Origin of the sequence: Paenibacillus sp. FSL K6-2862, from assembly GCF_038005125.1 — a bacterium.
Lineage (GTDB): Bacteria > Bacillota > Bacilli > Paenibacillales > Paenibacillaceae > Paenibacillus > Paenibacillus illinoisensis_A.
Map to the genome: position 1 here is coordinate 1,121,200 of NZ_JBBOSN010000001.1, position 57,524 is coordinate 1,178,723.

General features: G+C 45.0%; 58 protein-coding genes and 2 pseudogenes (2 of these 60 only partly in view). 36 read left to right on the forward strand and 24 right to left on the reverse strand.

Features of this window, described 5'->3' with window-relative positions; genetic code table 11:
- From MHB82_RS05040 to MHB82_RS05055, 4 genes are all read right to left on the reverse strand, one after another.
- Positions 1-1,840, reverse strand: the 5' portion of a protein-coding gene (locus MHB82_RS05040; RefSeq protein ID WP_341174020.1) for an ABC transporter permease. Its footprint begins 92 nt before the window's first position; the window shows 1,840 of its 1,932 coding nt (coding positions 1-1,840); the start codon lies at positions 1,838-1,840; the stop codon falls past the left edge of the window.
- On the reverse strand, positions 1,827-2,612 hold the full coding sequence (locus MHB82_RS05045) for an ABC transporter ATP-binding protein (protein ID WP_095361189.1): 786 nt from the start codon (positions 2,610-2,612) through the stop codon (positions 1,827-1,829). The genes MHB82_RS05040 and MHB82_RS05045 overlap by 14 nt, the downstream gene beginning before the upstream one ends.
- Positions 2,613-2,751: 139 nt before the next feature.
- Positions 2,752-3,795, reverse strand: a complete 1,044-nt coding sequence (locus MHB82_RS05050; RefSeq protein ID WP_341174021.1) for a sensor histidine kinase — start codon at positions 3,793-3,795, stop codon at positions 2,752-2,754.
- Between the two features lie 14 nt (positions 3,796-3,809).
- Positions 3,810-4,493, reverse strand: a complete 684-nt coding sequence (locus MHB82_RS05055; RefSeq protein ID WP_095361191.1) for a response regulator transcription factor — start codon at positions 4,491-4,493, stop codon at positions 3,810-3,812.
- A 385-nt stretch (positions 4,494-4,878) separates the two neighbouring features.
- Here MHB82_RS05055 and MHB82_RS05060 point away from each other — a divergent pair, with 385 nt between their 5' ends.
- From MHB82_RS05060 to MHB82_RS05080, 5 genes and pseudogenes are all read left to right on the forward strand, one after another.
- Positions 4,879-5,886 carry an LLM class flavin-dependent oxidoreductase gene (locus MHB82_RS05060; RefSeq protein WP_341174022.1) on the forward strand — a complete coding sequence of 336 codons (1,008 nt, stop codon included), beginning with the start codon at positions 4,879-4,881 and terminating at the stop codon, positions 5,884-5,886.
- A 335-nt stretch (positions 5,887-6,221) separates the two neighbouring features.
- Positions 6,222-6,686, forward strand: coding sequence for a nuclear transport factor 2 family protein (locus tag MHB82_RS05065; protein ID WP_341174023.1), 465 nt, complete (start codon positions 6,222-6,224; stop codon positions 6,684-6,686).
- 107 nt (positions 6,687-6,793) lie between these two features.
- Positions 6,794-7,381: a TetR/AcrR family transcriptional regulator gene (locus MHB82_RS05070; protein WP_110821567.1), complete on the forward strand. Its 588-nt coding sequence runs from the start codon at positions 6,794-6,796 to the stop codon at positions 7,379-7,381.
- 103 nt (positions 7,382-7,484) lie between these two features.
- Positions 7,485-8,909: an MFS transporter gene (locus tag MHB82_RS05075; RefSeq protein WP_341174024.1), complete on the forward strand. Its 1,425-nt coding sequence runs from the start codon at positions 7,485-7,487 to the stop codon at positions 8,907-8,909.
- A gap of 202 nt (positions 8,910-9,111) precedes the next feature.
- A pseudogene (locus MHB82_RS05080) lies at positions 9,112-9,391 on the forward strand (IS3 family transposase); the annotation flags it as partial.
- Between the two features lie 91 nt (positions 9,392-9,482).
- On the opposite strand, the gene MHB82_RS05085 reads toward MHB82_RS05080, so the two are convergent.
- The gene (locus MHB82_RS05085; RefSeq protein WP_341174025.1) at positions 9,483-10,856 is read right to left on the reverse strand and encodes an MFS transporter; all 1,374 of its coding nucleotides are present in this window, start codon (positions 10,854-10,856) and stop codon (positions 9,483-9,485) included.
- A gap of 190 nt (positions 10,857-11,046) precedes the next feature.
- Here MHB82_RS05085 and MHB82_RS05090 point away from each other — a divergent pair, with 190 nt between their 5' ends.
- Together MHB82_RS05090 and MHB82_RS05095 are read left to right on the forward strand one after the other, a co-directional pair.
- Positions 11,047-11,361 (forward strand): ArsR/SmtB family transcription factor, encoded by a 315-nt coding sequence (locus tag MHB82_RS05090; protein WP_095360901.1) that lies wholly within the window; start codon positions 11,047-11,049, stop codon positions 11,359-11,361.
- Between the two features lie 557 nt (positions 11,362-11,918).
- Complete coding sequence (locus MHB82_RS05095; protein ID WP_341174026.1) at positions 11,919-13,148, forward strand: leucine-rich repeat domain-containing protein; 1,230 nt, start codon at positions 11,919-11,921, stop codon at positions 13,146-13,148.
- Between the two features lie 350 nt (positions 13,149-13,498).
- Here MHB82_RS05095 and MHB82_RS05100 read toward each other — a convergent pair whose 3' ends face one another.
- Complete coding sequence (locus MHB82_RS05100; protein WP_341174027.1) at positions 13,499-14,047, reverse strand: TetR/AcrR family transcriptional regulator; 549 nt, start codon at positions 14,045-14,047, stop codon at positions 13,499-13,501.
- Positions 14,048-14,298: 251 nt separating this feature from the next.
- Here MHB82_RS05100 and MHB82_RS05105 point away from each other — a divergent pair, with 251 nt between their 5' ends.
- The 4 genes and pseudogenes from MHB82_RS05105 (at position 14,299) to MHB82_RS05120 (ending at position 18,136) form a co-directional block, all read left to right on the forward strand.
- Positions 14,299-15,300 (forward strand): NADP-dependent oxidoreductase, encoded by a 1,002-nt coding sequence (locus MHB82_RS05105; protein ID WP_341174028.1) that lies wholly within the window; start codon positions 14,299-14,301, stop codon positions 15,298-15,300.
- Between the two features lie 18 nt (positions 15,301-15,318).
- The gene (locus tag MHB82_RS05110; protein WP_341174029.1) at positions 15,319-16,098 is read left to right on the forward strand and encodes an SDR family oxidoreductase; all 780 of its coding nucleotides are present in this window, start codon (positions 15,319-15,321) and stop codon (positions 16,096-16,098) included.
- A gap of 174 nt (positions 16,099-16,272) precedes the next feature.
- On the forward strand, positions 16,273-17,013 hold the full coding sequence (locus MHB82_RS05115) for an SDR family oxidoreductase (RefSeq protein ID WP_341174030.1): 741 nt from the start codon (positions 16,273-16,275) through the stop codon (positions 17,011-17,013).
- A gap of 43 nt (positions 17,014-17,056) precedes the next feature.
- A pseudogene (locus tag MHB82_RS05120) lies at positions 17,057-18,136 on the forward strand (alkene reductase).
- A 202-nt stretch (positions 18,137-18,338) separates the two neighbouring features.
- On the opposite strand, the gene MHB82_RS05125 reads toward MHB82_RS05120, so the two are convergent.
- Entirely contained in the window at positions 18,339-18,971 is a 633-nt protein-coding gene (locus tag MHB82_RS05125; protein ID WP_341174031.1) for an NAD(P)H-dependent oxidoreductase, read from the reverse strand.
- Positions 18,972-19,103: 132 nt separating this feature from the next.
- Between MHB82_RS05125 and MHB82_RS05130 the strand changes: the two genes are divergently transcribed.
- Complete coding sequence (locus MHB82_RS05130) at positions 19,104-19,445, forward strand: winged helix-turn-helix transcriptional regulator (protein ID WP_341174032.1); 342 nt, start codon at positions 19,104-19,106, stop codon at positions 19,443-19,445.
- A gap of 286 nt (positions 19,446-19,731) precedes the next feature.
- Here MHB82_RS05130 and MHB82_RS05135 read toward each other — a convergent pair whose 3' ends face one another.
- The 4 genes from MHB82_RS05135 to MHB82_RS05150 all read right to left on the reverse strand — a co-directional run bounded on the left by MHB82_RS05135 (position 19,732) and on the right by MHB82_RS05150 (position 23,093).
- Positions 19,732-20,619: an SDR family oxidoreductase gene (locus MHB82_RS05135; protein WP_341174033.1), complete on the reverse strand. Its 888-nt coding sequence runs from the start codon at positions 20,617-20,619 to the stop codon at positions 19,732-19,734.
- 251 nt (positions 20,620-20,870) lie between these two features.
- Positions 20,871-21,212 (reverse strand): antibiotic biosynthesis monooxygenase, encoded by a 342-nt coding sequence (locus MHB82_RS05140; RefSeq protein ID WP_341174034.1) that lies wholly within the window; start codon positions 21,210-21,212, stop codon positions 20,871-20,873.
- Positions 21,213-21,373: 161 nt separating this feature from the next.
- Positions 21,374-21,721: a winged helix-turn-helix transcriptional regulator gene (locus MHB82_RS05145; protein WP_341174035.1), complete on the reverse strand. Its 348-nt coding sequence runs from the start codon at positions 21,719-21,721 to the stop codon at positions 21,374-21,376.
- 496 nt (positions 21,722-22,217) lie between these two features.
- Positions 22,218-23,093 carry an SDR family oxidoreductase gene (locus MHB82_RS05150; RefSeq protein WP_341174036.1) on the reverse strand — a complete coding sequence of 292 codons (876 nt, stop codon included), beginning with the start codon at positions 23,091-23,093 and terminating at the stop codon, positions 22,218-22,220.
- A 163-nt stretch (positions 23,094-23,256) separates the two neighbouring features.
- Here MHB82_RS05150 and MHB82_RS05155 point away from each other — a divergent pair, with 163 nt between their 5' ends.
- The 3 genes from MHB82_RS05155 to MHB82_RS05165 all read left to right on the forward strand — a co-directional run bounded on the left by MHB82_RS05155 (position 23,257) and on the right by MHB82_RS05165 (position 25,262).
- On the forward strand, positions 23,257-23,868 hold the full coding sequence (locus MHB82_RS05155; protein ID WP_341174037.1) for a TetR/AcrR family transcriptional regulator: 612 nt from the start codon (positions 23,257-23,259) through the stop codon (positions 23,866-23,868).
- Between the two features lie 211 nt (positions 23,869-24,079).
- Positions 24,080-24,478: a hypothetical protein gene (locus MHB82_RS05160; protein WP_341174038.1), complete on the forward strand. Its 399-nt coding sequence runs from the start codon at positions 24,080-24,082 to the stop codon at positions 24,476-24,478.
- Positions 24,479-24,725: 247 nt separating this feature from the next.
- The gene (locus tag MHB82_RS05165; protein WP_341174039.1) at positions 24,726-25,262 is read left to right on the forward strand and encodes a GNAT family N-acetyltransferase; all 537 of its coding nucleotides are present in this window, start codon (positions 24,726-24,728) and stop codon (positions 25,260-25,262) included.
- A gap of 214 nt (positions 25,263-25,476) precedes the next feature.
- On the opposite strand, the gene MHB82_RS05170 is transcribed toward MHB82_RS05165, so the two are convergent.
- Positions 25,477-26,511 (reverse strand): zinc-binding alcohol dehydrogenase family protein, encoded by a 1,035-nt coding sequence (locus MHB82_RS05170; protein ID WP_341174040.1) that lies wholly within the window; start codon positions 26,509-26,511, stop codon positions 25,477-25,479.
- A gap of 136 nt (positions 26,512-26,647) precedes the next feature.
- On the opposite strand from MHB82_RS05170, the gene MHB82_RS05175 reads away from it, so the two are divergent.
- Positions 26,648-27,046, forward strand: coding sequence for a winged helix-turn-helix transcriptional regulator (locus MHB82_RS05175; RefSeq protein ID WP_341174041.1), 399 nt, complete (start codon positions 26,648-26,650; stop codon positions 27,044-27,046).
- A gap of 113 nt (positions 27,047-27,159) precedes the next feature.
- On the opposite strand, the gene MHB82_RS05180 is transcribed toward MHB82_RS05175, so the two are convergent.
- Positions 27,160-27,714, reverse strand: a complete 555-nt coding sequence (locus MHB82_RS05180) for a GNAT family N-acetyltransferase (protein ID WP_341174042.1) — start codon at positions 27,712-27,714, stop codon at positions 27,160-27,162.
- 6 nt (positions 27,715-27,720) lie between these two features.
- Positions 27,721-28,152 carry a MarR family winged helix-turn-helix transcriptional regulator gene (locus tag MHB82_RS05185; RefSeq protein WP_341174043.1) on the reverse strand — a complete coding sequence of 144 codons (432 nt, stop codon included), beginning with the start codon at positions 28,150-28,152 and terminating at the stop codon, positions 27,721-27,723.
- A gap of 234 nt (positions 28,153-28,386) precedes the next feature.
- Here MHB82_RS05185 and MHB82_RS05190 point away from each other — a divergent pair, with 234 nt between their 5' ends.
- From MHB82_RS05190 to MHB82_RS05200, 3 genes are all read left to right on the forward strand, one after another.
- Entirely contained in the window at positions 28,387-29,193 is an 807-nt protein-coding gene (locus MHB82_RS05190; protein ID WP_341174044.1) for an aminoglycoside phosphotransferase family protein, read from the forward strand.
- 157 nt (positions 29,194-29,350) lie between these two features.
- Positions 29,351-29,917, forward strand: a complete 567-nt coding sequence (locus MHB82_RS05195) for a sigma-70 family RNA polymerase sigma factor (RefSeq protein ID WP_095360891.1) — start codon at positions 29,351-29,353, stop codon at positions 29,915-29,917.
- Positions 29,907-30,410 (forward strand): DUF3600 domain-containing protein, encoded by a 504-nt coding sequence (locus tag MHB82_RS05200; RefSeq protein WP_341174045.1) that lies wholly within the window; start codon positions 29,907-29,909, stop codon positions 30,408-30,410. Before MHB82_RS05195 ends, MHB82_RS05200 begins: the two co-directional genes overlap by 11 nt.
- Before the next feature lie 235 nt (positions 30,411-30,645).
- Here MHB82_RS05200 and MHB82_RS05205 read toward each other — a convergent pair whose 3' ends face one another.
- Positions 30,646-31,485 carry an SDR family NAD(P)-dependent oxidoreductase gene (locus MHB82_RS05205; RefSeq protein ID WP_341174046.1) on the reverse strand — a complete coding sequence of 280 codons (840 nt, stop codon included), beginning with the start codon at positions 31,483-31,485 and terminating at the stop codon, positions 30,646-30,648.
- Between the two features lie 161 nt (positions 31,486-31,646).
- Between MHB82_RS05205 and MHB82_RS05210 the strand changes: the two genes are divergently transcribed.
- Entirely contained in the window at positions 31,647-32,600 is a 954-nt protein-coding gene (locus MHB82_RS05210; RefSeq protein WP_341174047.1) for a LysR family transcriptional regulator, read from the forward strand.
- A gap of 187 nt (positions 32,601-32,787) precedes the next feature.
- Here the strand turns inward: MHB82_RS05210 and MHB82_RS05215 are convergent, their stop codons facing one another.
- Positions 32,788-34,275, reverse strand: a complete 1,488-nt coding sequence (locus MHB82_RS05215; protein WP_341174048.1) for an exosporium glycoprotein BclB-related protein — start codon at positions 34,273-34,275, stop codon at positions 32,788-32,790.
- A gap of 45 nt (positions 34,276-34,320) precedes the next feature.
- Complete coding sequence (locus MHB82_RS05220; protein WP_341174049.1) at positions 34,321-34,668, reverse strand: hypothetical protein; 348 nt, start codon at positions 34,666-34,668, stop codon at positions 34,321-34,323.
- Positions 34,669-35,108: 440 nt separating this feature from the next.
- On the opposite strand from MHB82_RS05220, the gene MHB82_RS05225 reads away from it, so the two are divergent.
- The 3 genes from MHB82_RS05225 to MHB82_RS05235 all read left to right on the forward strand — a co-directional run bounded on the left by MHB82_RS05225 (position 35,109) and on the right by MHB82_RS05235 (position 37,278).
- Positions 35,109-35,573: an NUDIX hydrolase gene (locus tag MHB82_RS05225; RefSeq protein WP_341174050.1), complete on the forward strand. Its 465-nt coding sequence runs from the start codon at positions 35,109-35,111 to the stop codon at positions 35,571-35,573.
- Positions 35,574-35,607: 34 nt separating this feature from the next.
- Positions 35,608-36,570 (forward strand): helix-turn-helix transcriptional regulator, encoded by a 963-nt coding sequence (locus MHB82_RS05230; RefSeq protein ID WP_341174051.1) that lies wholly within the window; start codon positions 35,608-35,610, stop codon positions 36,568-36,570.
- A gap of 75 nt (positions 36,571-36,645) precedes the next feature.
- Positions 36,646-37,278 carry a type 1 glutamine amidotransferase family protein gene (locus tag MHB82_RS05235; protein ID WP_341174052.1) on the forward strand — a complete coding sequence of 211 codons (633 nt, stop codon included), beginning with the start codon at positions 36,646-36,648 and terminating at the stop codon, positions 37,276-37,278.
- Positions 37,279-37,451: 173 nt separating this feature from the next.
- On the opposite strand, the gene MHB82_RS05240 is transcribed toward MHB82_RS05235, so the two are convergent.
- From MHB82_RS05240 to MHB82_RS05250, 3 genes are all read right to left on the reverse strand, one after another.
- A complete protein-coding gene (locus MHB82_RS05240; RefSeq protein ID WP_341174053.1) occupies positions 37,452-38,501 on the reverse strand; it encodes a hypothetical protein in 1,050 nt (349 codons plus the stop codon).
- Positions 38,491-39,066, reverse strand: coding sequence for a sigma-70 family RNA polymerase sigma factor (locus tag MHB82_RS05245; RefSeq protein WP_341174054.1), 576 nt, complete (start codon positions 39,064-39,066; stop codon positions 38,491-38,493). The genes MHB82_RS05240 and MHB82_RS05245 overlap by 11 nt, the downstream gene beginning before the upstream one ends.
- 315 nt (positions 39,067-39,381) lie before the next feature.
- Entirely contained in the window at positions 39,382-40,140 is a 759-nt protein-coding gene (locus MHB82_RS05250; RefSeq protein WP_341174055.1) for a leucine-rich repeat domain-containing protein, read from the reverse strand.
- 347 nt (positions 40,141-40,487) lie between these two features.
- Here MHB82_RS05250 and MHB82_RS05255 point away from each other — a divergent pair, with 347 nt between their 5' ends.
- From MHB82_RS05255 to MHB82_RS05280, 6 genes are all read left to right on the forward strand, one after another.
- Entirely contained in the window at positions 40,488-40,718 is a 231-nt protein-coding gene (locus MHB82_RS05255; protein WP_095360833.1) for a hypothetical protein, read from the forward strand.
- A gap of 387 nt (positions 40,719-41,105) precedes the next feature.
- A complete protein-coding gene (locus tag MHB82_RS05260; RefSeq protein WP_341174056.1) occupies positions 41,106-42,749 on the forward strand; it encodes an ABC transporter substrate-binding protein in 1,644 nt (547 codons plus the stop codon).
- 42 nt (positions 42,750-42,791) lie between these two features.
- Positions 42,792-43,787 (forward strand): ABC transporter permease, encoded by a 996-nt coding sequence (locus MHB82_RS05265; protein ID WP_341174057.1) that lies wholly within the window; start codon positions 42,792-42,794, stop codon positions 43,785-43,787.
- Positions 43,784-44,764, forward strand: a complete 981-nt coding sequence (locus MHB82_RS05270) for an ABC transporter permease (protein WP_341174058.1) — start codon at positions 43,784-43,786, stop codon at positions 44,762-44,764. Before MHB82_RS05265 ends, MHB82_RS05270 begins: the two co-directional genes overlap by 4 nt.
- Positions 44,765-44,766: 2 nt before the next feature.
- Positions 44,767-45,720 (forward strand): ABC transporter ATP-binding protein, encoded by a 954-nt coding sequence (locus MHB82_RS05275; protein ID WP_341174059.1) that lies wholly within the window; start codon positions 44,767-44,769, stop codon positions 45,718-45,720.
- The gene (locus MHB82_RS05280; protein ID WP_341174060.1) at positions 45,710-46,312 is read left to right on the forward strand and encodes an ABC transporter ATP-binding protein; all 603 of its coding nucleotides are present in this window, start codon (positions 45,710-45,712) and stop codon (positions 46,310-46,312) included. Before MHB82_RS05275 ends, MHB82_RS05280 begins: the two co-directional genes overlap by 11 nt.
- Positions 46,313-46,377: 65 nt before the next feature.
- Here MHB82_RS05280 and MHB82_RS05285 read toward each other — a convergent pair whose 3' ends face one another.
- Positions 46,378-47,568 carry a MalY/PatB family protein gene (locus MHB82_RS05285; protein ID WP_341174061.1) on the reverse strand — a complete coding sequence of 397 codons (1,191 nt, stop codon included), beginning with the start codon at positions 47,566-47,568 and terminating at the stop codon, positions 46,378-46,380.
- 335 nt (positions 47,569-47,903) lie between these two features.
- Positions 47,904-49,901, reverse strand: a complete 1,998-nt coding sequence (locus tag MHB82_RS05290; RefSeq protein WP_341174062.1) for a S9 family peptidase — start codon at positions 49,899-49,901, stop codon at positions 47,904-47,906.
- A gap of 327 nt (positions 49,902-50,228) precedes the next feature.
- Here MHB82_RS05290 and MHB82_RS05295 point away from each other — a divergent pair, with 327 nt between their 5' ends.
- From MHB82_RS05295 to MHB82_RS05320, 6 genes are all read left to right on the forward strand, one after another.
- Positions 50,229-50,783 carry an STM3941 family protein gene (locus tag MHB82_RS05295; protein WP_095360827.1) on the forward strand — a complete coding sequence of 185 codons (555 nt, stop codon included), beginning with the start codon at positions 50,229-50,231 and terminating at the stop codon, positions 50,781-50,783.
- 42 nt (positions 50,784-50,825) lie between these two features.
- The gene (locus tag MHB82_RS05300; RefSeq protein ID WP_341174063.1) at positions 50,826-51,695 is read left to right on the forward strand and encodes an aldo/keto reductase; all 870 of its coding nucleotides are present in this window, start codon (positions 50,826-50,828) and stop codon (positions 51,693-51,695) included.
- 213 nt (positions 51,696-51,908) lie between these two features.
- A complete protein-coding gene (locus MHB82_RS05305) occupies positions 51,909-52,325 on the forward strand; it encodes a GntR family transcriptional regulator (protein WP_095288855.1) in 417 nt (138 codons plus the stop codon).
- Positions 52,318-53,016, forward strand: coding sequence for an ABC transporter ATP-binding protein (locus MHB82_RS05310; RefSeq protein ID WP_095360825.1), 699 nt, complete (start codon positions 52,318-52,320; stop codon positions 53,014-53,016). Before MHB82_RS05305 ends, MHB82_RS05310 begins: the two co-directional genes overlap by 8 nt.
- Entirely contained in the window at positions 53,013-53,753 is a 741-nt protein-coding gene (locus MHB82_RS05315) for a hypothetical protein (RefSeq protein WP_095360824.1), read from the forward strand. The genes MHB82_RS05310 and MHB82_RS05315 overlap by 4 nt, the downstream gene beginning before the upstream one ends.
- Positions 53,754-53,929: 176 nt before the next feature.
- A complete protein-coding gene (locus MHB82_RS05320; protein WP_341174064.1) occupies positions 53,930-54,418 on the forward strand; it encodes a hypothetical protein in 489 nt (162 codons plus the stop codon).
- Positions 54,419-54,463: 45 nt separating this feature from the next.
- Here MHB82_RS05320 and MHB82_RS05325 read toward each other — a convergent pair whose 3' ends face one another.
- A complete protein-coding gene (locus MHB82_RS05325; protein WP_341174065.1) occupies positions 54,464-55,312 on the reverse strand; it encodes a WYL domain-containing protein in 849 nt (282 codons plus the stop codon).
- Positions 55,260-56,615, reverse strand: a complete 1,356-nt coding sequence (locus MHB82_RS05330) for a helix-turn-helix transcriptional regulator (RefSeq protein ID WP_341174066.1) — start codon at positions 56,613-56,615, stop codon at positions 55,260-55,262. The genes MHB82_RS05325 and MHB82_RS05330 overlap by 53 nt, the downstream gene beginning before the upstream one ends.
- Positions 56,616-56,842: 227 nt before the next feature.
- Here MHB82_RS05330 and MHB82_RS05335 point away from each other — a divergent pair, with 227 nt between their 5' ends.
- A protein-coding gene (locus tag MHB82_RS05335; RefSeq protein WP_341174067.1) for a nucleotidyltransferase domain-containing protein crosses the window boundary here: on the forward strand, positions 56,843-57,524 show its 5' portion. It continues 122 nt past the right edge of the window; 682 of the gene's 804 nt are visible here — the first part of the coding sequence; its start codon is at positions 56,843-56,845; its stop codon lies off the right edge, out of view.

Below are 57,524 nucleotides of genomic sequence, written 5' to 3' on the forward strand. Positions count from 1 at the left end.
TCATCGCAGGGATGGTATCGTCCGAAAGAGTTATGAAGTAACTTGCCTTGACTGCATAGACCGAATGCAATATTCCAATGAACAGCGGCAGCAGAAAGACCAGCATCTGCTTTCGCAAGATGCCTTTCATGATCATCTTTTCATCAAAACCAAGCTGACGCAAAGTTCTAAAGCTCTGTTTTTCCTGCTCGGCTTCGCTCATCTGTTTAAAGTAGAGAATACTGCCGGTTGAAGCAAGAAAAGCAAGTCCCAGAAAGGCAGCTATAAAAATTAATAATCCGGATTGCTGGAGCAAACTTGTGTACCGGGAATAAAAGTCTGCCGAATAATATTCGTCCGTATTATATTTCTGATAGAGAGAGGAAGCCAGCGCAAGTTCCTTATTGTCCGGGACTAGAAATGTATCTATCTCAACCCGTTCAAAACCGTCCATATTGGACATTCTTCTCTCAATCTCTTCCAAGGTGGCTTCAGATACTAACAATTGTCTACCTGATATTCCGGCGTTCACGATATTCTCCAGCAATATTTCATTCAAAGGATAACTTTTGGTCTGTGTTTCTGAGCGCAGTTCAATCATGGTTGGATAACGTTTGGTGAGATCAATGTCATCATATGCGCTCAGAGCAGAAGCATTATATTCTATTGCCTCGCCATAGTCAGGTATAGAGACATCTCTGCCGGATTTTTGCAACTGTTCTGCCGATAGCCATAATAGCGTGCCCTCTCTAAACCCGGATTCAGTTAACGGATCCAGAACAACACCGTTAGTCCGGAACGTATTGATGGTATAGTGGTTGTAGTTAATCCCTTTGCTCTCCAGCTCGGCTGTAAATGCATCTGAATCCCGTTGGTTATTCTCAATTGCGAAATCATATGGATAATCCTTGCGGGTAGTTTGCTCAACAGAGTAGTAGATAGAATACGCCATGGTAACAAGTGTAAGGGTTAAAGCCGACAGCACAGTTATTAATGTAAGCGAGTTGGCATTGGCCTTCATGCGGTGCATCAGCGGAGCAAGCGACAGACTGTTGTACAAGCCCAAATGTCCTTTTTTACGTTTGCGGAACCAGTAGAGACACCATCTGATCGTCACCCTGAACAGGATATAGGTTCCTATTATTGTAGATGCCATCACCAGCAGCGCATTAAACACTAATTGTTCATCTACCATATGGCCCGATAACTGATACCCGTAGCCAATCAATATAACACCAAGTACAGCGATTATAGCTGTAAAAATAGAGGGCCGCTTGCTGATAAGATCAGGCTGCTTATCTGCCTGGAATAAGCCGAGCAGGGTTCTGCGATTAATCATGACTATCATCTGAATAGAAGTAATAACGATGACGAGAATAAACACTACGGCTGTTTCTAACGCTGCCAGTACAGAAAAGTCTATCGAAGGCAGACCGTTCAAGTTGAGCAGATTCATTAAGATCAGGACAAACAGACGGGATACGAGCGCTCCGCAGATAATCCCTGTTATCAAAGCACCCAAACCCAGCAGGATATTCTCAAGGAGCAAATAACGGATAATCCAACCTTTGGAAAGCCCTATGAGCTGATATAATCCAAATTCCCGGCTGCGTCTTCGTAAGAATATGCTGTTAGATGAAACAGCGAAGACCCCTATGATTACCATAAGCAGGACCGCTGCAGACTGAAAGGCTGTAGTGAAATTCACACTTGAATCCAGCATATTCTGTACCTGCTGATCATACTTGAGAGATGCAAAGATGAAGAACAGGCTCATGCTGAAAATGAGTGCGAAGAAATACAGATAGTAATGCTTCACATTTTGCCGCATACTTCGGAATGCCAGTTCAAATACCGTCAATATTATCGCCCCCTAGTACAGCCTGCACATCAATGATTTCCTTAAAAAACGACTGTCTGGATTTCTCCCCCCGGTACAGTTCGGAATAAATCTTCCCGTCTTTTAAAAAGACCACGCGGTTACAATAGCTGGATGCGACCGGATCGTGTGTGACCATGATAATGGTGACCTCTCTAGTCCGATTCACCTCATCCATTACGGACAACAGCGATGACGCGGACTTGGAATCCAGGGCTCCCGTCGGCTCGTCTGCAAAGATGATAGAAGGCTGATGGATCAAAGCCCGTCCGGCTGCAGTTCGCTGTTTTTGCCCTCCTGATATTTCGAATGGGTATTTCTCCGACAATTCCCGAATGCCCAGTACGTCTGCAATCGCTGCAAATTCTCTCTCCGCCTGCTTCTTGCTTAGCTTGCTAAGTGATACCGGCAGAAGGATATTTTCCTTCACCGTCAACGTATCAAGAAGATTGTAATCCTGGAAGATGAAGCCAAGCTTGTTACGGCGGAACGCAGAAAGGGCGGCATTTGTCATGGCGGATATATCTTCATTATCAATCAATATTGTACCGTCAGTTGTTCGATCAATTGTCGCGAGTACATTTAGCAGGGTGGTTTTACCGGAACCAGAGGGACCCATGATACCGACAAACTCTTTACGCAGAACACGTAAATTAATGCCTTTCAAAACATGTTGCGTGCTGCCCCTCGAGCCATACGCTTTTTGAACATTGCGGGCGTGCAATACTGTATCTTGTTCATTTATTTCATTCATGATGAACCTCCCATATGTGGTTATAGGTTAAGTTTACGTGCAAATATCCCTGGTGTCGCACGCTTTGGGTGACGAGTTGAAGCGGAAGGTGACGAATTCGTCAGGTTAACAAAAAAACAACCAAGTTAACCTTGGCTGTTCATAACGGGATATGGTCCGCTTGTCCTCTTCTAACGGTCTCAAATGCATTAGAGTCTGTAAAAGTTAACCGCATTGTTGTACCTTGCGACTGGCTAGAGTGGACTTGAAGTGTGATTCCTATCTTGGCTGCAACAGTTTGGGCAAGATAGAGGCCGAGTCCAGTAGCGGCATTATGAATCCTTCCATTCCCGCCGGTAAAACCTTTATCAAATATACGCGGCAAGTCATGGGGCTGAATACCCGGGCCCTCATCAATGATATCCAGATAGATATTCTCTTGTTCCGTAACAGCTGTTCTGAACGTGAGTGACGTATCGGAAGGACTATATTTGATGGCATTGGTCAGGATCTGTCTGATGATGAAGCGGCACCATTTACGGTCTGTAACAACAGCGGCATCACTGCCTTCAATGTTGACTGCCAGATTTTTCTCCATACACCAGGGAGCCAACTCCTGGATTTCTTCAATGGCAAGACGTTGTACAGACAGCCGTTCAAGGACGTAGTCTGATTCCAGGGCAGGAAGGCGTGTCATGTACAGCTGCCGTTCAACAAGCAGATGAATCCGCAGCCACTCTGTTTCAATTTTTCTTATATCCGGGTTACTTTGCGTGTCTATTATTAGTTTCATAGCGGTAAGTGGTGTTTTGATTTCATGAATCCAGGAGGCAGTGAAATCATTCTCAATCAGTTGGGCTTCTTTCACTTGAGAAAGCAATTGTTTGAAATGGGATGAGGCCTCTCTTAATACGTTGTCCGTTATCTTATCTAATTCATTGTCAGGTTGGGGGAGACTCTCGAACCAGTTAGTTTGCATGTCTTTCTGTAGTTTGGCAACTGCTTCCAGATACCTGGTTTCTTTCCTGTACCGCCAAATGAAAAATACAACAAACACAATAATATAAAGCGCATTTAAATATATGAAAGAGGTGGGTGTGACACTTACTCCCTGATCGAAAAGGATAAGCAGATCAGTCACACCAAGCAAGCTGATGAATAGCAGAATCCAGCTTTTTTTTGAACTAACGTAACGTACTAACATAAATGTATTTCCTCCTATAAAGTCACTGCCATATAACCCATCCCTTTCTTTGTCACAATAGCGTCTGAAAGTCCAAGCGGGTCTAACTTCTGTCGCAAACGGGTGATATTGGTTGTAAGTGTATTATCATTTACAAACTGTTCATCCTCCCATAGCTTACGAATCAGATCATGACGTGAAATGACGGAATTGTTGGACTTCACCAGTGAAATCAGCAAGAATAATTCGTTTTTGGTCAAATCTGCTTCCGCGGCAGATTTTCGGATAACCCCTCGCTTTAAATCAATTAAGGCGCCGTTCCATTCGAGTGTATCTGCCTGGGTTTCCCCATAAGCGTATGTTCGTCGAAGAATCGCTTGAACCTTGGCATACAGTACATTTGTATGAAAGGGCTTCTGGATAAAATCATCCGCACCCATATTAAGCGCCATAACCATATCTAACGGGTGATCGCGGGAGGATAAGAAAATGATAGGTACTTCGGATACAGAACGAATCTCCCTACACCAATGAAAACCGTCAAATTTAGGCAGTGTGATATCCATAATCACCAGATGAGGCTCTTGATCAAGAAACGAACGCATGACCTCATTAAAATCATCCGGTTTCGTAACCCGAAACGCCCATGCTTCCAGCCCGGTCTTTAACGCTTCAAATAATGCCTGATCATCTTCAACTATAAATATATTAAATTCCATAGAGTGAACGTTCTCCCTTTTGTAATGTATATAGTTCATACTACTACATTATATGGATGGAGTGGAGTAAGCAGTGTTTGTTGGTGCATGAGGGAATTAACTAATCGTTTGCCTTGGGGAAAGGAGAAGAAAAAGGTATTAGCTCAATACAACTAAGAAGGGTAGGGACGTAAAAAAGCTTTTCTACGAATAAGATTCATTGAGAATAACGAAACAAGTTAAAATTAATTATTGACCATTCGATCTGGAAAGGATATACTCAAATCAGAAAGAGGGTAAACAATAAATGATTAATGAGCATCGTACTATCAAATAAATATGAAAGTATGTATTTTTTTGCTCTTTCAAGACTGAATGGTCAAATTATAATGGAGGTTGAATTGAAATGTCTAAATGGATACCTAAACTTTCTGTGCTAGATCTGGCTCCGATATTGGCTGGCGGATCAGCCCAGGATGCTTACCGACGTACGTTGGATCTTGCTCGTCACGCTGAGAAGCTGGGCTACCATCGGTTCTGGCTCGCTGAGCACCATAACATGCCGGGAATTGCGAGTTCGGCTACTTCGCTCCTTATTGGGCATGTCGCAAACGATACCGAGAAGATCCGGGTGGGATCCGGCGGGGTAATGCTGCCCAATCATGCGCCGCTTGTCGTAGCAGAACAATTCGGAACATTGGAATCTCTGTTCCCAGGACGCATTGATTTGGGCTTGGGTAGAGCCTCTGGCACGGATATGCGGACAATTCAAGCGCTGCGGAGAACATTAGGAGCTAATGGAGCGGAATTTCCGGATCTGCTGAACGAGTTACGTACTTATCTGGACGCGCATCCGAATCATTCAGGTGTACGTGCAGTTCCTGGTGAAGGGCTGAACATTCCAATATGGCTGCTCGGTTCCAGCGATGTCAGTGCACGGTTGGCAGGACGCCTCGGTTTGCCGTTCGCATTTGCAAGCCATTTTGCCCCAGATGGATTGCATCATGCGCTGAATGCGTATCGTAGTTCCTTCGTCCCCTCAAAAATGTTGGCAGATCCCTATGTAATGGTAGGATTGACCGTCATGGCGGCTGACAACGTAGAGGAAGCACGCTACCTTGCTACTTCAGAAGCGCAGCAGGTCCTAAGCCTTCTGCACGGGCGACCGGATAAACTCCAGCCACCGGTGGAAAATATGGATGCATTATGGCAACCGCAGGAGAAGGCGCTTATTTCCAAACAACTGGACTTCGGTATTATTGGTGATCAGAAGACCATTCGAGAGAAGCTGCCTGCTATTTATGAAGCAACAGAAGCGGATGAATTCATTATCACGAGCCACATTTACGATCATCAGGCTCGTATGCGATCATTTGAGATTGTGGCTGAAACAGTGAAGGAAATCTGGACATGAAAAAGGACAAAAATAATTATTGACCAATCGTTCCGGTAATGATATGATAATTCTAGATCAAATAGTCAAGAATAAAAGGAGGTCGTAATCAAAGATGATTCGTGAAGCAAATTTGACGCAGGAAGATGGTATTTTCGAATTTCCTTACGGTCCAGAAAGATCTATAGTTCACCGCTCCTAAAGCCTGCGATTCGCCTTAGAGAAGTTTAAGAAAAAGATGAATAATTTTATCTAGGGTCGGAGGTGCTGAAGTGTCAGAGTAGAATAGACAATTTTTTTAAATATTTTGGACTGAACGATCTACTTTAAAACCAATTCACTGGAGGAATATAACCATGACAAACCAAATGATGATGCAAGAAGAAGTAGAAGTCGTACGTGAAAGAGCACAGCAAGCCTTCCGCAACCACCTGAAGCACCTGTCCGGCGGGGACATTAAGGCATGGGTCGACCTGTGGGAAGAGAACGGCGTGCTTGAATTCCCGTATGGGCCTGCCGGATTCCCGGATCGCAAGGAAGGCAAAGCGGAGTTGTATGATTACATGCAGAACTTCCCGAAACATTTTGAGGTCCAGTTTACCGATCTTCAGTTCCATCTAACCCTGGACCCTGAGCTGGTAGTCGCTGAGTTCAAGTCCATCGGGAAGCACCGGGAAACGGGCAACCCGTACAATCAGACCTATATCAGCGTGGTGGAGACCAAAGATGGGCTGATTACACGCTACCGGGATTTCTGGAATCCACTTGTGGCCATTGAGTCGGTCGGCAGCGTAAATGATGCAGTTCGTTTCTCGGATTAACCCAAGACAGGTCGACGGGAAGTCTTTCCCGGAAACCACCACTCGCCTCTTCTTGACTGAACGATCTAATATCGTTAGCATAGAGGAGGAGAAAGGGGGTTATCCATTTGGCTAGAAGCAAAGAATTCGACACGAATCTCGTGCTGCATAAGGCGATGGAGGTGTTCGGGCATTATGGCTATGAAGGCACATCCATGCACCTTCTACTCGATGGGTTAGGTATTGCACGTCAAAGCTTGTACGATACGTATGGTACAAAACGGGATCTGTTTTTGAAGGCAACGAAACATTACGTGGACGAGAAGTCCTCGGCAGTTGTCGCATATTTGGCAGAGACGACACCAGTGAAGCAAGCGATTACGGATATATTCAACGTCATTGGAGACACATTAAGAGACGAGCAGCGCCGCAAGGAGTGCTTTATTCTCTATAGTGCGATTGACCAGGTCCCGCATGATCCAGAGATTGCTGAACTTTTCGAACAGGACAAAATTCGATTGGAAGAGGCTTTGTACGGTGCATTGATACGCGGTCAGCAGCAGGGGGAGTTCAGTCCGAATCAGGATATGCGTGCGCTTGCGCGGTACCTGTACCATTCACGCTATGGACTAACGCAAGTCGCAAAATTAACGGACGATCCGCTCGTGATTGAGCAGATCACAACCATTACACTTTCGGTATTGGAACAAGGATGAAGCGTCATACGGTGCTTCATTCCTTTTTCCTCAAAATAGATCAAATGGTCAAAAATTAATATGGGTTGCAGACCGTTGTCTGCAAGTGAAAGGAATTAAGAAGATGAATTTAACGCGATTTAAAGGCTTAGCCTTATTCATTCTAGCCATTTCACAGCTGGTTTTGGCACTGGATTATACGATTATATTTGTAGCCATGCCGTCCTTAGGTAATGATCTTGGCTTCTCAGCCAATCACCTCCAGTGGGTGGTTAGTGCATATTCACTCGCATTCGGTGGTTTCTTACTCATCGGAGGAAGACTGTCGGACCTGATGGGCAGAAGACGCATGTTTATGATTGCCATCGGACTTTTTGGATTAGGATCGCTGCTTGGCGGACTGGCAGAGTCCCAACTGATGTTGATCGTAGCCAGAGCCCTGCAAGGTTTGGGTGGAGCATTACTTTCGCCGGCAACGTTATCGCTGATCATGTCTAATTTCGAGGAAGGACCTGAACGAAACCGTGCCATGGGAATCTGGGCCGCGATGGGTGGAGTAGGGATGTCGCTCGGTTTGCTGCTCGGAGGGGTTCTGACAAGTTATATTGGATGGGAAGCGACCTTCCTGGTGAATGTGCCCATCGCACTTCTCGTCGTCATTCTAGCACCGTTCGTACTGAAAGAAAGCAAAGTGTCCGCAGCCACTAAACACTATGATGCAGCCGGAACGATATCCGTGACTGCGGGTTTGTTACTTGTTGTCTATTATCTAATTCAAGCACCGGTTGAAGGCTGGGGCAGTGTTACCACACTTCCAGCTGCCTTGATTGGCGTGCTGATGTTACTAGCTTTTGTCTTAATCGAGAAACGTACAAAAGAACCGCTAATTTCCTTCCAGATGTTCCGGAATCGTAATCTGACGGGAGCTGCACTTATCGCATTTCTTTTCTCGGCTTCATTTGGTTCATTGTATTATTTCATGACCTTATATACCCAAGGTGTGCTTGGATTTTCAGCCATTCAATCCGGATTTAGCTTCTTGCCTTTGACGCTTAGTGCTTTTGTTGGAGCTAAGCTGATTAACGGGATATTAAGCAAGGTGGGTGTAGCAGGAACCATTGCAACGGGGATGGGACTAGGCGTGATTGGATTCCTGATGCTGACGGGGCTATCGGAAACCGGCTCGGCATGGGGAATCATCCCAGGTACAGTCGTCATTGGTATTGGTCAGGCTTTAGTGTTCACGACCATGTTTATCGCAGGCAGTGCAGGCATTGAACCGAAAGAGCAGGGCGTTGCTTCGGCATTAATCTCAACCGGCCAGCAAATTGGTGGAGCGATCGGACTTGCGGTAATTATGGCTATTATTTCAGCAAGTCTTGGAACAGGGGCAACATTAGAACACATGCTTCCAGCGGATTTAAATCATGCAATCCACACGGCGTTCTTTATCGCAGCTGCCACGACCTTACTAGGCATCGTAGTTGCCTTCCTAGCTTTGAAACAAGCTAAACCGTCGGCTGACAATCAAGTGAAAGTAGCCCACTGATGAACAGCGAGTCAAGCTATATATGGATATTGGAAAAAGCAAAAGACCGAGAATCGTTTCTCGGGGTCTTTTGCTTTTTTATTTGTAAGTAAGTACTGACAAGGACTGTTAAGCCATCGGGAAACGATAGCACAATAATAAGAAGAAGCAGCTGATCCATTGAACTGCACCCCAATTTGGATACATCTAACAATTGGAGGTGGATCAAGGATGGCACTACCAGATGAAGGAGTAACGACATGCTTTTAAGGGACAAGCAAATTACCCAGAGCATGTCACGCAAAGGGAATTGTTATGATAATGCTAACGCAGTAATGGAGAACTCCTCCTGCATTATGAAGTCAGAGTCTTTATCTTTTCAGATTTAGAAAGTGTAGATCAATCCAAAAAATGGATTAACATGATACATCAATTACATCAAGTCAAAATTAAAAGGCATGAGCCCGGTACAATACCGAGCTCATGCCCAACGAGTCGCGTAAATATAGTTGACTAACTTTAAGGGGGCACTTCAAATATGATTGGCTGCTTTTTTTATACAACAATTATTCAATGAAATTGTATGTGACAGCCTCAGTTTGGTTGTGTAAAAGTTCCACTTTTTCTATAGATGATAGCAGAGGCAACACCCACGACTGCTAATACACATAAGCCCCAATAAATATTTGTATATGCTGTGGCCAAGGTGAATTGCTGCTGTTTTTCTAAAGCAATGGCTACGATGGCAACCCCAAAGGCTCCACTGAAAAACTGAAGAAGTTGATATAAACCCATTCCTGAACCTATATACTTCCTATCCAGTACACGTGAGATCTCGTTGGATAAACAGCTGGAGAGCGCTGTAAATGCCAGACTAAGAATCATATAGGTAAGCATTGCTCCTATCCAAGAGTGCCCAATCAATAAAGCGAAGAGGATCGTAGAAATTAACAACAATATAGGGCCATACTTCAAAAAGGTACGATTTCCGTAACGGTCAATTACACGACCCACTTGGCGTGAAGCGAGGATAGCAAGTAACGAACCAGGAAAAATGATTAATCCTGCATTTCCGGGTGTAAAGTTGAAATTCTGAGTTAAAATCTGAGGCAAGAGAAACAAAGTAGCAAAATTACATATATAACCCGTCATTCCTAGTAAAACGAGTATTAAAAATGGACGGTTTGCAAATAGCGACGGAAGTACAAATGGCTCCGGGGTTTTACGAATTCGCATAACAAAGAGTATTAATGCAACGAGTCCGGCAATAAGCATAATCCACTTCTGATTAGTCGTGAACAGAAGTAATGAAGTCGTACCTAAAGCGAGCAATATCCCGCCGATCAGGTCAAAGGATCCAGCCTGTGGTAACTCTTTCGGAAGCAAAGTAAGAAATAATGGAAGCAGCAGCAAGACGAATGAAGTCAGAATAAACAACCAGTGCCATCCCAAATTTTCGACAATTACTCCACCGACGACTGGTCCCGCACCAAGTCCTAGTGATACAGCGGACATATTGATGGCCATAGCAGCACCACGACGTTCTATAGGTATATATCGCGTATAAAGCACCATAGACAGGGAAATAATACCGCCCGCACCTGCTGCCTGCACAATCCGACATAGAAGCAATACAACAAAGCTATCACTAAAGAATCCGATCAAGCTAGCCAGTCCTAATGCTACGACTCCAATATTCAGCAGCCGTCTGAGTGGTATGAAATCAGATAAACGACTGAATGTGATCGAAGAAACAGCAAACATTATGGAATATCCGGACACAATCCAGGAAGCTGTGGACGAGGAAATATTGAAATCCGAGATGATATTAGGCAGCGCCAAATTAAACATGGATGTATTCATAAGTGCCAATACAATAGCAATACATATGGCAACAATGGTAAAGCCTTCTCGGGCTAAAAGTGGTTGCTCGGATTGAACTACCGAGGGGTTTTTTTCTGAACTCATACGATCTCTCCTTCTGATTGTATTAAATATGTATACATATTGTTTTATTGTTCGTAAAATAGCGAACAATTGAAGTATATAACGCAGTATTGTAAAATACAACATGAATTTGTTTTTGGAGTTAAGATCAAAAGGTAAGCACACATCAGTCATTTAGTAAATTAGGTATGAAATATAATGGGGGAAATTTATGAAATCACTACATCATCCTGATCGTAAAGACTTCATGCTACCAGCGGTGCTGCATGCACTCAGTGATCCAATTCGTCTTCACATGGTGGCACAAATGTATAGGAGTGGAGAGCAGGCTTGTAAGAATTTTGACGTTCCCATTGCGAATTCTACAAGGTCACAACACATCCGGACACTTCGGGAATCTGGAATTATTTATACTCGTTTTGAAGGAACCAAACGCTTGTTGTCACTTCGAACAGAAGACCTCAATGAACGATTCCCTGGCTTAATAGATTCCATACTAAATGTTTACGAAAGTGATAAAAATTAAATGGAGTTAATCGAGATAAGCAAAGAGTTGAGAGCGTAGAAACTGGATGCTATTGAGAGTCGCTATAAGCGGCTTTCTTTATTTTGTTTGTACAACTCACACTAAAAGGGATTGTACCTATTTCAGGTTTTGCATCTACCTTTCGATTATTTTGTTTTATTCATCAGGATAATAGCATGATCGTTGAATGTGCTTAAGAGGATTCTTCTTGGAAGTGTTGAAAAATTCATATATCTATTGAAGGGGTCTATTTATCGTGAATATCACTTTTGAATCTGTTAAACAGGAAGTTGAGGAGCTCGTATATTTCCTCACATGAGGTAGTTGGCCTTATCATGTAGTTAACCAGGAGTGGTCTCGATTAATTATTCAAATGCATAATAGAGGTAAATTAAACTAACGGGAAACGTTAGTTCATAACAACAAGAAAGCAGCTGATCATTGTGATTGGCTGCTTTTATTCAACTATTTACATTAATCTTCAATACAACTTTTCTATCCAAATTGCGTACTAATTGAAGCAACTATGGGCTAGTTTATACAGGGGTTGGAGAGGAATGGTCAGAATGAAGAAATACCTTGCTGGATTAATAATTATCTTTGTCTTGGGTCTGGGCTTACCAGGACAGGCTTACATGGAGGCGTCTAACCAACAGCCTTTGGCTTTTGAGGATCTCAATCTAGAACAAGCGCTTAAGTCATTATTGAATAAAAACGACGATGAATCCCTAACCAAAGAGGATCTAGAGTCACTGACCGACGTTCCTTTAGCGGGTAAAGGAATTAAGAGTTTGCAGGGTTTGGAGTATGCGGTCAATATGACGAGGCTCTCTTTAAGCAGAAATCAAATTGCTGATATTTCACCTCTATCCGATGCTGTAAATTTGACGACATTGGATCTGAGTGACAATCAAATTGAGGATATTAAGCCTCTTGGGAAGTTAACGAAGTTGACAGATTTATCTCTAGCTAGCAACCAAATCAATGATCTTTCACCGCTAGCGGGACTAGTTAATCTGAATACGTTGTCCATAAGTTCTAACAAGATCACAGATCTAAAGCCGCTAGCAGGATTGGTTAATCTTTGGAGACTCGATGCTGCGAATAATAACATCAAAGATCTTGCCCCGTTATCTAAATTAACTAACTTACTTTCTCTGGATTTATCATCTAACCAGATTTATGATTTGGAGCCGTTGAGAAATCTTCAAATGTTGGCTTACCTCTATTTGAAAAACAATCGAGTCTGGGATTTAGAGCCGCTCCAACAACGTGGTTTTTTACCGTATTATGATACGGGTGCATTCATTGAACCACTTGCGCTGCAAAATAACTATCTAGATTTAACCAAGGGATCGAAAACAACTAAATTATTTGTGAAAATGGCAGGAAATGAGATGCCTGGCGGTCAGCGTAAGACACAGCGCTTGGTGATTGGCAGTACGACAGCTTATGTGGGAGACAGTGCTTATCGAATTACCGCAGCGCCATTTATTCAGACAGGACGTACCTATGTGCCGATCCGTTTCATCTCCGAGAAGCTTGGGGCAACCGTGAATTGGAACCAGAGCAGCAAAGAGGTAACGATTCAAAAGGATGGTAAAACGATTCGTTGGGTTGTAGGGAACAGGCAGGTAAAAGTAAACCAGCAAACGGTGATGCAAGATGCTCCTTTACTTCTGAAGAACGGTAGTGCGTTCGTTCCTGTTCGTTTTGTAGCGGAGCAGTTAAATACTTCCGTTGAATATATGGGAAGCAAGCATATGGTCGTAATTTTCAAAAATTAATCAGCATAATGTAATTACAGAATAATAGCTGAAGATAAGGACGCAATGACCATGCTTCGAAACAAGATAAAATATGTAGACCGTCATTAAACTAACGGAAAACGATAGCGCTATAAAACAAAGAAAGCAGCTGATCAATATGATCGGCTGCTTTTGTTCAATAATGGGCAGGTTAGTTGAATATTAATTACTCTAAACATACCACAAAGACGAATGAAAAGAACTCCCCAGTCCCAGGCTCTCATGGACAAAAACATGTTCCCACTTAGATAAAAATCGAAGTGGAGCAAAGAAACAGGAGCAGTTACCTCAGGCAGGCAGCACTACTCCTTGTAATATAGGATATCCTTTCAAACACCCTGTTTGATTAAACTCCAGATGCGTTCAAACCGCTCTTGGTAGTCTGGTGAATTCCAGGATTCTTTAAAAGAGGGAAGACTAAACACTGCAAAAGCAGATAGGATTGCCTCTGCCCGCTCATAGTGAGGGTCGTTATAACCCATAAACCCATCAATATTTTGATATGAATCCCAGAGCACATCCCGTAATACCCATGGATTACTGTCCACATATTGTGTATTCAAAGCGAACATTTTGGGATTCTCATTATAAGCGCGTTTTTTGGCATTCACAAATGCCCAAAGCCAGTCGTGGAGCACTTCCTGAGGTGAAGCCAAATGACCCATGTTTATATTGATTTGTTCTGAAATCATCCGATTGAACCAGTTTTTAGCTACAGCTGCCCAAAGTTCTTGTTTATTTTTAAAATGCTTATAGAGTGCTGCATGAGTAATATTCAATTCATCCGCTATTTGTGAGAGCGTCACTTCAGATTTCTCCGTGCGCTCAATTAATGCCTCGGCTGTTTCAATAATAAGCTGCTGCGTGATTTTAGCCATTTGTTATGGCAGGTGAATATGGGGCTTTTTAAGCGACCAGTTACTGCTATACCCCAGTCTCACACCGTTTTGCCCAACCCTTCTTTCGTTAGTTAGTCTTTACCAACCGGTAATCATACCTTTAATTTATTTTAGCATATAAGACATGTAGTAACAAACATTGACTTTTGTAACCAATAATATTATGCTTGCTGTGTAAGTTACAAAATATAATAAATGTTACTTGGTGATGCGTATAGGAGGATATTTTTATGAAAGCAGCACAGATTACTCAATATTCAAAACAGTTTAAAGTTGAAGTGCGCGATATCCCAGTCCCGGAAATAACGGATCACGAAGTTTTGGTTAAGGTGAAAGCTGCGGCGGTTAACCACTTGGAACTGCTTATCGCTACTGGAAGCGTGAAGTTAATCCAGGACTATGCGTTCCCACTGACACTCGGTAATGAGCTCTCAGGTATTGTCGAGAAGATAGGCAAGAACGTCACTGATTTCAAAGTTGGTGATGCGATTTATACACGGCTCCCGCTGCAAAAAATAGGTGCGTTTGCCGAATACGCGGCGATTCATGCGGATGCCATTGCTCACTTACCGGATAATCTGGATTTTGTAACCGGTGCGGCTGCACCTTTAACGGGATTGACAGCCTATCAAAGTTTGCATGAAGAGCTGGCTGCAAAAGCTGGAGAAAGCTTGTTCATTCCCGGAGGCTCTGGTTCATTTGGCCAAATGGCTATTCCTATCGCTAAAAGCATGGGGCTTAAGGTTATTGTTAGTGGAAGTCCAACAGCACGCGAACGTACAATGGCCGCTGGAGCGAGTCAATACATTGACTACACGACTGAGAACTATTGGGAACGACTTCGCGATCTTGATTATGTGATCGATACCTTGGGACCCGGTGAATTTGATCATGAACTCTCCGTCATTAAACCAGGTGGTCATCTTCTTTCGCTAAGGACAGGCCCTAATAAACGTTTTGCTAAAGCTATGGGCTTACCGTGGTGGAAACAAAAGCTATTCAGTATTGCCGGAGCCAAGTATGATCACAAAGCAAAGAAAAAGAAGATCGAATATCATTTCGTCTTTGTACGCAGCGATGGAGAGCAATTACGGAAAATTACTAAGATTATTGAAAAGAACGGAATTGTTCCCGCGGTGGACCCCACAGAGTTTCGCATTGAAGATATCAATGAAGCTCTAACCCTTGTTGCAACAGGTCATCCTAAAGGGAAAGTTCTTATCCGATTTTAAAGAAAGTGGGTGATGATCATGAAATTGAAAGGCAGAACCATTCTGGTGACTGGTGGTACGTCCGGAATTGGCTTTGCTTTTGCGAAACGACTGCACGACATGGGGAACACTGTAATCATAACTGGACGCTCACAACAACGAATCGACCAGATCGTAAATAATAATCCCGGCTTTATCGGCATAATGGCTGATGTTAGCAATCCCAATAGTGTAGAGCATCTTGCGAAGGAGCTAACCCTTAACTATCCCAGACTGGATATGGTTATGAATAATGCAGGTATTATCCACGAATTCGACTTGTTTGATGAAACAGTCACTTACGAGGATATTACTGCAGAAGTTGCCACAAATTTGAACGGGACAATCTACATGACCAAGGCATTGTTACCACTGTTAGCTAAACAACAGGAGGCAATGATTGTTAACATGAGTTCTCTACTTGCTAATATTACTATCGCCAACGCACCTACGTATTCTGCTACAAAAGCTGGCATTCACATGTTTAGTGATGCGTTACGTGAGCAAATTCGGGCTAAAGGTAAAAACATACATGTAGTGGAACTTTGTCCACCTGTTATTTCTGAAACCAATCTCACAGACACTTTTGACGAAGGTTTCTTGAATAAAATAATTTCTCTGCCATTAGAGAAGCTTGTAAACATCGGTATTAAAGGGATGGAGAAAAATAAACTGCGAGTAAATGCGGGGTTTACGAAAATCATGCGCTTTTCCATGAAGTTCGCTCCGGATTTCATCACTCATACTTGGGGTGGAATGCTCCTTAAATCAAAGCAATAATCATGAATAAGAAGCACACGCTGTTGTATCATTTTCTATGTATATTCTAGTATGATCGTTCTTAAATTAAGATATCTAATCTTCATTAAAATAGTCTTCATACAATGGTGCTTTATTCAACCATTATTAGAATGATCGTTCTCGAAAATTTAGCCTTTGGGCCTTGATTTTATAATGAATAATTACAATCCAAAACAAAAAAAAGGAGCTAATACAATGAATATTTCTAAACAAGTCGCATTTGTTACTGGAGCAAACAGGGGGCTTGGCCGCCAGCTTACACTTGAACTTCTATCTAGAGGGGCTAAGGTTTACGCAGGGGCAAGAAATCCAGAGACTATCGATATCCCCGGCGTTACACCTGTAAAGCTTGATGTAACCAATCCTCAAGAGGTAGCAGCAGCTGCCAGCCTTGCTAAGGACATTACCCTTCTCATCAACAATGCAGGATCATCTACAGGTGCTTCTCTCCTAGAAGGCGATTTAGCAAAAATCCAGCTGGAAATGGACACGCATTTCTTCGGTACGTTATCCATGGTTCGCGCTTTTGCCCCGGTCATCGAAAACAACGGTGGAGGTACGGTTCTGAATATTCTTTCCGCATTATCTTGGTTCAGCGGCGGAAATGCGGGTGCTTATACTGCTGCGAAGGCTGCAGCTTGGGCATTGACGAACGATCTACGTTTGAATTTGTACCCTCGTCAGATTAGAGTTGCAGGCTTACATGTAGGATTTATGGAAACAGACATGACTGCCGGTCTTGATGCTCCCAAATCGAACCCTTCAGATGTAGCGAGAATGGCTATTGATGGTATCGAAAGCGGCAGCTTTGAGATTCTTGCTGATGATAACAGTCGAATGATTCAAGCTGGACTTTCAGGTGGCGTTGCTACTCTATATCCGCATCTTTCTTAATTACAATTACGGTTTGGACTAAAATTAAAGAGGAGTGTAAAAAATGAACAAATTGTGGAGTGAAACCAAAGTTGGTAACCTGAAATTGCCACATCGTTTAGCTATGGCACCGATGACACGCAGCAGAGCAGAAGAAGACGGTACCCCGGGTGAATTAACCTCCCTGTATTATGCACAAAGAGCATCGATGGGGCTTCTAATCACGGAAGGTGCGCAACCATCCGACGATGGCCAAGGATACCTGTGGTCGCCGGGAATCTATACGGAACATCATATTGCAGGGTGAAAAAAAGTTACAGATGCCGTTCATGCAGCAGGCGGGTTTATGTTCATCCAGTTAATGCATGCTGGCCGTATGTCTCATCCCGATAATACGCCTCATCATCGTCAGCCTGTCGCGCCGTCAGCGATTGCTCCAGGTGTTCAGATGTTTACCGCTACAGGCATGCAGGACATCCCTGTTCCGCGCGAGTTAAGCCAAGAGGATATTCAGACAACCATTGCCGATTTCCGGAAGGCAGCAGCAGCAGCTATTGAAGCCGGTGCAGACGGCGTTGAAATTCACGGAGCTAATGGGTATCTCATTAATCAATTCATTGGTGAAAATTCGAATACACGGACGGATGAATATGGGGGATCGATCGAAAACCGGGCCCGTTTCGCAATTGAAGTGACGAAAGCCGTTGTAGAGGAAATTGGCGCAGAAAGAACGGGCTTCCGAATTTCACCGGGAACACCCCTTGGAGGAATTCAGGATGGGGAGCAAGGACCTGAACTGTATCTTTATCTGGTCCAAGAATTAGCGAAGCTAGATTTGGCTTACCTTCATGTGATGCATCTTGGAAATGAGAAGCTGCTCCAGGGCGTTCGCTCCATTTGGACCAATCCATTATTAGTCAACCGGGCAGGTCGTGCTCTGGAAGATCTGAGTATCGATCTTGACAACGGCATAGCTGATATCATTCCAGTTGGTGCATGGTCATTAGCTAACCCGGATTTAGTAGAGCGCCTTAAAACAGGGGCACCATTAAATGAGGCAGATCCTAAAACCTTCTTCGCGGGGGGAAGCAAAGGTTACACGGATTATCCTACCTTAAAAAAATTAGAAGCACAAAAGAGCTAAGAAGTAGTTAAAGGACTAATACGTCGTTAAGCTAACGGGAAACGATAGCGTTATAAAACAAAGAAAGCAGCTGATCAATATGATCGGCTGCTTTTGTTCAATTAACGCACGCACAGTATATTTATAAAATGCTAAGCCCTAACCGACTGCATCCGGAAGGATTTCGACATGGATTTGACTCCATTGAAAACAAGATGAACGATCAGAAACGTTTGGCAACTTCCTTTGCTTTTGCAATTGCTTTTTCCTTAATAATCGGTGCTTGCTCTAACGATGCCACTCCCTCCACAAAAATGGCCTCAATAGATTGAATTCCATAGAAGTGTAATATCTTTTTTAGATAGCTGTATCCCATTTCAACTGGCGCAAGAGGACCTTCCGAATAAACGGATCCGGAAGCTTGAATGTGTAATGCTTTTTTACCGGACAACAGACCCGCAGGACCATTCGTGGTATATCTGAAAGTCTTACCCGCAACTGAAGTCGCATCCGTGTATGCTTTCAGAACCGGTGGGATCGAGAAGTTCCACATAGGTGAGACGTACACATATTTATCGGCAGCCACGAATTGGTCAATAATCTCTTCATGACGAGCTACTTTTGATTTCTCAGCATCTGTCAGTTGATCGAAAGACGAACCTGATCGGATCTTTCCCCAACCGCGTAAGACATCAGCATCAATTTGTGGAATGTTCTCTTGGTACAGATCTAAATACACAACTTCGTCTGTTGGATTTGCCTTGCGGTATGCTTCAATAAATTCGTTCCCAACTGCGAGACTATAAGATGATTGAGGATCAAGAGGATGTGCGGTGATGTATAGTAGGGTTGACATGATTAAAAACTTCCTTTCGTAATTAAACTAAATATACGTTCTGGATTAATCATATCGTATATATACGATTTGAGAAGTACGCACAATCATGTGGTATAGTATTAAAAAAGGTACTGTAACGGAGGAGAACACATGCAAAAGAACCCTGTCCAATGTCAATTCGTTGTGGCGCTGGATTCAATTGTCGGCAAATGGAAGCCGATGATTCTTTACCATCTATTTCAAGGTGAACCTTTGAGGTTCAATGAATTAAAAAGATTGTTGCCTGATATCACGCAAAGGATGCTTACGCTCCATCTGCGCCAGTTGGAGGAGGAAGAGATCGTGAAGCGAGTCGTTTATCCTCAAGTTCCTCCGAAAGTGGAGTACTCCATCACGGAATACGGCATGAGCCTTTCTCCGATTTTGGAAACCTTGCATCAATGGGGGATGTCCCATATGGAGAGAAAGCAGTTCAAAGAAAGCGGAAAATGAAGATACAAAACCAGAATAGGGATCATCAAGAATCAAGGAAGGAACTTGTACCTGTGCACGTTCAATAATGGAGCCCTGTCAGCATTGGAGAAGTATGTTTTAATAACGCTGAATAGAAAATAGCCAATCATTTAAATGGTTGGCTATTTCTTCGTATATCATATTGACTGAAGGGAAACTTTAGTTAACGATCTGAATAATACTTTGCCCTTTGCGGCCCATAGTATATCTTCCTTGCAAATATCTCTAAATTTTTCATAGAGTTAAGTTAGTAACATTCCAGCTCTCAATCTTCAATTTTAGAAAACGGAGATTTGATTTTGAAGAATTCCTTATATGTCATTGGTTTTCGGCCAATCAGACGTTCAAGATCCCCAGACGTCTCCGAGAATTCTCCAGTGTTGACTCCACGCACCCAACCTAATAAGAAATCAGTCATAAGAATAGGCATGCCATTCGCTACCATAGTGTCTATATATTCTTTTTCGCTAATTGCCTCATAAGGGATATTTATCTCATTAATCTCCGAGAGGGCTTCAGCAATGTCTGCAAAAGAGCTTCCCTCGCTGCCACTTAAAGTATATGACTTATTTTCGTGCCCGTTTTGAGTAAGAACGGCTACGTTGGCTGCCGCCAAATCGTCCAGAGATGCAGCGGCTACTTTACCGGAACCCGCTGGTACTCGTACGCCGACTTTAAGCGCATCTCCGAAATACGAATGCATGACTTCAAGATATGGTGGATTGTGCAGTATGGTATAGGCTAATCCAGATGCTTTAAGTGTTTGTTCAGCAAATAAGTCTGACATCGATACTTCGGGAATAATAAGATTTGAATTTTCTCTTCGTATGATCGACGTGAAAATCACGTGTTTGACACCAGCCTGTTTTGCAGCTGCAATGACATTGAAATGTTGCGTATTGCGGTCGGTAAATGCTTGCGCGGAAATAAGCATAACTTTTTCAACACCATTAAAAGCTCGCAGAAGTGAGTCATAATCAAAATAGTCTCCCTGGTGAGCTTCTATACCTTCTTTAACAAACTTTTTCATTTTTTCCGATTCGGGATTACGTACCAATACAGCGACCTGATTGGACGGAACCTTTTTAAGAAGAAGCTCTAGTGTTCTGCTGCCGAGATTACCTGTTGCTCCAGTAATAAGTATTTTACCCATATGAATAACCCCTTTGTACTTTTATTAATGCTTTAATCTTATAACTAGAAACCAATCACAACTTTCCGAATTGTTCACCAGTTTTATGACCATATGCTTGACTGAAAGCCCTTGTTTCACAATCTTATTCTCCAATAAAGGTAAATGAGGTATGATATTATGTTATTGTAACAATTATAGTTACATTATAATCAAAAAAAATTAGTTATTAACTTACTGTGCAAGTGATAATACTTACCTTTTAAAAAAAATTACTGTCTAACATTCGTTAGTGTACTTCCCCATTCACCGACTGGTTCAAGCCAGCTTACGATTCTATCATCAATAAGGTTGGTAAGTGCACCTTCATACTCAGCACGATAAGGTTTAGGAAGTTCGTGTTGAACCCAACTTTCTCTAGTTCCCTGCCAGATCTCATAGATGACAAGATCATCAGAATGATCAAGATCATCGGAGACGATCGCATTGACAAAGGCAGGTTCACTTTTGAAGTTGCTAATCATTGCAAATAGACTTTCACGAAAAGCTTCTTTCTTACCAGGCTTAATTTTAAAACGTATATTGAGAATGATTTGATTGTTGTTTGTTGACATCACTACACACTCCTTTATTAACCTTTTAATTTTCTTCATGGCCACAAGTCTCATTATGTACGATGTATCACTTTTAAAATAGTACGTACTTTTTGGTTATATAGTAACCAAAAAGTGATAATTGTGATGAAGTAAAGAATAAATTGATTTTTAAAATTACTCTATTCCACATTTAATCTGCGATATTCATCCTTGTTCAATGCCTTCTCTGCATAATCCTGACCCCAATCACAGAGTGCTCGCAAAGTGGGTTCAAGTGACATACCCATTTCGGATACTGCATATTCCACTTTTGGTGGTACCTGATTGAACATTTTCCTTATAATCAAATGATTACTTTCCAATTCCCGCAACGACTGTACTAACATTTTCTGAGAAATGGATGGTATGAGCCTTTTTAATTCACCGGTCCGTTTAGGACCTTTTATTAAGTAATACAGGATAAGAGGTCTCCACTTTCCGCCAATGACATCTAAGGTTATTTCCAGATCACAATAAAAAGTTTTCAATGGAGAAGCACCATCCCTCATTTAATTTTCAATTATTATATTACATGTGTTGATTCAATCAACCTACCTTGTCGTATATTCTGTCTGTTTTTATCATGTCAATAAAACTAAAATACATAGTTAAATTTGCTTTCGAGACAATTGAACTAACGGGAAACGTTAGTTCAATAATAAAAATAAGCAGCTGATTAAGTTGATCAGCTACTTTTGTTCAACTAACGGGCAGGATAGTTTCAATTCGTTCCAAAGAAAAACGACCATTCCCTTGTTGAATACCTGGAAACGGTCTCAGCTAAAAGTTTTATCTTTGTAATGTCGCAGGACAACCTGCCCGGTTGACAGTGGACTCTTAACAGAACACTTTAAAACAATACATCGATGCGAACAATGTGAAATGAAGAGGTCGCATAGTCATATTAGATGCCCTTAGGCAATGTATGCTGTTTCCCCTAGGCAGACCAGGATTTCAATTTTCCCATATTCTGTCCTCAGATCGTCAACTTAAGTTCTGACGCGCCCATTCCGCCATGGTAGTTCCAGGACGTCCTAGCACTGTTAAGACGTCGTCACGAACAACAGTCTGAGCAGTCATTTGACCAGCAGCCCCTAATTTCATTGTAATGACGGCACTCTCCATGTAGGCACGTTCACCAACATTTGAAATCTGAGGAACATGCACTTCCAAAGCTGAAGGGTCGAATGCATTACACTTGATCTCTTTTCCTGTAGTCTCAGTTAGAATGTCAGCAACCTCTGGACCTGTCAATACTTCCGTGCTCAGATAATAATTGGCGCTCCCGTGTTTCTCCGGTCCCTCTCGCAACACAGTTGCAGCGACAGCGGCTATATCTTCTGCGAATACCCATCCTTGCGGCATATCACTCCAAAAGACTGAAAAAGAACCCGTTTCCATTAAAAGAGGAAGTGTCAAGACACTGTCGGTAATGACGTTGGGATGCAGATGCGTCCAAGCAATTTCACTTGCTTCGATATAGGTTTCTATAAGGTCATGCCAGTTAAAGTGAGGAATAAGATCACGACGCGAGGTGAAGACACCCAGATGAACGATATGGCTTACACCTGCATCGACCGCTGCGTCGACCAGATGTTTACTTTGAATCAGCATATCAGACGTGTAACCAGTTAATAAAAAAACTCGGTCAACTCCCGCTAGGGCTGCAGCGAAGGTCGTTGGCTCATTAAGATCAAGTACAACGGCTTCACGACCCTCAGTTTGCCACTTTTCAGCAGTTTCCCGACGACTTGTCGCCAGACGAAGCACGACGTCCTCACCGTTTTTATCGAATTCTTTAACAACTTTTGATCCGACTTTGCCAGATGCACCGATAAGCAATACTCTTGGTGTTGTCATATCATATTCCTCCAAATCGTTTATATATAGAACTCATTAGTTCCGTAAAAGAATCATAACAAATATATTTACAGAACGCAATAGTATCGTATATTGAAAAGAAAATGGTATACTTAATCTATAAAATACAAAGCTTTACCTATAGGAAAGGTGGCAAAGGTTTATGTCACATGAAAATGAAAAAGAATACCCTACAGAAGAAAAAAGAGGGCGTCCTCTCGATTTGTCACGCAATAAGGTCATTCTTGAGACAACGTTAGAATTGTTAGCAGAAAAAGGCTATGACTCATTAACCATAGATGCAGTTGCTATCAAAGCAAAAGTCGGTAAGGGGACAATATATAGACGTTGGTCTTCTAAAATGGAACTTGTCATTGACGCTGCCATGTTGACGAATCCCCTTGAGGTGTCCATAAATAAATTAAATACAAATCAGGACTTGCGTGGACAATTGATTGATCTGCTTTCTCTGCTTTTCATGCAAGATAATAAAAAATACCAAAAAGCAATGAATGCGATATGTAACGCTCTAAATGAACAATTAGATCAAGGAATGCGTGATGCTTTTTACTGGAGTTACAGAAATATGATCGCATCCATTCTCGAACCTTATGTAAAAGAATATCAACTTACTGACGACGATATAGAGCTAATCTCAGATATTGGACCTGCGCTAGTCATGTATAATAATCTTTACTCCAGGAATCAGTCTAATAATGCTCAGTATATAGAAAGAATTGTCGATAAATTGATGATGCCAATCGTTTTTAAATAAAAAGTAGTTAACAACAAACAGCGTGTATAATGCGGAAGGACAAGAACATAGTCAGATTACCGATTAGTCATAGATCCCCCACTATGCATTAAACTAACGGAAAACGATAGCGCAAAAGACCAAGTAGGCGGCCTGGCCATAGGAGATGTTCAATTAACAGCGGAGAAACCAAGAATAATAACATTAATTTTGAAACGTGGAGTTGTTCATATTGATAAATTCAGCTGAAGAATTTGTACGACTTCGAGAGAGTGAAACCCAAAGTGAATATCTTAGAGCTGCTTGGGAAGAAGCCACCTTGGAAGTTTGGGTGGAGGTTATTGAAAAGTATCCGGATATGAGGTTTTGGGTAGCGCAGAATAAGACAATACCGTATAAAATTATTGAGATTCTTTCTGACGATCAATCAGAACGTGTGAGGGGAATGATTGCTTCTAAGAACAGGTTACCCGAACATCTTCAGATGAAAATGGCTAAAGATCTCGATTCATCAGTGAGAGAAAGGGTTGCTTATAACAAAAAGACTTCAGCAGTAGTATTGCAGTTACTTTTTCATGATGAAGATGAATCAATTCGAGAAAAAGTAAGAAGTCGGTTAGCTACACTTTGAGCCTAAGGAAATCTAGAGATTACGTTAACGGGAAACGATAGCGTTATAAAACAAAGAAAGCAGCTGATCAATATGATCGGCTGCTTTTGTTCAACGAATGGGCAGGATAGATTTAGATTCGATGAGATTACATTTTTGAGTTTGAATAGTACCTATGCTATCATTTACATTACTTTTATTGCTCGATTAACAGCGGAGCTCAACGCTCAATCAATTACACAAATATTTATAAAAGGAGTGGCTTACTATGAGAAGCGTCAACATACATATTAGGGATCTTTCCGTCGATGATGCTGCTGGACTACTCCAATTGCAGATAGAAAACCGTGATTTTTTTGAAAGCTACGCACCGACACGCACCGACGAATTTTATACGATGGAAGGACAGCTCAAACGTATCCAGAAGCAGGCCGAAGATCGAAAAAATGACCAAGCATATCATTTTGGAATCTTTACAAACACCGATAATATGTTAGTGGGGACGGTAAGCCTTTTCCACGTGATGCGGGGACCTCTTCAAAGTGCATATATCGGATACGACTTAGATCAAAAAAGTAATGGTAGAGGCTACACGACTGAGGCTGTTCGGTTAGTCGTTGACCATGGCTTCAATACATTGAAATTACATCGAATTGAAGCCGGGGCAATGACGCATAATATCGCTTCAATTCGAGTGCTTGAGAAGGCTGGCTTTCAAAAAGAAGGCATTGCTCGACAGAATGTTCATATTAATGGGAAATGGGAGGATCATCAGACACTCGCGATTCTTAACCCATACAGTTAGTTCTTTAGAATATGAGTAGTACTGCGTCTAAATCCGAGAAGCAGCCGACCATAGTGATCGGCTGCTTTTGTTTAACTAACGGACAGAATAGCATAATCTCGCGAATAATATATTCATAAACTGACTCTACCTATGCTTCGTTTGCGGAGACGTTTTAAGCAGTCATTAGTTTCGAATACAAACGTTCCTGTCCTTGCGTTTAGCAATCAATTAGTTACTCGAAGTTCTCAATCACGATTTTACCTGTCATACGTCCTTCTTCCAGTATGGCATGGGCTTTACGCAAATTGGCTGCATTGATGGGAGAGAGGATCTGGGCAACCGTAGTTCGTAAGCGTCCATCATCGATCATACGGGAAACTTCGTTTAACAGGTTGTGCTGTTCAATCATATCCGAAGTCTGGAATAATGGTCTGGTGAACATTAGCTCCCAGGCAAAAGTGACGCTTTTGTTTTTCAGTAAGGTCAGATCGAGCAGTTCATCCGTCTCCACAATGGAGCAGATTTTCCCTTGGGGAGCAATGGCTTCAGCCATATTGACCCAATGCTTCTCCGTACTGTTCAAGCAGAAAATATAATCAACATATTCTAAACCTAGTGTTTTGAGCTGAGGGAGAAATGCTTCGTAATGATTGATAATGTGGTCAGCTCCCATATTTTTAGCCCACTCAGCAGATTCCGCACGTGAAGCTGTGCCGATGACAGTCAAACCAGCTTGTTTGGCCAGTTGTGTCGCAATAGAACCTACACCACCCGCTGCCCCAATGATTAAAATGGTCTTACCTTCGTTGCGCTCGGTGGCAGCAGACACACCCAAACGATCAAATAGTCCTTCCCAAGCGGTGATAGCGGTTAACGGCAGAGCGGCTGCATGCGCAAATTCCAGTGTTGCTGGTTTAGAACCGACGATTCTCTCATCAACGAGATGAAACTCGCTATTCCCACCAGGACGGTCAATGCTGCCGGCATAATACACTTCATCGCCGGGTTTGAACAGCGAAGATTCCGGTCCGGCTTGTTCAACGACACCTGCAACATCCCAACCGAGAACCTTTGGCGTGTTTTCGGTCCGATTTTTGGGAGCGCGCACTTTAACGTCAACGGGATTAACGGAGATGGCTTTGACTCGGATCAGCAAGTCTCTCCCAGTAGGTTCAGGTACATCCATCATAACGTCCAGCAAGCTCTCAGGATGCTCAATAGGTAGATAGTTCAGCAAGCCGATGGCTTTCATTTGTCGGTTTGACATAGTCGTTTCCTCCTTGAATGTACATCACTTATTGCTTTCTGGTTGTAATATAACGTATATTAACTATCGTGAATAGTACGCACAATAGTGTGATGTAGTATCAATTTGTATACTGTTAAAAAAGGAGGATAAATACATGCGTGACCGCAAATCGGGATATGGCCATTGCCCGAATGAAGAAGGTTGTCCCGTCGAGTATACGTTGGATGTCATTGGCGGCAAGTGGAAGGGTGTACTTTTGTATCATATGATTGAAGGCCCTGTACGATTTAACGAGTTTCGCAGAATATGTCCGACCATTACGCAGAGAATGCTGACGCTACAGCTTCGAGAGCTTGAAGAAGACGGAATCGTGCACCGTGAGGTGTACCCGCAAGTTCCTCCCAAAGTGGAATACTCGCTATCGGAATTCGGACGCACATTAGTGCCGATCATTATGGAAATGAAAATCTGGGGAGAAAAACACAAAAACTTATCAAGTGCTGCTTCTAGAGAGACAGAAGACGTGGTTGATTCCATGGTGGATTCGATTTAGTTCATTAAACTAACGGGTAACGATAGCTTAATAATACCAAGAAAGCAGCTGATCCATGTGATCTGCTGCTTTGTTTAACTAACGGACAAGTTAATTTAACAAGAACATGTTGTTTAATCCTTGTTCATAACCTTTTCAAATCGGAAGAAGTCCTCATCCCCCAATAGGGGATTGTTATCTTCGTATTGATCGTGATGCATGTGCGGTTCGGGGTGATACTTATTGTAGAACTCTACAATTTGGAATCCACATTTATTCACATAGAAATGGATATTTCGTTTTTCGAAATAGGGTGTTCCGGTTTCCCAACGTACAGTTTCCGGATACTTTGCTTCAATGGCTTTCCAAGCAGAAAGACCAATCCCTAGGCTGTGATGTTCCGGAGATACGTAGAACAAATCTAGGTCATTATAGTTTGTTTCACTGTTAATACGCAGTACGGCCCCACCGACCTTCTGATCCTCTTGAAGAATATGATATACGACTGCTCCAGGAGCATCAAAAGACTGCTGAACATCGTGATCCGATGGGATCGGCCCGTGATCAGCATCTCCAAATGCTTCAGTTACGCCAATAGCAAAGGCTTCCTGCAATTTTTTTCTGAATTCTGGCAGATCCGATTTCTTGGCCAGTTCCAAAGTAACGTTTGGTTCGAGGTTTGTTTTCACAATGATTTACTCCTTCATTTGCTGAAATTCCAATTGTAGTCGTTCCGTAAAACATTCCAACTGTTCAACGAGACCCTTTCCCAAAAGCGGCTCCATCGCTTTTTCTTCGGCGGCAAAGATTGGCGTCAAGATACTTGCTGCAAAAGCTTTTCCGCTGTCCGTTAAAACAATTTCTTTTTCTTTGTTCCCTTGAGAAACAAGTTGAATGTAACCCAAATGTATACATTCCTTCACTATCGTGTTTAATGTTGTACGCGGGATAAGCCATTCTTCGCAAATTCGTTTCTGGGAGTGAGACATTCCATCAGAAATCGCATAAAACAATACGAATGTGTTGTCTTTAACTTTGAGTGAGCGCAGTGCCCGGTAATAAAGTTCATCAATTCGGTTTACTGCAATCATCAATCGGCGTATTTCATTACGACCTTCGTTATTCATAACAAGCCTCCTTAGATATAATCCGAATTCGGAATGAAAGTAATAAGTATTTTATTCCGAATTCGGATTAATGTCAATGAACGAGGATGTTAGAGAATAAGGTGAAAATGAATGTTTTGAAGTACTCGGCCTATATAGAAGGTTCCTTATAAGATATAAAGAATAAAAAGATATTCAACCAAATCTATCTAAGTGTGGTGGCTTTGAAAAAAATAATAAAAAGGGGGAGACAAAGTGACTCAGGAAGAAGTATTGAAAGGTGGAAATGTGAATCACATTATACGAAAGGAGAATATGGTTCTCCGTCCCACTGGTTATTGGAGTGCGAGTGTTCATGAGTTGCTCAAACATTTAGAGAAGCAAGGATTTGAGGGGGCACCAAGATTTCTCGGAATCGACGACTCTGACCGTGAAATATTATCATTCATTCCAGGGGAAGTTCCAGGAAATGAGTATCCTGAACTTGAAGCTTACATGTGGTCAGATGAAACGCTTGTGGGTTTAGCATGTCTCTTACGCCGTTTTCATGATGCGACTGAAGGATCAACTCTCTTGGCTAATGGCGAGTGGCAGCTTAGTTATGTCAACGATCGTGAGCACGAAGTGATATGCCATAATGACGCTGCGTTGTACAACGTTGTCTTTCAAAGTGAGAACCCTGTAGCGCTGATTGATTTTGACATGGCTGGCCCCGGTCCCCGCATGTGGGACATTGCGTATACCCTTTATACATCGGTTCCACTTGCCAGTTTCCAGCCTAACCATACCTCGGAAAAAACGGTAGTATACCAATCGAATTTGCACTCTAGAGAGCGAAGTCGGCGGATCCATTTGTTTTTTGAATCATATGGAATTCCCGTCCCTAATGAACTGTGTCAGTGGATTATTCAACGATTGACAACGATGTGTGATACGTTGAGGAATGGTGCTGCGGAAGGGAATTTGGCCTTTCAAAAAATGGTGGATGAAGGACACTTGGCTCACTATGAGAGCGAAATTCGATTTGTTGCAGATCATTTCAATGATTGGATTGAAAATTAGGTATTCTGCTAACGGGAAACTTTAGATTAATATAAATAGAGAGGCAGTTGGTCATTAGGATCGACTGTTTTTTTATTGAGAAAGTTTTATTCTTCTACTGAACCTTTTCCCGCACGGGAGCGAATTAAGATTTGTATCACGTTCAGGAGGGGCCCCCATGAATGATAAAGAGTTAATTCAATGGCTTGAAAAAGCAATACTTGGCGATGAGTCAGCTTTCCAGCTGGTCTATCAGGAGACTCACCAAGATGTCTATCGGACCGTTGCTTTTCTGGTCTACAACAAACAGGACATTGAGGAAATTGTGAATGAAGTATACATGCACATGTGGCGGTCATATCAGAAATACGACGCTAACCGACCGTTCCGGTTTTGGTTGCACGGGATCACTGTCCATCTTGTACAGGATTGGAAAAGAAAGACCTGGAGGCGAATTCGCCTTTTTGAACGAAATCGCCAGATGACTTGTGAACAACAGTTCGACTGGACGGATAAAGTAGTCTTGCAGTCCGAAACGCAGCATGAGCTCTTTAGCCTTGTCCGCCAGTTATCGTACAAACTACGTGTGGTCGTCATCCTGCGCTATTTTCACGATTATACCTTGGAAGACATTGCGGACATGTTGCAGATCCCCGTTGGCACAGTTAAATCCAGGCATCATCTAGCACGGAAAGAACTTCGGAAACGATATGAAATGACGGGAGGAGACGCATATGTCCATTGACAAGGAGTTGAGTGAGGAGCTTCGACAGGTGGCGGATTCGATGCATTGCCCACCCGAGTTGTATGGACGTGTACGACAGTCCTATCAACACTATGTAAATGAGAAGAGAGGTAGATCTCCAATGAAAAAACGCATAATCGCCGGTATTGCTGCAGTAGCAATCCTCATTCCGTCAGCAGCATTTGCTGCTTCCTATTTGGCCGATGATATTTTTGGTTCTTCTTCGACTATTGAACAGAAAGGGGGTACACAAGAAGACTATCAAGAGATTGAAGGGATGCTTCAGGCAGCAAAAGGCAAGCTTACGGAAGATGAGTTTAAAGAATATATGGAACTGACAAAGCAGTTGATGGTATTAAAACTGAAGATCACTGATGAAAATGGGGTCAGTCATGAGGAGCAATTGACCCCAAAAGAGCAGCAGCAATTTGAGCAACTAGCCTCCAAGCTGTCCCCGTATTTCGAGAAGATTAACGAAACGGTCAAGCCTTAATAATGAAAACAGGGACCCGTCTTGCATTTAGTATTCAACTAACGTAAAAACGAGAGCTCATAAAACCAAGGAAGCAGCTGATCAATATGATCGGCTGCTTTTGTTCAACTAACGGGCAGGTTAGTTGAATTGAAGTCTACGTATCGGCTCACTTGGAAGTAACGTAAAGAAACAAGGGGCAGACTGCCTTGTCGGCAGCTGCCCCTTGTCTCTTTACCTTTTGCTAATTCCAAATCTAACGATGGCTTTTCGGTGTTCCTTGTGCTCCGTTCGAAACAGTTTCCCATGTCTCCCAAGTGGCTAAACGATCTGCATAGACTCCGCGTACCAAAGGCAAGACCCCAGCGCCGACAGCAAAGCGCAGAGGTGGCTCCTCGGCGTCAATGATTCGAAGAATCGCATCGGCCGTCGCATTCGGATCGCCTCGTTCCTCTGTCGATAAACGAAGGGACACCCTATCTCGAAGTTCAGCGTAGACCTCCAATCCCTGTGATGTCTTCATGGAAAGGGGGCTTCCAAAGTCAGTTGCAAAGGCGCCCGGCTCGAGCAACGTGACCTTAATGCCGAAGCTTTTAACCTCCTGAGCGAGGCTATCGTGCAATGCTTCGAATGCCCATTTGGACGCGCAATAGAAGCCGATGAGCGGAGCTGCAACAATCCCCATGGCACTTGAGACGCCGAGAATATGCCCGCTGCCCTGTAGTCGAAGCAGAGGCAGGGCAGCTTGGATCACACGAAGCGTACCAAAGTAATTGGTGTCAAATAGTTCGCGGACGTCGGATTCGTCAGCCTCTTCAGTCGTGCCAACCAGGGTGTAACCGGCGTTGTTTAGGACGACGTCCAGCCTACCGAAATGCGCATGAGCCTGCTGAACGACATGCTCGACCTGCTGGGAATCTGTTACATCGAGCGCTAGGGGGAGAACAGCGTCTCCAAAACGTTCCTTAAGATCGGCGATGTTTTCGGGTGTTCGAGCAGTCGCGGCGACCTTATCCCCGCGAGAGAGTGCAGCCTCCGCCCAAATGCGCCCTAATCCGCGAGAGGCTCCTGTAATGAACCAGACTTTGTTTTCCATAGTATTATCCTCCAATACAATTCTTGTGTGTAGTATTTTTAAAGCTTCTGTTTTCTCTTTCGTTCTTCTATAATGTTACGGTTTAGCAGGTTGATACGGAATTTCAAATAAGTTAGCATGGTATTAACTTATGGTTTATGCAAAAGGAGGAGCCTGCCTGAATGATTGAGCAATTAAAGACGTTTGTTCAAGTGGCGGAGTCCGGAAGTTTTTCTAAGGCAGCCGAAAAGCTTTTTATCTCTTCAACCGCTGTGATGAAACAAATGAATTTGTTAGAAAAGCAAACCGGAGTCCCACTTTTTATCCGTACCAACCACGGTGTTAGCCTCACAAAGGCAGGAACAGCTTTTATCAGAGATGCGGAACATATGCTGCAGTATTTTCAAGAATCTCTTATTCGCATGCATCACTCTGCACGGGTCGATCGGCATGTTGTTCGGGTGGGTACTTCTATGCTTAATCCCTGTAAGGTTTTAATTGATTTGTGGAATGGGATTAGCGACCGATACCCTCAATTCGGTATAAACATCGTTCATTTCGAAGATGACGCACATACACTCCCAACCACTTACCGCATGATTGGCCAATCACTCGATATCATTGCGGGGCCATTTCTTACAGATAATTTGAAAGATTACTACCGTGTACTTGAACTGGGGAGTTACCGCGTTTGCTTTGCCGTATCTCGGCAACATAAGCTGGCTTCAAGAAAAACACTTTCTGTCAAAGATTTGTATGGGGAAAGATTGGCTGTAGTGAATGGTGGGAATAGTGCCGTCATTCATGACCTACGTGATTTCCTGAAAACGGAACATCCTCAAATACAAATAAAAGATGTTCCGCGTCTCTATGATCTTGATGTGTTTAATCGCTGTGAGGAAAGTAATACAGTTATGTTAACGTTGGAGGCGTGGGCAGATATTCATCCATCCTTGGTGACGATCCCTAGTGATTTAGATTTCGCAGTTCCATATGGTTTAATATATCCATTACATCCATCCAAGGAAGTGGGTCAATTCTTAGAAATCATAAACGAGATAGAAGGAATAAAAAGAAACTCACTATTGATAAATGACAAACCTTTTGACCAGTATTTTATGTCTAAATTATTATAGGGTTTGTTAAGCTAACAAGAAACGATAACTGAATAAATATGTAGTAAGCAGCTGATCCATTTGATCGGCTGCTTTTGTTCAGCAAGCGGGCAAAAAGGCCGCATGTGCTCTTAAATAGATAAAGACCTCCCGCCATGGTCAGCGAGGGGTCTCTTTATCTTGATCTGTTATGAAATTGAAATCCACGTTATGTGATGCTAAGTCCGCCGCTTGCATATCCCGCCAAAGTTGTAGCCACATCAATTCCCGCTGTTACTGATGCCGAGAACACCATAAGCAGGCGGTCACCGGCAGCTACCGGAATGCTCAGTCCTGTTGTCAATCCGCTGGATATTGTTCCGAGTGCCAAGACACCGGTCAATGAAGGCGTCAATGTTACTACAGCACCTGGTACGGCCGTAAAGGAGTTATTTGGTGTAGTAGATCTGAATAGTTGTGCAGTGATGGTTATTGTGGATCCAACCAAGCTTAGTCCAGCTGTCGTACTGAAATAAGCGGCCAGTGAAGTAATCGTTCCTGCATGGGATGCGGAGAAAGCAAAGTTTAGCAAGGTGCCTGCAGCGCCTGTTAGATCAATGATTCCTCCGTTGACACTTACACCTGAAGCACTGTTGCCAAATCCAACTAAACTGGAGGTATTCAAAAGTCCCCCTAATACGGTAGTCAGCGCAACTGGAAGTCCGGATGCATAAGGAATGATAGCGCCCGCACCAGCTGTTCCAGTAGCTCCGGTGACACCGGTTGTGCCCGGAGCTCCCGTCGCGCCTGTTACTCCGGTTGTGCCCGGAGCCCCCGTTGCGCCCGTCTCACCAGTGGAACCAGGAGAGCCCGTTGCGCCTGTGACACCAGTAGACCCCGGAGCTCCCGTCGCGCCTGTGACACCAGTTGTGCCCGGAGAGCCCGTTGCCCCCGTTACTCCGGTTGTGCCCGGAGCCCCCGTTGCGCCCGTCTCACCGGTGGAACCAGGAGAGCCCGTTGCGCCTGTGACACCAGTAGCCCCCGGAGCTCCCGTCGCGCCTGTGACACCGGTTGTGCCCGGAGCCCCCGTTGCACCTGTGACACCGGTGGCCCCCGGAGAGCCCGTTGCACCTGTGACACCGGTAGCCCCCGGAGAGCCCGTTGCGCCTGTGACACCGGTAGCCCCCGGAGCCCCTGTTGCACCTGTTACTCCGGTTGCCCCCGTTGCCCCCGTTACTCCGGTAGACCCAGGAGAGCCCGTCGCACCTGTGACACCGGTTGTGCCCGGAGAGCCCGTTGCGCCTGTCACACCAGTAGACCCAGGAGCTCCTGTTGCGCCTGTGACTCCGGTGATGCCTGGAATATCACCGAGCAATTCGGAAGAGACCAAGCGATGGGCTGTTACTAAAGAGCCTGTGCTGCTCTTACCCCAGACGGATACCTGAATAGGATCATTAACCGTCGTGGTTGTTGTAAAGGTAAACTCGAATGCATCAAAGTTGGCAAAATAATTGTTGGTTACCACTTGATTGGGTGCGATGTCAAAAGACTCACTGACATACAGAACTCTCAATCCACCATTCATGTAATATCCCTGTATTTGTACGGATGATGCTGTCACATCGCTGCGGTTATCGATTCTGATGGTAACTGTCTGAGTCGGTCTTACACCATTCACAGCGTTATTTTCTATTGGCCCTGTCGATAAAAAGCTCATCGCCACATCTCCTTCTTTTGAGCAGATTTATCTGCCAGACGTTTCTTAACTGTTTTTTTCGTGCTCTACTACTCGATGGGCATCAACCAATTGTCCGGAGGCTTGTTTGCCCCACACTGAAATCCCTACTTGCTCTGCACCTTCCGTGCTTGTTTCAAAAACAAACTCATAAGCATCTAAATCCGCAAAATAATTCCTGGTCACTGCTTCGTTAGGGGTGATACTGATTACTTCGCTCACATACAGTGTTCTTGTTGTGCTAAGCACATACCCCTGGACAGATACAGTTAGAGAGTCCGCAGCACGACTGACCAACCTAATCGTAACCTGTTGTGTGGGTCTAACCCCGGAAACGGGATTGTTTTCAATCGGCCCAGTTGATAAAATAGCCATTTTTCCCATCCCACCTTCTATGACCTCATACTCTAGCGGTAGTTTTCATTAAGCTAAATACAGTAATATTCAGACCCTAAACAAGCGGTGTGGATTAAACACAGGGTCAGTTCATCCATTATCAATCTTCCTAAAGCTATTAAGCAGAATAGCTGCATGATGTGTTAGTCTAAATATTGGTAAAATTGATTTAACGGAGGTCCTTAGATTGTCCATGATATTTCCTTACGTCGTTACAGATCGGTTGAAGCCACGGTTGAGCAGGATAATAAAAGATCAATTAGATTGCTTCGAAAACTAAATTTTATACGAGAAACAGAATTAAGAGACCGCTTGATATATTTTTTCTTACTTCGAGAACATTGGGGACCGGAAGGTAAGATCGAAAGGTAAGTACGGATGATGGTAGATTGATTTTCTAATTATGGAGGTTTTTCAGCGTGACTCAAAACGGGATTGTCTTGGTTGTAAGTGTTTCGATAATACATGAAGATAAGCTGCTTATGATCAAGGAAAACAAAGCAACGGTTAGGAATACGTGGAACTTCCCGTCAGGGAGAATCGAATATCATGAAGATATTCTAGAGGCGGCACGCCGAGAAGCAAAGGAGGAAACCGGGTACGATGTTAAACTTACAGCCACTACAGGCATTTACAATTTCATGAGTAGTACAAATCATCAGGTTATTTTATTTCATTTTATTGGTGAAATCATCGGTGGTTCTCTTCAGTTAGATAAAGCGGAGATCATTGATTCGAAATGGATAGCACCTGCGGATTTGTTGATCCCAGATTTTCTGGAGCTCCGCGATAAAGAGGTCATAAAGCGGATCACCCAAAATTTGATCTCTCAAAAGGAATACTCGTTATCCTTATTCAATAGCTCTCTGGAGAACATGGTTTAAACTAACAAGAAAATTTATGTAGGGGTGGAATTACATGCCTAAAATAGACAACATGCTAGCCATTCTATGGATGCTTCGATCAGGTGAAAAAATTACAGCAAAACAAATTTCAGAAAAGTTAGAGATGAATATAAGGACTGTGTATCGTTATATCGATACCATTTCAACCAGTGGCGTACCTATCATTTCAGAACCAGGACATAATGGTGGATACACTTTAATGAACCATTTTATTGAGGCTCCTCTTTTTTTTGATTTTGAGGAGCAAACTTCACTATTTCATGCTGCAGTTTTTGCAGAAGAAGCCGGATATTATGGAGGTGAAGCATTAAATAGGGCCATTTCAAAACTAAGTAAATACTCAAATCAAGAGCAGGAAACCAAGATAAACCAACATTTAACTAGTCTTGAAGTCATAAGTCGATTAAGTTCACCCTCTAGGCAGCCTTTTTTGAAGGAGTTGGAGCAGGCCGTAGCAGACGGATACTCAGTAAAAATTCTCCACCATAAAAGTGGCGGAAAGCAAATACATGATAGATTGGTTGATCCGTACAGACTTATCTATTGGAATAATAAGTGGTATGTGATTGGATTTTGTCATCTTAGGAGTGATATCCGTAGTTTTAGAGTAGATCGAATTGAAGATCTAATGCTAACCGAAAATAAGTTTGACCAGCCAGAACATTTTTCAGCACGTGCCTTTTTTATGAAAAACTTTCTTCCAACTATAGAAGATAAGGAAGAGATTATTTCTTTGGTTATTCATGGGGATACAAGTGTATTAGCTGATATCTGCCAACATTGGTTTTTAGGACATTATTTACAAGAGCGGACTTCTCATCAAGCCGTATTTCATTTTGAGAAAGATATGTTACATACATATGTACCTTATTTCCTTTTATCATACGGTAAATCTATTCGAATTGTTGAGCCAATAAGTCTTAAGAAAAGAATAATTGAAGTTTTGTCTGAGTTAATAAACTTTCATCAAAATTGATGACTTCCCTGACGCTAGGTGTCAGTGAAGTCATGTTACAGTTGGCTATATCAATTGGGATTGGAGTGTTAATGGATGCAAACCAAAAACGTTTTTCTATATGTATTTAATACGATGTCGGACTGGGAATATGGGTATTTAGTTGCTGAACTAAATTCAGGGAGATACTTCAAAAAAGAAGTAGCGCCTATAAAAGTAATTACAGTAGGAGCTAATAAAGAAATGATTACTACGATGGGAGGACTGAGCATAAAACCAGATATTTCCCTTGATGAATGTACTCTTGAGCGTAAGGATCTTTTAATTTTGCCAGGAGGGACGACCTGGGATGAAGAAATTCATCAGCCTATCTTGGAAAGAATTGGCCAAGCTTTAGAGCTTGGTACTATTGTTGCTGCCATTTGTGGTGCAACGGAGGCCCTTGCGAATAGGGGATACTTAGATACCAGAAAGCATACAACTAATAATTTGGAATACACTAAAATGGTATGTCCTCATTATAAAGGAGAAAAGTTCTATGAGATGGGATCTGCGGTATCTGATACGAATGTAGTTACTGCATCAGGAATAGCTCCGCTGGAATTTGCGGTGGAAGTACTGAAAAAATTAGATGTATTTGCACCAGATACATTACATTCATGGTACAACCTAAATAAGACTCATAAACCTGAATACTTCTTCCAGTTAATGAGTTCAATAAATAGTTGAGCTGAAAAATCACTTGCTTATCATAGCATGTAACCAACAAGCTGCGAATTTGATACGCCAAGCCCTGTTTGACCTAAAAACGGCCGGTTTCCTGGATGCTAAGGATACCGGCCTCTTATTACTTTTTATCCACTCGATATTAACGGGTACATCCTCGCTAGTTAGTGGGATTATTACTTTGATGGCGTTTCAGTTTTGTGCTCAATCACTTGTAATACTTTGGGTTCAACAGCTTTTAACATTTGTTCATTTGAACGATTGATTTTTGGAACATCGCCATTTTTTTCGCCTTGTATCTGTCCGTCAATCTGCGTTTTTGCAATGACGTCAATCACTTGTTGTTTTGAGACATTTCTGGATGCTGCAATCTCCACAACAGATTTACCCTTTGCTAGTTCTTGTTTTAATTCTTCTGGGCTGATTTCAAGTAAAGCAAACAGTTTTTCATCATTTAGATAGTCATCAGCAAAATAATCTGGTTTACCATTTGAAGAGAAGAAACCTTCTACCTTGCTTGAAGGTGTAGTCTCAACTCCGATCAGAGAGACACTAATGGAATTGCCCTGAACAAATACCTGGTAGAACGGTGTTGTTGATCCCTTTGTGCTGTAATTCAATATAAATGTTTTTTGATTCGGGTTCTCCATTTGCTCCATAGAAAACTCGTACTGTTCGATGTTACCATACAATTTATCAATGAGAGAATCTACCTTCGATATGATTTCCTGATCGGTTAGAGCAGTGAGCGGCTTCTCCTTAGGCTCCCAATTCTCTTGAATCACGTGTTCAATCGCACCGGTAATGCCGTTTGTATGAAGTGTAATCTTTTTTCCTGTTCCTCCCTTTTCCTGCAGGATGATGCTTGTTTGAACACCTTGAACGTTGCTTGCATCGATGATCTCAAACGCCTTTGTTTCGGGAAATGCGCTGTACAGCTTTTCAAGTGCTGCTTTGCCAGCCTCATTCTCCTTGACTTGCTCAGCAGTCAATGGTGTTCTGGTAAGCATATCAATCAAGGTAGGTGCCGCAAATGCTGCACTTGGAATCAAAATAGCAACAGCAACAATTCCACCAATCAATCGTTTTTTCATGGGTCTTCCGCTCCTTTTTCGTTGCAAATATTGAGAATAGGATTGTTCTATTCGATTGGAAATGGCCGGTGGGCACCCCACCGTTTCGGCTTCTTTGTGCAGATGTTCACGGATTTTGCGTTCAATAGTCATTGATCTTTTCCATCCTTTCTGGGGGGAGATTCCAAATGTTTTTTCGAAGCGCCTGCAGGCCAGCATGATATCTCGACTTGACTGTTCCCAATGGAATATCGAGCAAAGTCGCGGTTTCCTCGAGCGTATAGTCATGAAAAAAGCGGAGGATAATCACCGTTCGCTGTTTGTCGGTCAGTTTCTTAATGGCCTGCGATATCATGTCGTTCGTCCCACCTGTCAACACCGCAGGTTGATCCCAATGAGGTTCTTCCCGAGAGAAGGAACAGATTCGTTCGAAAATTCGGAATCTCCGCCAGCTCTTGACCCGAAATCTCTGCACTTGACGGATCACCAAGCCATGCAACCAGAAGTGAAAAGGTCTACTCGTATCGTAGTTGGCCAGTGAGGTCCACATTTGCATATAAATCTCATTCATGACATCTTCCCGATCCTGCTGATGATCCACCAGAAAGCTAACGGTCCGATAGACGTCCTGATAAGTGGCATCATACATCGTATGAAACGCCTGTTCATCACCATCTTTCATTTTTGTGAGTAATTGATACATATATTCACTTTCCATTCAGAGGGCCCTCCTGAGTAAGCAGCTTACACACTATATTGTCTCTCTTTCGGAAAAAGGTTCGGTTCTCTTTTTATTTTTTTGTAAACTCATCGGTAATTAGTGTGAGGTTTATGGCATGATCTTTGTGATTAGGAAAAATTCATTTTTTTCTAAAAAAGAATCTGCGAGAGCTGACATCATCCTACCTTAATTGAGGAGGTAGTGAAGAGATGCAATAACGAGTGGAAATACGCTCATGTGACTTAAGTGATTTTGCCATAAAAAATAAGGTCGTTAATATATAACGGCCTTATTTGTACTGTATGTGATTTATTAAGATTCATCTGTTTCATCGATCTCCAGGCTTACAATGACTCCGTTCTTCTCTAAATTTTTTACGACCTGCTTCGCATGCTCATTCAGCGGGTTATTGCCCAGATATACCTCGGTTAAATGAGGAATCGTTTCAAGCACAGCAATATCCTGAATGAGGTTATCTTGCAGATAAAGATATTGTAAAGTTGGATGGTTCTTTAATGGTGTCAAATCCTGAATCCGATTATGGTCCATAATGATCCATTCAAGATTCGTCTTCTGAAGTGGTCTTAAGTCCGATACCTGATTACCGCTGGCAAGCAAACTTGTAAGATTGCGTAAATTTTTCAAAGGTTCTAGACTTCTTATTTGGTTATCGCTAATCAATAAACTTTCCAAATTGCGTAATCCTGTAAGTGGAGATAGATCTGTAATTTGATTTCCGTCTAAAGCCAATAGATTTATTTTTGTCAGCTTGGAAATTGGTTTTATATTTTTGATTTTATGGCCGGGTAGGACTAATTCCACTACGTTAACTGCATACTCAAGTCCTTGCAGACTTGAAATCTTACTTTTTGCATCCATTGAATACAAGGATTTTAATTTTTTTAAATGGCTTGCTTTCAGTTCTTTTTTACCCGATAGCTTCAAATCTGCTCGAATGACTTGTGCCAAAACGGGATCCTTAACGAGTGGAGCTGCCAAAATGGTTGTTGTCGGTATTACTAAAATCATCAAACACAAAACAATTAAACTTTTTACGAATTGATTAGGCATAGTAAACTCCTTAAAATTAGTATCTGGATTCATTCTCTGATTTCGGTGATCTCAACTATGTATGATTCATGGCGCTCTCCTTATATGATTTAATAATTAAAATATATCATGATCTGGAACATATTACCTTGTTATAATATCATAATAGTAGCTAGAACCCATTGTAAAAGCATAAGGGAGTTTGCAGATATTTTTTTGTAAGATGTTTCAATTTGAGCAGCTGCCGGTTGAACTAACAAGCAGTTGAGCGTGGTAACTTGTTTCCATATATCTCATATTTCCATTCTTCAACTCCATGATATGGTAATAGAGGTATTCCCCATAAAAAAGCAAGGGAGTGCAGGCACATGGCTGAAGAACCGTTTATCTTTCTAGCAGGTATACTATGTTTTTTCGCTCCAATCTACTTCAGAAGATCAATGATGTCTATTCAAATGATTGCAGGAGTTATTCTATTCTTCTGTATTCTGATTTTTCACGAGGATTACCAAGTAAAACTGATTTATCTACTAGCCTTTGTTTGGGTATTTGGCTCAATTAGTGCATTAAGTGTATCCGCAGAGAAGTTGGCAAAGTAGTTATTCAATTCATTGCCCACGCTTTGGGAGTATGCCATTTGGTAAACTTCTGAGTGAAACCCTCTATATATAGCTCTTCATCCTGTAACTTCATATCCTTATGCAATTAGACTGTTGGTTCCTCACCAACAGTCTTTTTTGTTGTCACCTATTCTCACTTATTAATTTGATAAACTCCATAATTCCAGACCAATTCTTCTGAACATCTCTATAAATGAAAATATATGGATTCTGAAGTTAACTTTATTGACACGTGTTTTTGTTATTGTGCTACAATTGCTAAAAATAGTAACACGAATATGAACTAGAACGAATCTGGGTGGGGAGAATTGCCGCACCTTCTAGAGGAGAGCAAGTGGTCAATTTCAAAAGGGGGAAAAGGGAAGCATGCACGGAATTTCATGGAAAAAACGTTCAAGTCAGGCAGGGCTTAGTCTTTTACTATTGTGTGCAGTTGGACTCGCAGGATGTACGCAAGGTGCCTCATCGATTCAAGAGAGCCAGGCACTTGCAGCTTCTCACCCGAGGGATGAGCTGGTTCTTGCGGTAGGGACAGAGCCGGAAGGCGGGTTTGATCCGACAACAGGCTGGGGGCAGTACGGTTCGCCACTTTTCCAGAGTACTCTGCTGAAAAGAGATGCCAAGCTGCATCTGGTCAATGACCTGGCAACAGATCATTCCGTTAGTGAAGACGGGCTCACATGGACCATTTTGCTACGGGATGACGTGAAGTTCTCGGACGGTGAACCGCTGACGGCGGAAGATGTGAAGTTCACATTTGAAACAGCGGCCAGCAGCGGATCGGTGATTGATTTGACAAATATGGCCGGAGTGCAGGCTCCCGATTCAACAACGGTTGTGTTTACATTGAAGTCTCCGCAATCCACGTTTATCAGTATCCTGACTACACTTGGAATTGTGCCTGAACATGCCTATGGCTCCGATTATGCTGAGCATCCTGTCGGCTCCGGCCCGTACAAGCTGGTGCAGTGGGATAAGGGACAACAGGCCATTGTTGAAGCAAACGAGCAATACTACGGTCAAAAGTCTACATTCCGCAAACTGACATTTCTCTATCTGGACGAGGATGCAGCCTTTGCGGCAGCCCAAGCGGGTTCAGTCGACATTGCAGCCATTCCCGCCGCATTCAGCAAGCAGAAGGTGAGCGGCATGACGCTGGAATCGGTCAAAACCGTGGATAACCGGGGAATCATGTTCCCAATGCAGCCTGCGGGCGGTACTTCCGCTGATGGTTTCCCTGCGGGGAACGATGTGACGTCCGACCTGGCCATTCGCCAAGCGGTGAACGTAGCCATTGACCGTAATGCATTGGTTGAAGGCGTGCTGGAGGGCCATGGTCGTCCTGCATACTCAGTCAGTGATGATCTGCCATGGGGCAATCCGGACGCTGTATTCGCAGATGCGGATGTTCAAGAAGCGCAGCGGATACTGACGGCTGACGGCTGGACAGATACAGACGGTGATGGCGTGGTGGAGAAAAACGGTATGCACGCCGAGTTCAACCTGCTCTATTTTGCAGGAGATCTGACCAGACAATCCATCGCCCTTGCTGCAGCGGATATGGCCGCCCAGGCTGGCATCAAAATCAATGTGGAAGGCAAGAGCCGTGAAGAGACGAAAAAGCAGGCTTACGCCAATGCCGTGTTATTCGGATGGGGAAGTCATGACCCGCTGGAAACCTACAATCTGTATAGCAGCACGCACAAGGGGGAGGGATACTACAATGTGGGGCTGTATTCCAACCCGGCGGTGGATAGCTGGATGCAGCAGGCTCTCCAAGCTACGAGTGAAGAGGAAGCCCTTCCGTTCTGGCAGAAGGCAGAGTGGGACGGGACGACGGGATTCAGTTATCAGGGCGACGCCCCTTGGGCATGGCTGGTCAATATTGATCACCTGTATCTGGTCAAGGATGGCCTGAACATTGGTGAACAACAGATTCACCCGCATGGACATGGCTGGCCGGTGACATCCAATCTGGAGGAATGGTCCTGGGATGATAGCTCGAAGTAGGCAATGTAGTGCGAGTTCTGACCGAAATTGAGGAGAGATGGTATGACAGGCATTCTTGAATGGGGAAGGTTTGTTGGGGTGAAGCTGCTGCGACTCCTTTCGCTGCTGGCAGGAGTCAGCGTGGTGGCCTTTATATTGATGCAGTTCTCGCCTGTGGACCCGATCGAGGCCTACATCGGGGGAGACATGATCAGAGTGGGCGCTGAGCAGCGAAGTCTTATTGAAGAGCGGTGGGGATTGAATGACCCGCCTGCCCAGCGTTTATTCACCTGGGGACAGGCATTGCTCCAGGGTGATCTGGGAACGTCGATGATCTACAGACAGCCGGTTGCGGATATTATTCAGGAACGATTCCTGAATTCTGTTGCGCTTATGGCGGTGGCCTGGGTTTTATCCGGTCTGATTGGCTTCAGCTTGGGTGTAGTCGCAGCGATGAAACGGGAATCCGTGCTGGATCGCTTGATCTGTTGGTATTGCTATACGCTGGCTTCCACTCCGGTATTCTGGATGGCCTTGCTGCTGCTTATGGTGTTCGGCGTGTGGCTGGGCTGGCTTCCGGTTGGCCTGGGTGTTCCCGCAGGGCTGGCGGCCGATCAGGTCACATGGATAGATCGAGCTATTCATATGGTTCTTCCTGCATTAACCCTGAGTCTGACTGGTGTCGCAGCCATTGCTCTGCATACCCGCCAGAAGCTGCTTGATGTGCTGGATTCGGACTATATACTCTTCGCCAGAGCTAGGGGCGAACGAGGCGTGCAGCTGTTTCGCAGGCATGGGTTCAGACATGTCGTGCTGCCCGCGTTAACGCTGCAGTTTGCTTCATTCAGTGAATTGTTTGGAGGAGCTGTTCTTGCAGAACAGGTATTTTCTTATCCGGGCCTGGGACAGGCCACCGTTCAGGCTGGACTGCGAGGGGATGTGCCGCTGCTGCTCGGACTTGTACTGTGCAGTACGATCTTTGTTTTTACCGGCAATCTGCTGGCAGACATTCTCTATCGGTTCATTGATCCGCGGATGAAGGAGGAACTGTTAACATGAAGCAGGAAATGGAGCAGTCCTCCAGACCCATTCGTGCTGTGCCGCGGCTGCGGACAGGGGGATCTGATGAAGAGGAGAAACAGAATCACGGTAAACCGTGGAGGCGTCAAGCTGGATTGTCTCCAGGAGTGTCTGGCTTCGAGAAGCAGCTGCGCTATGCCAACCCGCGCAAACGAGCCCTGATCTGGGGGAGTTTGGCACTCGGCTGGATTGTTATCGTATGGCTGGCTGGGTTTGTGCTCCCCGCAGAATCCACGCTAACTTCATTGAAAGACCGGAATTTGGCCCCGTTATGGGCACATCCCTTCGGTACGGACTGGTTGGGACGGGACATGTTCATGCGTACGCTGAAGGGATTGACGACCAGCATTCAGGTTGGTTTGCTTGCCGCGTGCGGAGGAGGGATCGTGGCGCTAGTGCTGGGATTGATCGCTGCTTCAGGCAAGCTTGCCGACAGGGTGGTTTCATGGCTAATCGATCTGTTCCTGAGTGTACCTCATCTGGTGTCGCTCGTGATGCTGGCCTTTGTCTTCGGTGGGGGTCTGGCTGGTGTGGCTGCAGCCATCGCCCTGACGCACTGGCCGAATCTGGCCCGGATTGTTCGTGCGGAGATGATTCAGCTGAAATCGGCAGATTATATTCATATTTCCCGCAGGTTGGGCCAATCCCGGTTTCGGATTGCTGTACAGCACATGCTTCCTCACTTGGTTCCACAGTTGTTCGTGGGTACATTGCTGATCTTCCCTCATGCCATTCTGCATGAAGCTGCAATCACGTTTCTGGGGCTCGGGCTGTCGCCGCAGCAGCCGGCCATTGGGATTATTTTGTCAGAATCGATGAGATATCTGTCCGCAGGCATGTGGTGGCTTGCCTTTTTCCCGGGGCTGGCGCTGTTATTGGTCGTTCGTGCCTTTGATGTGCTCGGGAACAGTTTGAAAGTGTTGACAGGTACAGGTAGTTCAAGGGAGGGAGGATAACCATGGCTCTTCTTGAAGTAAAAGGGGTCTCCGTTTCATTCAGACGAGCTCGTGGCTGGTTTGCACATGAGGAGAGCGAGGTCATTCAGGATCTGGATCTGACCGTGAACGAAGGTGAGATTGTCGCTGTCGTAGGGGCAAGCGGATCGGGCAAAAGCGTGCTGGCACAAGCAATCATGGGCATCCTTCCTGCCAGTGCCAGACTTGAGGGACAGATCAGTTATGCTGAAGAGCCGCTGACGAGAGAGCGGCAGCTTCGTCTGCGCGGTGATGAACTGGTGTACATCCCCCAATCCGTTACTCACCTGGACCCGCTGCTCAAGGTAGGTAAGCAGGTTCAGCCAGTTCACCGGAAGCCGGGTGAGCGCTGGGTATCCTCCAGGTTACAGATGCATAAGGCAGAGAGGGAACTTACGGATCGTTATCAATTGCCCAAGGGAACCAGCAAGAAGTATCCATATGAACTCTCCGGTGGCATGGCTCGGCGGGTACTCATGGCAACGGCGACTTCTGGTGAGCCCAAGTTGATTATTGCCGATGAGCCGACACCGGGAATCCATCCCGAAGTGCTGGCAGATACGCTGAAGCAATTCCGGGAAATGGCTGACCGGGGGGCAGGCATCCTGTGGATTACCCATGACATTGCTTCGGCACTGACCGCAGCAGATCGTATCGCTGTATTCTATGCCGGTTCCTGTGTGGAGATCGCGCAGGTCATGGATTTTACGGACACAGGAGATGGATTGAGACATCCTTATACACGTGCACTGTGGAATGCTTTGCCGCAAAATGGTTTCCAGCCCATCCCGGGCTCTCAGCCGCTGGCGAATCAGCGGAGGGGAAGCGGTTGTCCGTTTGCGCCCCGCTGTACTGCTGCGACCCCTGCGTGTACAGATCAATATCCTGAATTGAGGAAGCTGCGAGGCGGAGAAGTGAGGTGCATTCATGCCACTTGAAGCACGGAATGCCGGCTATGGATACGACAAGAACCATTGGATTTTCCGGGAGTTGAACCTGAAGCTGGAGCAGGGAGAAGTTGTGGGATTGTGGGGACCCAGTGGATCTGGCAAAACGAGCCTGGGACGCATCCTGGCAGGGTATGCAGAACCTATGGCAGGAAAAGTGCTGATGGACGGGAAGCCGCTTCCCCGAGCTGGAGTCTGTCCGGTTCAACTTGTATTTCAGCACCCGGAAAAAGCAGTCAACCCACGCTGGCGAATGCGACGTGTGTTAGATGAAGCCGAGATGGCGGAGCATCCCATTCTGAATGCTCTGGGTATTCAGCCTGAATGGCTGGATCGCAGACCGGATGAATTGTCTGGTGGAGAGCTGCAGCGCTTCTGCGTGGCCCGCGCACTGGGCAAGGAAACGCGTTACCTGATTGCGGATGAGATGACAACGATGCTGGATGCCATCACGCAAGCCCAGATCTGGCATACCGTAATGACAACAGCGCGACAGCGTAATTTGGGGCTGCTTGTGATCAGTCATGACCTGGACCTGCTGAATAGACTCAGTGACCGAATCATTCCCATGCCTGTAACCTAGCTGTAATGATAAGAAAAGCCATCTTCCTTCGACTTGATCGAGGAAGATGGCTTATTTTATAGACACTAGTTTTGTTTGTTCAATTGATTGACCATCGAGGATAATCTGCGCATGGCTTCTTCAACGGTGGACCGTGGACAGGCGACGTTCATCCGCATGTATCCCGTGCCTTCCGATCCGAAGGCGGTGCCGTCGTTAAAGGCAAGGCCTGCTTCGTTCAGGAGCAGCCGTACAAGTTCTTCCTGGGGAACACCCAGCTTGCTGAAGTCCATCCAGAGCAGATAGGTCGCTTCTGGCAAATCAATGCCAACATCAGGCATGTGCTTCGCGGCATACTCCTGAACGTATTCCATGTTTCCCCGAATATAGGCAAGGCAGTCGTCCAGCCATTGTTCGGCTCCATTGTAGGCAGCCTCTGCAGCAATTGCGCCCAGTGTGCTGATGCTGGCGAGGCCCAACGTTTTGACGCCCTGGGCAAAGGATGCACGCAAGGAGGCGTTCGGAATGATGATATTGGAGGTGCATAGGCCAGGAATATTGAATGTTTTGCTTGGTGCCGTGCAGATGATGCTCAGGTCAGCGATGGCTTCAGAGACCTCGGACAGCGGAGTATGCGTGCCGCGTTGGTGCACAAGATCGGCATGGATTTCATCCGACACCACAAGTACATTATATTGCACGCACAGGGCAGCAAGGCCTTCAAGCTCCTCGCGAGACCATACACGTCCAACAGGATTATGAGGGCTGCAGAGGATGAGCATCTTTACCCGGCCTGTTTGCAGGCAGGATTCCAGATGATCCAGATCCATGGAATAGCGGCCGTCTTCGAAACGGAGAGGATTGGCCATCAATTCTCTGTCCTGGCCACGTACCACTTCGTAGAAGGGGGCGTAGACCGGAGTTTGAATCACAACAGCATCACCCGGTGCCGTAAAACGTTGAACGGCAATGCTTAGGGCTGGAACGATTCCAGGTGTAAACACAACCCAATCATCGTTGATTTTCCAGTTGTGGCGTCGTTCCATCCATCCTCTTAGTGCTTCGTGATATGCATCCGTACGCATGGTGTAACCGAAAATGCCATGTTCCATCCTTGCCTGCAATGCCTCGATAACGGATGGTGGTGCGGCAAAATCCATATCAGCCACCCACATAGGGAGCGCATCCGCCACGCCAAAGATTTCCTCAAGTGCGTCCCATTTTTCCGAACCGGTAGAGAGACGATTAATCGGCTCATCAAATGTGTAATTTTTCATCATTAGGTTCCCCCTTCTAATCCGTTCATTCGACCACAATCGACAGATAATTATCTAATAAATTCGTTATTTTCGCAACTTTTTGACCTGCTTCTAAACTCCCTACGGTATGGTCCAAATTCCTTGGGTTTATTCACCTGAGTATGTACTTCAATGCGGACCTATGTAGTCTGTCTTTTGATCTCTTTCAACTCTTACCGTTGTACAAAAGCTGCTGTTTGGCTAAAAGGCTTAGTTCACACACAAACGAAAAAACCATCGCAGTGCCATCTTCCCGATGACTTCCTTCCTGCGATGGTTGTATCTCTACTCGGCTTGTCCCATGGAAAAATTAATTATAAGTGCTCGTTGAACCATCCGGCAATGTGCTCAAGACGTCTCACTCTCAGATGCGGGTGACCGCCTCTGGAAAGTTCATGATTAGCTCCGGGGAAACGAACGAGGCGGGTCGTTTGTCTGCGGCGCTTCAGGGCAATATACAATTGCTCAGCTTGTTCAATCGGACAACGAAGGTCCTGTTCACCATGCAGAATCAGCAGGGGCGTTTTTACATTCCCTACATAAGCCAGAGGGGAGTGCTTCCATAACAGTTCCGTATCCTCCCACGCATTGCCGCCAATCTGATCTTCGGTGAAAAAATATCCGATGTCGCTGACACCGTAAAAAGAGAGCCAGTTGGAGATGGACCGCTGCGTGACGGCTGCCTTGAACCGGTTTGTATGTCCAACAATCCAGTTGGTCATGAAGCCCCCATAGCTGCCTCCGGTAACGCCCAAGCGGGTTTCATCAATGAACTCATAGGTGGATAAGGCATAATCAACGGTCTCCATAAGGTCGCGGTAATCGCCACCGCCGTAGTCACCACGACAGGCATTCACGAATTGTTGTCCATAACCCAATCCACCACGCGGGTTGGTATATACCACGGCGTAGCCCTGCGCAGCAAGCATCTGGAATTCATGCATAAAGGTAAAGCCATACATCATGTGAGGACCGCCATGAATCTCAAGAATGGTTGGGATTTTGACGCCGTCTACCATGCCGATTGGTTTCATGATCCATCCCTGCAGCCCTAGCCCATCCGAGGTATCAAACCAGAATGTTTCCGGTACACTGAGCCGGATCTCTCCTTCTAGCTGGGGATTGCTGCGAGTCAGCTGGATGGACTCGGCTCCGTGATCATCCGGATTGGGGTACCAAAAGAGATCTCCCGGGTTTAGCGTGTCGGCAGCGGCGGCAACAATGTCACCATTCTCCAGTTCTGCAAACTGATAAAACTCTTTCTCCGCAGGCAATACATACTCCGCTTGACTGCCATCCAGCGCAACACGTGCGATTCGAACGCTGCCATGAACGGTAGCCAGACAGAGAATGGAAGAGCCATCACGAGTGAATAATGGCCCCGTTGTCGTTAGGTGGGCACGCATATCTCCAACGAGACTATGATTCATCTGTACGTCCCAGTCACGGGTCAGGCACAGAGGTTGTCCACCCGAGATCGGGAGCGTGTAGAGCTTCACGAGAGTGGCATTTCCGTAAGAGCGATCACTGGCAAGCAGAGCAAGGGATTGTCCATCCGGTGCATAAGCCAGTCGGCTGAAGGTGAACCCTTCCGGAGTCAGCTGCTGTATGTCAGACCCATCTGGTTTTGCGCGGTACACATGATTGGTTAGTGCATAGTCGTTATGCTCCTCGCCTGCTTCCGGCAGCTGGGCAATCCAGGCAATGGACGCTCCGTCAGGTGACCATGCATAATCACCGACGTCGAAATGACCGGAGGTAACTGGAGTGGCTTCACCGCCGTCAACCGAGATGCGGAAGAGGTGAGAGCGTCTGCCATTCCATAATCCTCCGCCGTCCGATTTCATGCGAATCCGGTCAACAACAAGTTCTTGCGGCAGTTTGTTGTCTGAATTGGATTCTTCTTCTGCTTCACTGTGCATATCCACAGGGGACTTCACAAGTAATGCCTGGCCATCCGGAGACCAGATGAGGGAACTTGCTCCATGCTTCAACTGGCTGACTTGTCGTGCTTCTCCGCCATCTGCGGCAATGATCCAGACTTGTGTTTTTCCCTCATGCTCCCGTAAAAAGGCAAGCTGTGACCCGTCCGGCGACCAGGAGGGCGAGTGATCCTTGTCACCGGAGGTAAATACCCTGTCCTTCTGACTCTTCAGATGCAGGAGTCTCAGGTGAGAAGAGTAACCATCCCGGTTGTCATTCGTCTTCCGACTTACATATACCAGCTGTTCGCCTCCAGGAGACGGGGCTGGATCATTCACCCATGTAATCTGATAAAGATCTTCCGATGTGATGCCACGCAGACTGTTCATTGATTATCCTCCCACCTTGATTTCACAAATGTAATTTCCTAACCTTTCCATTTATATTAAAGGAAAGCAGGGGGGAGGACAACATGCTTCTGCACGAATAAAGATCGTTGCTCTGCTTATATCTTAACCAGGAGGAATTACTGAATATATGGCGAATCCTAATGGTTGAATTGTTATGAACGCGTTGGATCAGGGCCAAGATTGTCCTGTTTGAAGTTGGTTTGTTTTGGTTAATAACCTATGTGTTTTTTGTCTGTTAACGTTTCTAATCTGATATAGAAGATATAATCATTGCCTATTGCGTTCAATTAAAGGAGGAGCACAAGATTGTCGACATCCTATGAACAACAGCATGTGGAATATCCGAGCCGTAAACGAATGGGATGGCTTGCGGCCGGAGCTGCACTTTTTGTGGCAGCCGGATTTTTTTTGATGTTCAGCGATTCTTCCGATACAGGGGATTCTGTCATTTCCGCGGTTGTAGGCCTGGTTTCCGTCCTGTTTTTTGGACTCTGTCTTGCATACAGCTTGGTGAAGATGATCAAGAAGGAACCTTCATTTATCGTCAATGAGCAAGGATTCGTGGACGCCTCTTCGTATACGTCGGGAGGCTTCATCCCATGGAAAGATGTAGAGAACATTTTCATGTATGAGTTGATGGGGCAGTCCATGATCGGAGTTAAGCTAAAGGATGAGCAAGCCTTCCTGGATCGTCTGACCGGAGTGAAGCGCAAGCTGATGACCGTGAATACACAGATGGTAGATGCTACGGTGAGTATAGCCCAGAGCAGTCTGTCGTTGCCGCTGGAACAGCTGTATATCATGATGGTGGGACGGTGGAAGCGTGCCAGTGAAGTATACAAGCCGGGCCAGCACGACTAACTATGATTTCGAAATACGTCATAAGAATAGGAGGAATGCAAAATGGCAACACATGGAGAGAAGAACCGTACAGTTCTGCTTCGTGACGGTACATCCCTGCCTGCCATAGGACAAGGTACATGGTACATGGGAGAAGACCGTTCAGCCCGTGCGCAGGAGGTAAGAGCGTTGCGTAACGGGATTGAACTTGGCATGACAGTGATTGATACCGCAGAGATGTATGCTGAGGGCGGGGCGGAAGAAGTCACCGGAGAAGCGATAGCGGACTGCCGGGATGATGTTTTTCTGGTCTCCAAGGTTTATCCGCATCATGCAGATCGCAAACAGATGGTTACAGCCTGTGAGAACAGTCTCCGGCGTCTGGGTACAGACCGATTGGATCTATATCTGCTGCATTGGCGGGGAAGCGTACCGCTGCAAGAGACGGTTCAAGCATTGGAAGAGTTGCAACAAGCGGGTAAAATCTTGCGCTGGGGCGTGTCCAATCTGGACACGGAGGATATGCAGGAGCTATGGGATATTCCGGCTGGTCAGCATTGTTCCGTGAATCAAATATTGTACCATGCGGCATCGCGCGGCATTGAAAGAGATCTCCTGCCCTGGCTCCGGGAAAGGAATGTTCCCGTAATGGCGTACTGCCCGCTCGCTCAGGGAGGCAGGCTGCGCACCGAGCTGCTGGAGCATCCGGTCATACGCAGCATTGCTGCTGAACGTGGAGTGACCACATCACAGATCGCATTGTCCTGGGTTATCCGGGATGGGGATGTGCTTGCGATTCCCAAAGCAGTACAGTTGTCTCATGTGGCAGAGAATGCCGCAGCCATGGATATTGTTTTAACAAACGAAGAAGTGGAACGGCTAAATGAAGCATTCCCGGCACCAGCAGGTAAAGTTCCTCTGGATATCGTATAAATTGGCGCAGTGCACCAGGCTAATTCAATGATTAGCTTGGTTGAAGAGAGAGAGCAGATCGTATATGATCTGCTCTTTTTTTATTTTGGCCCATAGTCATAGGACATCCTTGTGGGATTTCTGCATAAGGTTAAAAAGAAATAGGCTTTACAACAACATAGCACTAGTGTACTATGTAACTAACACACCAGTACAGAGGGGAGCGAGTGCTTTGTGGCTATGGAATTCGATAACAACTTACCTATATACCTGCAGATTATGCAGTACATCAAGAAGCAGATTGTGACAGGCACACTGAAGGCAGGCGATAAGATTCCTTCGGTACGGGAATTGGCGGCTGAGCTGCAGATTAATCCCAACACGGTACAGCGGACATTTCAGGAATTGGAGCGGGAAGAAGTGGTCGAAACGAAACGGGGGCTGGGCAGATATGTCACAAGTGAGGAGTCGAAAATAATGACGATCAAAAAAGAAATGGCGGGAGAACTGCTGGAGCGTTTTTTGACAGGCATGCAGGAACTCGGGATTGAGGAGCAGGATATTGTTACCATTGTTGCGGACGCGGTCGCTGGAGGTCAGTTATCACAGCACAGTCATGAACAGGGGAAGGGAGGGGCAGGGCATGAGTAACGTCCTTGAATTGAATCACATTAGTAAAATGTACGGCGGCAAGCGGGCACTAAGTGATGTCACCCTTACGGTTGCGCCAGGCAGGATTGTCGGACTGCTTGGCAGCAATGGTAGCGGCAAGAGTACCCTGATGAAGCTTGCTGCCGGATTGCTGCATCCTTCAAGCGGGACCATTCAGATCACGGGTAAACCGGTTGGGCTTGAGACCAAGTCGCTCGTTTCCTTCATGCCGGATCGCCCATTGACCGAGAAATGGATGAAGGTTCGTGATGCCATTGCATACTACCGGGATTTCTATGCGGATTTTGATGAGGAAAAGGCCAGGGAAATGCTTGATTTCATGAAGCTCGCCGAGGGTGACAAGGTAAGGCATTTATCCAAAGGCATGAATGAAAGACTTCAACTAACACTGGCACTTTCCCGCAAGGCTCGTCTGTATTTGCTGGATGAACCGATCGGTGGTGTTGACCCCGTTGCCCGCGGCAAAATTCTGGATGCCATTGTAAAATTCTATGACGAACACAGCAGTCTGATAATCTCGACACATCTGGTGACCGATATAGAACGGATCTTTGATGAAGTCATTTTCATCCGTGAGGGAGAGAAAGTGATGCAGGAAGAGGTTGAGACGCTTCGTCTGAAATACGGTAAGAGCGTGGATGAGATGTTCAAGGAGGTCTATGCGGAATGATGACATTGTTGAAATATGATTTCAGAAGAAACTGGAATATTTTATTGGCAGGGCTGGTTGTATTGATCATCGTTCAGATCGGGCTGGCATTGTTCGTGTCCGAGGTAGCAGGGCTAATTATTGGTATTATTGCTTATGCGGGGGCAGGTGTAGCCATCTATGTGAGAATGATTAAGACATACTGGTCCAACATCCGTGCGTACAATCGTCGTCTCGTACCCGTAACAGGGCTGTCTCACCTATTGTCTCCGCTAATATTTGGTACACTGTGTGGGCTGGGGCTAACAGCAGTTGCCATCATTCATTACTTCCTCTATGTTGCCACGAATGCAAGAATGCACTTTCTCAGCTACATCCATCTTTCGGGTATCCATCTTTCGGATTGGTTTACTCTGCTGTTGTTTATTTGGTGGGTTGCCATCTTTATGACCATCATGATTTTTCTCTCCATATCCATTGGAGGCAGCTTCAGGTGGAAAGCAGGCCCGTGGATTAGTATCGTCTCATTCTTCGTGCTGACCAATCTAATCAGTTGGCTGGAGAATGTCATTCTTGCTGGTCGCTTCAACCCGAACGAGTTGTTCCAGTTTACTGAAGAGAGTACAGGGATCACACTTACAGCGAATGGAGTTTTGTGGTCAGATGGAAGGCTGGGGAGCATCATATTTGAGATTATTGTGGCAGTAATTATGGTTGGAGTGGCTGTATATCTGAATAATAAAAAAGTAGAGGTTTAGCAGCATACTTCGGGGCGATATGAACCACACGGGCGATCACGATCGTCCGTTTTTTTTATGGCTAGAATGCTAAGAATTCGACAAGTTATGAAGCCACTTCCAATTTACATACGTAAATACATATATAGTATGGACTTTACCGGGCAGGTTTAATTTCAGCAAAAGGGGAGGATGTTATGGAACTCTATTTTAGAGATAATTTTTTCAACGCAGGATACACCGAAATTATGGACGAGAACCAGGAGCAGGCCGGACATTTGGATCTGAAAAGTCTATTCGGTTCATCACTAGATGTGTTCGGTCCAGAAGGGCTGATCTGCAGTGGTCGATTCGGGATGTTAAGCAATCGCTGGGATGTCACTTCAGTGGATGGAAGACACCTTGGGGTCCTCCGAGCCAGAATGAGCTTTTTTAGTAAGCGATACGAATACGATGCTGGACCGCGAGGAATCTATGAAGTATCTGCACCGGCATTTTCCCAGGAATATGATGTCACGGGGATGGGCGGCAGAATGGTGGCTAGCTTCAGGCGCATGAGCGGCTGGTTCAGTTCAGGAGCTTTTGTATTGAGTAACGAGTCCGAGCAGCTGGATACCTATGAGTTGATAGCCGTCGTTATGGGTGTGCATGCCATCAACAAAAGACGGAACTCCGCTGCAACATAGCGCACAGATGAACAACCCGAACCATATGGTTCGGGTTGTTGTTTGTTATGTGGACACCTTGGCCTCAGAAGTCAGGCCTGGCTCACCTTGAGCCTCGGGGGCTGCATAGCGTGCAAGGACCTTTGCTGCTGTCTCGGACATGCGATTGCGCAGCACAACGTTGTCTACAATCCGCACCCGTTTGCCAAGAAAACGCATTTTGGACAACACATAATCCATTTCACTCCGGGGGATTGTCAGCTCAATCCGGTAGGTATGCTGAGCTTCCACATACTTTACCTGTTTCTCGAAGCAGGAGAAGGCATATAGAATGCGTGACAATTCCGGATTGAACTCCGGCAGTACTTCAATCGTGATGGTTGTCTTACGTTTCTCACTCAAATAGCGGATTTGCTCGGTATAACGAGAGATGTTTTCCGGTTCAAGGTCCTCGGACTCCGCAGTGATAATGCTGCGCAGCTTGGTTGACATCAATTTCCCGAAACGTGGGGCGTACCAGAGCACATACCACTCTTTCTTAACCATGGAATATTCAAGCTTGTACGGGAATCCGAATTGATCCTGAATGATTCTCCCATTGCGGACATGCCCCGTTAGTCGAAAAGCTTGTTGGTTCATTATGATTTTGCGCAGTGGATGGAGCAGGGGGTGGGAGACGCTGTGTTCTTCGCTTTTGGCTTTCTCGGTCAAGTACTCCTGCAGGTTCATGTCCGGCTCGTCATCCAGCATATCTTGCAGTTTATGGTAAGTGGAAGGAGTTAATGCTTCCTGGGCGGCAGTGTGATTCAGCATCATCCGGAGCCAGGCCCGTTCCTGGGAAGTCCAGGTGAACAGTCCAGTCTCATTCAATCTCGTCATGATCTGATAGTTGAACATCTTCTCGAACAGATTCATAATATTGCGCAATCTCCTTCCATTCCTTAATCATCTCCTGGCGAAGCCTGTGAGGTGCAATGACCTCGCAGCTGGAGCCAAAGCTCCGAAGCCATGGTTTAATCTCCGTTGTACCGTTAACCCGGATCTCATACAGAAAGGTATGCTCGGTTTCGGGTGTAATGGTGCCCCACTGGCCCTGCAGACGTACCCGATCCAGAATGAAGTTGCGCTGACCGCTCTCGGGATGGAAAAAACGGGCTTGAACCGTAACCGTCTTCGCCGTATCCACCAGCCAGCTGAACCGGCTGACTTCTGCCCATTGCTGTTTGAGATCATGCATATACTCTGGGCTTACCGCATCCAGTTCCTCCATCTGGGTGATGCCCTCCATTCGAAACTTCACGAACCCTCGGCGTCCCTGATATCCAATGACATACCACCGGCCATACTGGTGATCGTAAACGACTTCGAGCGGCAGGATCTGATTGGAGTGTCCGCCGGCTTCCCGTTCGAATCGCGGATTCGTGTTCTGGGAGCTGTAGCTGGATGGTTTTTTGGGTGAAAAATAGACAAACTGGACTCGCTTGCATTGGCGAATGGCACTAAGCAGGGTATAGAGATGCGCCTCATCCAGAATGCGGGAATAATAATGATACTTGTATATAAAAGGTTCAGTTACTTCCTGCTCGGGATAGCTTGCGGATATTGCCTTCTTCAGGCTGTCTCTCAGCAGATACCCCTGTACCGATGGAACTTGGGTATTGGCCATGATGTCCACAAAATCATATAACTCCAGCTGTTCCTCGGCCGTTAGTTTGGTGAGGACGTCCTGCTGCAGCATATAGCGGTATGGCCTGCCGCCCGGTTCCTTCCGGATTACACCGACTTCTTCCAAATACTTCAGGTCGGTTCGGATCGTTTTTTCGTCAGGCAATGCGAGTTCCTCTGGCAGATCGGCACAGCAGGCGTCCAGCAGTTCCATTGCGGTCAGCGCGCTGCCTTGCAGCGTATGTAAAATGACGGAAAGCCGCTGAACCTCTGTTTCTTTCATCGATTTGGCCCGAAAAAGGAAAAGCAGCAGGGGTTCCGCAGATTCTCCATATTGGAAACGGACGAGGTCCGTCATCTCTTTGCTCGGCTCTGAACCGTGGCGCTGGTCCGCCACAGATTGCATGATTTCTTTTAACCTGCGCGTCGTTTTATCAAAGGTATGTACGGAGATGCCCAGTCGTTCGGCATATTGTTTGCGATTGTATGCACCGCTTGTCAGTGACAGCATGCGAAGAAACTGAATTTCTTTGTCAAAGCTTTCTTTGGCCATGAATCATCACTCCCTAGGTGGCCTGGAGTCAGGCAAATATGGATAACAATGTGAAGCTTCCCACTTCCCGTATCCCTTCATTGTAACAGGAAGAGTGGCTGGTTTCATTTTAAACTTATAAAGGTCGCCATACTTTCACCATGTTCTTCTGTGGATGGGTTAGACATAATGAGGGTACGAAGAGGTACGGTGGCAAGCAGCAGAAGAGATAAAGGAGGCAGGCAGATATGACTCACGTTCATGACGAAATGAGAGAAACGATCCGGCAGCAGCTTGCACAGATTGAACAGGAGGAACAGATTCGCATGATCTATGCGTGCGAGTCGGGCAGCCGGGCTTGGGGATTTCCTTCACAGGATAGTGATTATGATGTGCGTTTTCTGTACGTGAGGCCGCTGGATTGGTACTTGTCGATTGAAGATAAACGGGATGTGATTGAACGTCCGATCAATGATCAGCTGGACATCAACGGCTGGGATCTGCAAAAGGCGCTGAAGTTATTTCGAAAATCAAATCCACCGTTGCTGGAGTGGCTGCAATCGCCCATTCGCTACGACGAGCGGTACAGTGTGGCAGAGCACATTCGTGCATGGTCACCGCTTACGTTCTCTCCGAAGTCCTGCATGTACCATTATCTGAATATGGCCAAAGGGAACTTCCGGGATTATCTGCAAGGCGAGCAGGTGAAGATCAAAAAGTATTTCTATGTGCTCCGTCCGCTGCTCGCCTGCGGTTGGATTGAACGTTATGACACCATGCCGCCCTTGGACTTTGATGAATTAGTCAAGGACATTATACCTGCGGGAACGCCGCTGTATGTCGAAATTCAAGATCTTTTGAGAAGGAAGAGAGCGGGAGAAGAACTGGATCTGGAACCGAAGCTGCCAGCCATTCATTCCTATTTGGCAG

Coding starts and splice junctions, on each gene's coding strand:
- MHB82_RS05045 (WP_095361189.1), bottom strand. CDS start 2,612: ATGAATGAAATAAATGAACAAGATACAGTATTGCACGCCCGCAATGTT.
- MHB82_RS05050 (WP_341174021.1), bottom strand. CDS start 3,795: ATGTTAGTACGTTACGTTAGTTCAAAAAAAAGCTGGATTCTGCTATTC.
- MHB82_RS05055 (WP_095361191.1), bottom strand. CDS start 4,493: ATGGAATTTAATATATTTATAGTTGAAGATGATCAGGCATTATTTGAA.
- MHB82_RS05060 (WP_341174022.1), top strand. CDS start 4,879: ATGTCTAAATGGATACCTAAACTTTCTGTGCTAGATCTGGCTCCGATA.
- MHB82_RS05065 (WP_341174023.1), top strand. CDS start 6,222: ATGACAAACCAAATGATGATGCAAGAAGAAGTAGAAGTCGTACGTGAA.
- MHB82_RS05075 (WP_341174024.1), top strand. CDS start 7,485: ATGAATTTAACGCGATTTAAAGGCTTAGCCTTATTCATTCTAGCCATT.
- MHB82_RS05085 (WP_341174025.1), bottom strand. CDS start 10,856: ATGAGTTCAGAAAAAAACCCCTCGGTAGTTCAATCCGAGCAACCACTT.
- MHB82_RS05090 (WP_095360901.1), top strand. CDS start 11,047: ATGAAATCACTACATCATCCTGATCGTAAAGACTTCATGCTACCAGCG.
- MHB82_RS05095 (WP_341174026.1), top strand. CDS start 11,919: ATGGTCAGAATGAAGAAATACCTTGCTGGATTAATAATTATCTTTGTC.
- MHB82_RS05100 (WP_341174027.1), bottom strand. CDS start 14,047: ATGGCTAAAATCACGCAGCAGCTTATTATTGAAACAGCCGAGGCATTA.
- MHB82_RS05105 (WP_341174028.1), top strand. CDS start 14,299: ATGAAAGCAGCACAGATTACTCAATATTCAAAACAGTTTAAAGTTGAA.
- MHB82_RS05110 (WP_341174029.1), top strand. CDS start 15,319: ATGAAATTGAAAGGCAGAACCATTCTGGTGACTGGTGGTACGTCCGGA.
- MHB82_RS05115 (WP_341174030.1), top strand. CDS start 16,273: ATGAATAATTACAATCCAAAACAAAAAAAAGGAGCTAATACAATGAAT.
- MHB82_RS05125 (WP_341174031.1), bottom strand. CDS start 18,971: ATGTCAACCCTACTATACATCACCGCACATCCTCTTGATCCTCAATCA.
- MHB82_RS05130 (WP_341174032.1), top strand. CDS start 19,104: ATGCAAAAGAACCCTGTCCAATGTCAATTCGTTGTGGCGCTGGATTCA.
- MHB82_RS05135 (WP_341174033.1), bottom strand. CDS start 20,619: ATGGGTAAAATACTTATTACTGGAGCAACAGGTAATCTCGGCAGCAGA.
- MHB82_RS05140 (WP_341174034.1), bottom strand. CDS start 21,212: ATGTCAACAAACAACAATCAAATCATTCTCAATATACGTTTTAAAATT.
- MHB82_RS05150 (WP_341174036.1), bottom strand. CDS start 23,093: ATGACAACACCAAGAGTATTGCTTATCGGTGCATCTGGCAAAGTCGGA.
- MHB82_RS05155 (WP_341174037.1), top strand. CDS start 23,257: ATGTCACATGAAAATGAAAAAGAATACCCTACAGAAGAAAAAAGAGGG.
- MHB82_RS05165 (WP_341174039.1), top strand. CDS start 24,726: ATGAGAAGCGTCAACATACATATTAGGGATCTTTCCGTCGATGATGCT.
- MHB82_RS05170 (WP_341174040.1), bottom strand. CDS start 26,511: ATGTCAAACCGACAAATGAAAGCCATCGGCTTGCTGAACTATCTACCT.
- MHB82_RS05175 (WP_341174041.1), top strand. CDS start 26,648: ATGCGTGACCGCAAATCGGGATATGGCCATTGCCCGAATGAAGAAGGT.
- MHB82_RS05185 (WP_341174043.1), bottom strand. CDS start 28,152: ATGAATAACGAAGGTCGTAATGAAATACGCCGATTGATGATTGCAGTA.
- MHB82_RS05195 (WP_095360891.1), top strand. CDS start 29,351: ATGAATGATAAAGAGTTAATTCAATGGCTTGAAAAAGCAATACTTGGC.
- MHB82_RS05200 (WP_341174045.1), top strand. CDS start 29,907: ATGTCCATTGACAAGGAGTTGAGTGAGGAGCTTCGACAGGTGGCGGAT.
- MHB82_RS05205 (WP_341174046.1), bottom strand. CDS start 31,485: ATGGAAAACAAAGTCTGGTTCATTACAGGAGCCTCTCGCGGATTAGGG.
- MHB82_RS05210 (WP_341174047.1), top strand. CDS start 31,647: ATGATTGAGCAATTAAAGACGTTTGTTCAAGTGGCGGAGTCCGGAAGT.
- MHB82_RS05215 (WP_341174048.1), bottom strand. CDS start 34,275: ATGAGCTTTTTATCGACAGGGCCAATAGAAAATAACGCTGTGAATGGT.
- MHB82_RS05220 (WP_341174049.1), bottom strand. CDS start 34,668: ATGGCTATTTTATCAACTGGGCCGATTGAAAACAATCCCGTTTCCGGG.
- MHB82_RS05230 (WP_341174051.1), top strand. CDS start 35,608: ATGCCTAAAATAGACAACATGCTAGCCATTCTATGGATGCTTCGATCA.
- MHB82_RS05235 (WP_341174052.1), top strand. CDS start 36,646: ATGCAAACCAAAAACGTTTTTCTATATGTATTTAATACGATGTCGGAC.
- MHB82_RS05240 (WP_341174053.1), bottom strand. CDS start 38,501: ATGACTATTGAACGCAAAATCCGTGAACATCTGCACAAAGAAGCCGAA.
- MHB82_RS05245 (WP_341174054.1), bottom strand. CDS start 39,066: ATGGAAAGTGAATATATGTATCAATTACTCACAAAAATGAAAGATGGT.
- MHB82_RS05250 (WP_341174055.1), bottom strand. CDS start 40,140: ATGCCTAATCAATTCGTAAAAAGTTTAATTGTTTTGTGTTTGATGATT.
- MHB82_RS05255 (WP_095360833.1), top strand. CDS start 40,488: ATGGCTGAAGAACCGTTTATCTTTCTAGCAGGTATACTATGTTTTTTC.
- MHB82_RS05260 (WP_341174056.1), top strand. CDS start 41,106: ATGCACGGAATTTCATGGAAAAAACGTTCAAGTCAGGCAGGGCTTAGT.
- MHB82_RS05265 (WP_341174057.1), top strand. CDS start 42,792: ATGACAGGCATTCTTGAATGGGGAAGGTTTGTTGGGGTGAAGCTGCTG.
- MHB82_RS05270 (WP_341174058.1), top strand. CDS start 43,784: ATGAAGCAGGAAATGGAGCAGTCCTCCAGACCCATTCGTGCTGTGCCG.
- MHB82_RS05275 (WP_341174059.1), top strand. CDS start 44,767: ATGGCTCTTCTTGAAGTAAAAGGGGTCTCCGTTTCATTCAGACGAGCT.
- MHB82_RS05280 (WP_341174060.1), top strand. CDS start 45,710: ATGCCACTTGAAGCACGGAATGCCGGCTATGGATACGACAAGAACCAT.
- MHB82_RS05285 (WP_341174061.1), bottom strand. CDS start 47,568: ATGAAAAATTACACATTTGATGAGCCGATTAATCGTCTCTCTACCGGT.
- MHB82_RS05290 (WP_341174062.1), bottom strand. CDS start 49,901: ATGAACAGTCTGCGTGGCATCACATCGGAAGATCTTTATCAGATTACA.
- MHB82_RS05300 (WP_341174063.1), top strand. CDS start 50,826: ATGGCAACACATGGAGAGAAGAACCGTACAGTTCTGCTTCGTGACGGT.
- MHB82_RS05310 (WP_095360825.1), top strand. CDS start 52,318: ATGAGTAACGTCCTTGAATTGAATCACATTAGTAAAATGTACGGCGGC.
- MHB82_RS05315 (WP_095360824.1), top strand. CDS start 53,013: ATGATGACATTGTTGAAATATGATTTCAGAAGAAACTGGAATATTTTA.
- MHB82_RS05320 (WP_341174064.1), top strand. CDS start 53,930: ATGGAACTCTATTTTAGAGATAATTTTTTCAACGCAGGATACACCGAA.
- MHB82_RS05325 (WP_341174065.1), bottom strand. CDS start 55,312: ATGAATCTGTTCGAGAAGATGTTCAACTATCAGATCATGACGAGATTG.
- MHB82_RS05330 (WP_341174066.1), bottom strand. CDS start 56,615: ATGGCCAAAGAAAGCTTTGACAAAGAAATTCAGTTTCTTCGCATGCTG.